Below are 41,771 nucleotides of genomic sequence, written 5' to 3'. Positions count from 1 at the left end.
GCGGGGTGGAGCAGCCCGGTAGCTCGTCAGGCTCATAACCTGAAGGCCGCAGGTTCAAATCCTGCCCCCGCAACCAAACTTCCAATCACCAACAGCACCAAGTCCATAAAGCGCAAGCATCAGAACCTGAAGCGTCAGCCGCCTTCGAGCAAAGCTCCGCCACACGCTTCACACGTCTCTTCAAAACTATAAACGCCGAAAAGCATGCCGACAAAAACCAATCTATCCCCCGCGCTGTGCCACTTTCCCCGATAGGCACGATGAGGCCGATCATGGATTCTCGGCCCGCCGCATTCGGCCGGAGAGGTGAGGGCTATTTAGCCAGCTGACCGAACAGCGGTAATGATCCATGCGCGGGAATCGAAGAGCACACCTTCGGAGGTCATATGCGCTTTCAGCAGATCATGGAGACGCTGCAGTGGCTGGTCGGCTGTCCCGTCCGTGTGCGAGAGCGCGTCCCTTACCATATACAGGTGGCTCAGCGCATCGACGGCGGAATCAACGTCAGGTCCATAGAAGACCGGTTCGTGCACATCGATGAAGTCGATCGAGGTGAAGCCGGCGGAGCTCAATAGCTTCGTGGCTATGAGGGGATCGCCGAGCGAAAACGCCTTGCCGGCCTTTTCAGAGATTGTGCTTCCTGGAGCCAGCGCCTGCCTGATGGCACCTGACCATTCGTTGCACTCCTGGCTTTGCCATACCATCCAGGCAATGCGTCCCCCCGGGCGGATTGCATGGGCGATATTGGCAAATGCAGCCGGCGGATCGGCAAAGAACATGGTGCCGAACCGGCTGATGCAGAGATCGAAGCCGGCAGCCGGAAAGTTGTGACTTTGCGCATCGCCCAACTCGAAGCGGACGTTGCGTAATCCCGCTTCAGCGCTGCGTTGGCGCGCAACCTCAAGCATCTCGGCCGAGGTATCCACGCCGACTGCGCTGCCTTCTGTTGCAATTAAGGCCGCCTCGCGGGTGGTTTGGCCGGCACCGCATCCGATATCGAGTATCCGCTCGTGCATACCGACGTTAGCGGCCGCTCGCAAATGCCGGTTATGCCGTGATAGTTCAGCGTCGTAAAAATCAGCACATTGCAGCACTGCAAGCCTCCCTCATCTCGTCTTAATCGCCATCGCGCACGGTTCACGCGAGACCTGCGAACAGCTCCCACGGATTGTTCCCACGCAATTCCGGATGGAAAACCGCTGGGCGTTTATCTGAAATTGCTCTGACGGAGTCGATACCACTTGCGGCAGTTTCCCCATAAACTGATTGCATAATGAGATCAGTTATGCAATATGAATTCTAGTTGCGTTTTGCAATCGGATGGATTTGTCATGAAAGAAACGAGATCATTTGCCGCCACCGAGACGTCATTCGAGGTCAAGGGAGCGAGACTGCAGACCCAGGCTTTCGGTGATCCCTCCAGCCCGCCCATCATATTGATCATGGGAATGATGGCTTCGATGCTCTGGTGGCCGGACAGGTTCTGCGAGGCGCTTGCCGCCCGCCAGCGCTATGTGGTCCGATACGACCAGCGCGATACCGGCCTCTCGACACACTATCCGCTGGGCAAGCCGCACTATTCGTTTAACGATCTTGCCGACGATGCCGTCGCCCTTCTCGACGGCTACGGATTGGAAACGGCACATGTGGCGGGCATGTCGATGGGCGGCGCCGTTGCCCAGGAAGTGGCATTGCGCCATTCCCGGCGTGTGCGGACGCTCACGCTGATCAGCACATCACCGCTCGGCGTCGAGGGCTTGCCTTCCTCGACAAAGACCTATCAGGAACATTCCAGGTCGGCCGAAGCAATCGACTGGTCGAATCTCGAAGCCATCGCCGATTTCCTGTGCCGCGAGACGGCTATGCTTGCCGGCACCAGGCATCCGCACGATCCCGACGCTGCAAGGGCCTTGATTGCCCGCGACATGGCGCGGGCGCCGTCGTTTGCCAGTGCTACGAACCATTTCTCGCTCGTGAGCGAGGAAAGGCCTGCGAGGCTGCAGGCCTCCGATATCAAGCTGCCGGTCCTTGCGATCCACGGCACAGCCGATCCGCTGCTTCCCATAGGGCACGGAGAGGCCTTCGCCAGGGTCGTGCGAAATGCGCGGCTGCACCGGATCGAAGGTGGAGGGCACGAAATCCACGCGCGCGACATTGACGAGATCGCGCAGGCCATCATCGATCACACAGCCTAGAGCTTTTCCGCTTTTCTTCGAATCGCGAAAAAGCTCTGTCTTATTGGTGTTGACGCATTCCGGACGGAAAACGCTACGCGCTTTTCCTGGGAATGCTGAGAGCGACCGGAAAGCCAGGCATGATCTCGCTTTCCGGTTCGTAAGAGATCAGCTTCTCGGCTTCAGGTTCTCCGCGTCATAGAGCGGCTTGTAGCCGACGCCCGCCACTTCGACGGGATAGGTCTCGCCGAAATATTCGACCTTCAGCTTGCGGCCTTCCTGGGCATAGGACCAGGGGAGGTAGGCGAGTGCGATATTCTTGCCGATGGTCGGGCCGTAGGCGATCGAAGTGGTGAAGGAGCGGCGGCCGAGCTCGTCGACGAGGGTTTCGCCGGTTTCGGGATCTAGGACCGGCAGGATGCCGACCGGGTAGCGTGCAACGCCGCTGGAGTCGATATTGTCGGTCATCACGAGCGTGCAGAGCATGGCTGGCTGATGCTCGCGGGCGCGATATTCCAGATGCTTGGCCTTGCCGCGGAAATCGGCGTCCTTGACCTTCGGGCGAGCGAGATCGGCTTCAAGCAGATTATATTCCGTCAGCAGGTCGGCATTCTGCAGGCGCAGGCTCTTTTCCATGCGGCGGCTGTTGGCATAGGTCTCGACGCCGACGGCGATCGCGCCGGTCGAGCGCAGCGCATCCCAGACCGGCAGCGCATCACCATAGGCCATATGCAGTTCCCAGCCCTGTTCGCCGACATAGGAAATGCGGAATGCCGTGACGTTCTTGCCGGCGATGCGGATCTGCTTGATCGCGGCGAAGGGGAAGTTTTCGTGGGAGAGATTTTCCGGGCTTTCGACCACCTTCTGCAGGTTGGCGCGGGCATTCGGTCCCCAGATACCGATCGTGACATAGCGTTCGGTAACGTCGGTGATGGTGACGTCGAAGCCCTTATCCTGGGCAACACGGCGCATGTAGTGGAAATCGCGCGGGCCGGCATCGGCGCCGTCGATCAGGCGGCAGCGGTCGGCCATGCGGATGACGGTGAAATCGGCCCGCACCATGCCCTTGTCGTCGAGGAAGTGCGTATAGATGCCCTTGCCGATATTGGCGTCGCCGCCGATCTTAGCCGCGCAGAGCCATTCCAGCAGCTCGACATGATCGGGGCCTTCGATATCGTACATGGCGAAATGCGAGAGGTTGATGATGCCGCAATCCTCGCTCAGCGCCAGATGCTCGGCATTGGAAACGCGCCAGAAGTGGCGGTTATCCCATTCGTTTTCGCGCACGGGGATGCGATCGCCGTATTTTTCCAGCAGATGCTCGTTCGCGGTATAGCCGTGGGCGCGCTCCCAGCCGCCAAGCTCCATGAAATAGCCGCCGAGCTCTTTTTCCCGCTCATAGAAGGGCGAGCGGCGGACATTGCGGCCGGTCGCGTAGGGTTCGCGCGGGTGGACAGCGGGATTGTAGATCTTCTGCGCAGCTTCGGTGCAGCGGCCTTCGATGAACTTCTCTTCCAGCATATGCGGGTAGAAGCGGGAGTAATCGATCCTGTTGTGATCGACCGGCGTACGGCCGTCGGTCATCCAGTCGGCAACGAGCTTGCCGAAGCCGGGGCCGTCCTTGACCCAGATGGCGACGCAATACCAGAGACCGCGAACCTTCTGACTTTCGCCGACGGAGGGACCGCCATCGGTGGTGACCTGCAGGAGGCCGTTGAACGAATGGCCTTCGTTGTAACCGAGTTCGCCGAGGATCGGCGTCAGTTCCATGGCGCGTTCGAGCGGCTCGATGATCTGCTCCATGTCGAGATCGCGCTGCGACGGCGAGAGGCGGGCCTCGTGCTTTTCGAGGAGATCGCGGGGATGGCAGAGGCGCGGGTTCTTCTCTTCGTAGTAACCCCATTCGATCTGGCCGCCTTCGGCCGTCTTCGGGTCGCCGGTGTCGCGCATATAGGCGGAATTGCCCTGATCGCGCATCAGCGGGAAGCCGATTTCCTTGCCGGTATCGGCAAACTCATTATAGGGGCCGAAGAAGGTCAGCGGATGGTCGACCGGCATGACCGGCAGGTCCTCGCCGACCATTTCGGCGATCAGGCGGCCCCAGAGGCCGGCGCAGACGATGACATATTCGGCCTCGATCGTGCCGCGATGGGTGACGACGCCGGAGATGCGGCCGTCCTTGACGATCAGCGACTGGGCCGGCGTATTGGCGAAGGACCGCAGCTTGCCGCTCTTTTCGCCCTGGTCGATCAGTTTGCCGGCAACGGTCTGCGAGCGGGGAATGACGAGACCGGCATCCGGGTCCCACATGCCGCCCTGAACCATGCTTTCCTCGATCAGCGGGAATTTCTCCTTGATCTCGGCAGGTTCGATCAGACGGGCGCGCGTGCCGAAAGCCTTGCCCGAGGTGACCTTGCGCCTGATTTCAGCCATGCGGTCGTCATCGCCGACGCGGGCGACTTCGAGGCCGCCGACGCGGGCGTAGTGGCCGAGCTTATCGTAGAAATCGATGGAGTAGAGGGTCGTCCAACAGGAGAGGAAATCGTGGCTGGTCGTGTAGCAGAAGTCGGAGGCATGGGCTGTCGAGCCGATATCCGTCGGGATGCCTGATTTGTCGATGCCGACAATATCGTCCCAGCCGCGCTCGATCAGATGGTGGGCGATCGATGCGCCGACGATACCGCCAAGCCCAATGATGACGACCTTCGCCTTTTGAGGAAATACTGCCATTGCGTGCGACCCTGATTGATATTGGAAATGGATTTTATGATGTGTGCGGCGGCGACCAGAGCCTGTCTACGACATATTGAAGATGCTTGCACGACGACCGTAAGGCCGTTTCTCATCGAGATGCTGGGCCCGATATCCGCTGATTGCACGTCGCAAAGGCGACGGCATCGCTTCGGTCCTTTATTGCGGGATCGACTGCATCATGATCTCGTGGCGCAAGATTGGGCCTTCCTGGCCGAAATAGGTGGTCAGCAGCCTGGCGAAATCATCCGACTGGTAGGTCTCGGTCAGCGTCTGATCGACGAGCAGGCGAAAGGCGGAGTCATCCTGCCGGAGGGCGATCCCATAGGGCTCGTGCGTGAAGAGGCGGTTGCCGACAGCGAGCGTGGAAGGATTATGAGCATGCGAAGCGAGGTCGAAGAGCAGGGCGCGATCGGCGAAATAGGCGTCGATCTTCCGATTTTCGAGCGCGGCTAAGCCGTCCTGATGCGTCGCGAACTCGGCGATCCGCATCTTCGGCACGTCGGAGCCCAGCGCTTCGCGCAGCGTCGCGCCCGTCGTCGTATCGGCGCGAACGCCGATCGTGCTCGTTGCGGGCGCTGGCTTGGCAGAGACCTGCGCCAGCCGCTTGCCGAGGAACAAAGCCATCAGATAGTCGGGCGAATCCTTGCGCAGCAGGGCGCTGGCGCCGGTGATGAAGATCGGCTGCGAGAAATCGACGCTTTGGCGGCGGCCGAGACTGATGGTGAGGGCGCCGCAGAGAAGGTCGATCCGGCCGCTTTTGACCGCATCGAAGCCATCGGCAAGCGTGATTTCGACATAGTCGCGCTTGAGACCGGTGACCTCGCGCCCGACGGCGTCGGCGATCTTGCCGCAGAGGTCGATGGCATATCCTGTCGGGTTGCCATCCTTCTTCTTGAAGGAGAAGGGTGCTTCATCGCTGATATAGCCGATCCGGATCGTACCTTTCTGAGCGATGAAATCCAGCGTCTGCGCGGCGGCGGCCGTATAGGCAGTTATGCCGAGGATGATGCCTGCCAGAACCAGTCGTCTCATGCAATGTGCCGGCATGATCCTGATCTCCAAAAGAAAATTGGGCAATCGCAAAGGCTTAGGCGCAGATTATGGTCTGACAGGTTTTTGTCAACGATGGATTGTCCTTGATTGTCTGCCATCGAGCAGGGGTGGCGGTCTTTCTTGTCGCGAAGATCGCTTTTCAGCAAGACAGATTGTGACGCGCAGCCCAGCTGGAGATGGCGGCTGCAATCGCTTCCGGCTGGTCTTCCGGCGCGATGTGTCTTGCCGGCCCGCAATTTTCGATCTCCAATCCGGCTATATTGTCGCGGCACCAGCCTATCATCGTTTCGCCGACCAGCAGCGTCTCCGCCGGACCATCGAAGGTCAGCAGCAGTTTTGGGATGCCTTCGCTGCGGGCAAGCCAGGCGTCATAGGCTTCGATACGCGCGACGACATCGGCCGGTTCGCCCTCGATCGGCATGGCGCGCGGCCAGGCAAGCAGCGGCCGGCGGCTTTCGCGCGTCAGGTAGGGGGCACGATAGACGGCATGATCCTCGGCGCTCAATCCGTTCAGGACCGTGGCTTTCAATGCCTGTTCGATGAAGAAATTCTCGTCCAGTACCTTCGCCTCGCCCGTGCCCGGCGAGCGCAGCAGCTCGTAGCGAGCACGTGCATTCGGCATGTCGTTCCAGGTCAAAGGCCGGATGATCGTTTCCATGAAGGCGATGCCGCGCACGCGTTCTGGATAGCGGGCGGCCCAGTCGAAGGCCAGCGCGCCGCCCCAGTCATGGCCGATCAATACGACATCATCGAGCCCGAGCCAGTCGAACCAGGCCTCAAGATAACGTGCGTGGTCGTCAAATGAATAGGCGACATCAGGTTTGCCGGACCGGCCCATGCCAATGAGATCGGGAGCCAAGCGGCGGGCGGCCACGGCAATGGCCGGGGTGATATGCCGCCATAGGTGGGATGAGGTCGGATTGCCATGCAGGAAGACGAAGGGTGTTCCGCTTCCGGCATCCTCGTAGAAAATCATCGAGTCCAGTACATCGAGCGAGGGCATGCGGGTATCCTCTCGTGAAATAAAATGGTAAGGTACCTGTCTATTTATCAGAATAGTCAGGTGCCTGTCTATATCCATGGAAGATTGTGTTCCCGCCCGTCCGTCCCTGGGCCTGCTGCTGCGGCTCGTGCATCAACATTGGACACAGGATGTCGAAGCCGCGCTGGAAGAAGCCGGTTATGGTGATATCCGGCCACCGCATGCCAATATCTTCACTTTCATGCGTCCGGAAGGAATTCAGGTGAGCGAGCTCACCCGGCTTGCCCATGTCCGCAAGCAAACAATGACGCAGGCGGTGGAGGAGCTGGAGCGCCTGGGTTATGTCGAGCGCCGGCCGGACCCCAACGATCGACGCGCAAGGCTTGTGTTTCTGACCGAGCGGGGCAAGGGCGTCAGGCCGATAGCCGCGGCAACCGGCCGCCTTGTGGATCAGCGCTGGTCCGATATTGCCGGTTCCGAGGAAATCGATGCGTTGAAGCAGGCTTTGCAGGAGGTGCTCGGCAAACTCCGGGATGGCGGGGAATCCGCAGGGCCGATGGATGAAGCGGCGACATAGGGGTTCGGGTTGATCAGTCTCAGGTATGGGAACCCCGCGCTTCGGAATGCTATCACGAAGAGTTTCGTTACCCCGTCGCGGTTTATGGCCTATTCCTCGTGCACGACCGTCAGCCGAAGGGGATGCCGATGCAGGAGAGGAACTTGATCAAGAAGACAAGGGGTGGGATACGGAAAGCGAGTCTTGCTTTCGGCTTCGGTTTTTCTGTTCTTTGTGGGACCTTAAGCCTCTCGGTGTCCTCGCCGGCAGCAGCGCAGACCATCATCGATGATTGGCAGAAGGTGAAGCCGCCGGCGCCGCCGGCGCTGAGGAGCGTTACCGTCGATCCGAACACGACGGCACTGCTGGTCCTCGATTTCAACGGCGCGCAGGACCCGACCAAGGGACCCTGCAACGTGAAGACCAAGCCTCGTTGCCTGGCGTCTGTTCCCAAGGTGAAAACTCTGCTCGATGAGGCGCGGGCCAAGGAGATGCTTGTCGTCTTTAGTTTGGCCGGTGTCGGCGAGCCGCAGGATATCGCAACGGCGCTGGCGCCTCTGGCGAGCGAGCCGATCGTAAAATCGGGGCCGGACAAATTCATCGGCACCAATCTGCGCAGCATTCTCTCAGACAAGGGCATCAAGACCATCATTGTCACGGGTACGGCCTCGGAGGGCGCCGTGCTCGATACGGCGACGGATGCGGCGCTCAACGGCATGAACATCGTGCTGCCCGTCGACGGTATGTCATCGACAGAGCTCTATGGCGAGCAATATGTGGCCTGGCACATGGTCAATGCGCCCGGCGTCTCGCAGAGAACGACGCTCACCAGCATCGACAGGATCAAATTCTGATTTGCTGCAGCCCGCCGGTCAGTCCCTCCCAAAGCACGCCATTCTCCAGAAGTGCCGTGGCCGATAATCCATCGATCAACATCTCTTGAGTTTCGGCGCTTGCCGCGCGTGACATAGTATCGCCCGCAATGACAGCTATGCGACGATCCTTTTGGAGGATGCGATTCCATGTCTTTTCGCCAGATGGTTCCCGGCCTGGCGCTGGCCCTTTCGCTGATTTCGGCAACGGCATCCGCCGCTCCGCCCGAGCAGGGTCGCAGCACGCCCGCCGGTGCGGGCGGCGTGCTCTCGCTCCTGCCGCCCGATGCGATGAGCGACCATGTGCTGAACGCGGATGGCAAGGCCATTCCCTACACGGCGACGGCTGGCACGCTCGATCTTTTCGGCCAGGATGGCCAGCGCCGCGCCGCGATCTTCTACACCGCCTATGTCGCCAAGAACCGGGATGCGAGCCGGCCCGTGACCTTCGTGTTCAATGGCGGGCCGGGCGCAGCTTCGGCCTTCCTCAACCTTGGGCTCGTCGGTCCGCGCATCGTCGTTTTCGGCGCGGACGGCCGCGACGGCGCAAATGCCAAGCTGGTCGACAATCCGCAAAGCTGGCTCGAATTTACCGATCTCGTGCTGATCGATCCGATCGGTACCGGGTGGAGCCGCGCTGCCAAGCCCGATGATCAGAATGATTTCTATAGCGTCGACAGCGATGCCGAAAGCCTCGCCAAGGCGATCGCCCTTTACGTCTCCCGTAACAGCCGGGCGGCGTCTCCGAAGTACATTCTCGGAGAAAGCTATGGCGGATTTCGTTCGGTCAAGATTGCCAACAGCCTGCGGGAGGATCAGGGCATTCTGATTTCCGGCATCGTCATGCTGTCGCCGCTGCTGGAGGGTCGGTTCGTCTTTGGGGGCGGTGAGGATGCGCTTGGCGCAACCCTGCAACTGCCGTCGCTGGCGGCGGCCGAGCTGGAGCGTCAAAACGCCTTCAGCGAGAAAGCGGTGCAGGATGCCGAGGCCTTCGCCTTCAACGAATATCTGCCAACACTTGCCAGACGGCCGCCATCCGGAGATGCCGCCCAGGCTTTCTATGGACGGGTAGCGAAGCTGACCGGCATTCCGCGGGATGTTGTCGTCAAGAACCAAGGTTTTCTGGGCGGGGTCTACCGCAAGCATTCCGATGGCGATGGCGCGGATGTGGCGAGCGCCTATGACGCCTCGTTCCTCGCGCCGGATCCCTATCCGCAGTCGGAGGCCGAGCATGGCGGCGATCCCATTCTTGATGGCTTCGTCCGCGCCTATGGCGGTGCCTTTTCAGGCTATGCCCGTGACGAGCTGGGTTTCCATACCGACATGACCTATACGCTTTTGTCTACATCCGTGAACAGAGAGTGGAAATGGGGTGGGCACAATGGCGGCTCGCGGGGAACCGCCGGTATCGGCGATGATCTCAAGGAGCTGCTGTCGCTCTCGCCATCGTTCCGCGTGATGATCGGGCAAGGCTATAGCGATCTCGTCATCCCCTTCGGCGTGAACAAATATGTGCTCGATCACATGCCATCGGCCTTTGCTGATCGCGTGGCGATGAAGCTCTATCGCGGCGGCCATATGTTCTACACACGGCCGGCGTCGCGGGAGCAGTTCACGAGCGATGCCAAGGCGTTCTATGCCGGGCAGATCCAGCCAGCGCCGGCAGCGCGATCGAACTGATGGAGCCGGCCTCGGCACAGCGCATTTCGCGCCCCCCAGCGGTGAAAGCATGAGCACTTTTCGCCATTCGAAGAAAAGCGGGAAGGCCCTAATCGTGCTGTTGCAGCTGAAAGAGATGCTTGATGCGCGAGCTTAGCGAGCTCACGTGAGCGCCATGGCCGAGCATATCGGCATTGGCGAAGAGATGCTGCTCCGCCTCCATGCGTTTTGCCAGCATGGCGCCGAGCTCTTCGGCAAGGGTCGGCCGGTCGTGCAGCAGCGGCGCCAGACATTCCTCACCAATTTCGTAGGTGACGACGAAGGTCAGGGCGCGAACCGTACCGACTTCGCCCGATCCCATCAGCAGCCCGTTTTCACCGAAATAATCCCCTGGCGCGAGCCGTGTCAGCTCAATCTGACGATGCCCTTCGCGCCGGGTGATGCTGACGACGCCCGAGCGGATGATCGTGAGCGCCCGCATGCGGGCATCCTGTTCGGCGATGACGGCATCCTTGCGGTAGGTCCGGCGCTGCATGTGCGATGCCAGATGTTCCTTTTCATCCTCGGTCAGCGAAGAGAACAGCGGGATGTTGCTGACAAGCCGCCATGGCGTTCCGGGCGCATGTTGCTTCTCGTCGGCCGCCCCAGGCTTTTGCTGCGTCGGAAGCACGACCGTGCCGGGCGGATCGGCGAATTTCAGGTTTGCCGCCTTGACGTGACGAACTAGCAGGTCATAGATCTCGTTCTTTGCGGCTTGTGTCAGCGACATATCGCGGACGCGAAAGGACAGCTGCAGTTCGATCGCCTGGCCATCGATGGAATTGATGGCGACGCTGGGTTCCGGGTTCTTCTGGATCGAATTGCAGCTGAGCAAGACATTTTGCATCACATCGGCGATGATGCGCGGGAGCGCGGTGGGTTGGATCCGTACGGTGACGCTCGCGCCATGGCTCTCGTCTGGCGCGGAAAGATTGGTCAGCCGCGTCTTGGCAAGGATGCTGTTCGGAATGACGACCAGATCGTTCGTACCGCTCAGCAATTGCGTGGCGCGCCAATTGGTTTCGACGACGCGGCCCTGGACATCATTTTCGAGGACGATCCAGTCGCCGACGGAGTAGGGGCGGCCAAGATTGAGAGCGATACCGGAGAAAACGTCGCTCAGGGTGCTCTGCAAGGCGAGACCGAGAATGATGGCGAAGACGCCCGATGTCGCGATCAAGGTACCGATCGGCACGCTGAAGACATCGCCGACGATGGAAAGAATGGCGCCGACATAGATGACGCCGACGATCAAATCCTGCAGCAGCCGGCCTTCGCGGGGCTTGCGCTCGAAAATCAGGAACAGCCGCACGCAGGCGATGAGCACCCAGGCACCATTGATCCACCAGACGATCTTGGCAAAGCCCGTGAAGGTGCGCAGCGTCACCGACTCCTGAGGCGGGCTCGGCTCATATGGGACGATGCCGTGATAGAACAAAAGTACGGTCAGGCAGACGAAGAAAGCGACCTGGCCGATCAGGCGTCCGGCCCGCTGACGACGCAGCATGACGCGGCTGACGAACGTGCCGACGACAACCAGAATGAAGAACTGAACGATTGGATCGCCAAGAAGCGCAAGGGACATGGGGACCTGGTCGTACTCGGTCTTTCGGATGGGCGCTAAATTGGCACGAAAGGGGCCACAGCGCCATATGTAGAAAAAGTATGATTAATTGACGCTGACGCCTTGATCTCGGGACATGCACCTTGATAATTAGATGACGATTATCATCTTATATCTGTCATCCCATCCTGCTATCGGCTCTCGCAGCGCACCCTCGGCGCTCCGACATCATTAAGGAATACCCATGACACAGTCTTTCGAGATTCGCGGCGATCTGTTGATCGGCTCAGATTCCACCGGCGGCAACAGAACCGTGCGTGCCATCAACCCGGCAACCGGTGCAGACCTGGAACCCGCCTTTGCGATCGCAAGCGAGAGCGATGTCGCTAAAGCCTGCGAACTGGCGGCCCAGGCGTTCGATGTCTACCGTGCTACGAGCCCCGAGCAGCGCGCGGCATTTCTCGAAAAGATTGCCGACAACATCATGGAAATCGGCGATGCGCTGATCGAGCGTGCGACGGAAGAAACCGGCCTGCCGGTGGCACGTCTGCAGGGCGAGCGCGCCCGCACCGTCGGTCAGCTGCGGCTCTTCGCGCAGGTGGTTCGCGCCGGCGAATGGCTCGATCTGCGCGTCGATCCGGCCTTGCCGGAGCGCAAGCCGCTGCCGCGGCCGGATCTGCGCCTGCGCCAGATCCCGCTCGGCCCGGTCGCCGTTTTCGGCGCCAGCAATTTCCCGCTCGCCTTCTCGGTTGCCGGCGGTGATACGGCTTCCGCCCTTGCCGCCGGTTGCCCAGTCGTCGTCAAGGGTCACCTTGCCCATCCCGGCACGGGCGAGCTTGTCGGCCGCGCCATCCGCGCCGCTGTCGCCCAATGCGGCCTGCCGGAGGGCACGTTCTCGCTGCTGACCGGCGCCAATGAAACCGGCGCAGCCCTGGTGCGCGATCCCCGCATCAAGGCCGTCGGCTTCACCGGCTCGCGCGGCGGCGGCCTGGCGCTTGGCGCCATTGCCGCGGCCCGTCCGGAGCCGATCCCGGTCTATGCCGAGATGAGCAGCGTCAATCCCGTTTTCCTGTTTCCGGCCGCGCTCGCGGCACGGGCCGAGGCGATAGGCACAGGCTTCATCGATTCCCTGACGCTCGGTGCCGGCCAGTTCTGCACCAATCCGGGTCTGCTTTTCGCCATCGAAAGCCCCGATCTCGACCGTTTCGTTCAGGCCGCCAGCGATGCCTTGACCGGCCGCGCGCCGGCGCCGATGCTGACACCAGGCATTCACGCCGCCTTCGACAAGGGCGTTGCGGCATTGGCCGACCATGAGGCAGTGAAGACCGTCGCTCACGGCGCTTCGGCCGAAGGCGTCAACCGGAGCCCTGGCATCTTCTTTGAAACCGACGTCGAGGAGTTCCTGGCGGATGAGCGTCTCGGCCATGAGGTTTTCGGCGCGGCGAGCCTTCTCGTGCGCTGCAAGGACATCGACCAGATGATTGCCGTTGCGGAAAAGCTCGAGGGCCAACTGACCGCGACGCTGCAGATCGAAGCAGATGACTATGCGACGGCCGCCAAGCTGGTGCCGGTGCTGGAACGCAAGGTTGGGCGCATTCTCGCCAATGGCTGGCCGACCGGCGTCGAAGTCTGCCACGCCATGGTGCATGGTGGGCCGTTCCCCGCAACCTCGGACAGCCGCACCACCTCGGTCGGCACGCTCGCCATCCGCCGCTTCCTACGTCCGGTTTCCTATCAGGATCTCCCTGAAGGACTGCTGCCGGCGGAATTGCGGGACGAGGGCGTCAAGACCCTGCCGCATCTGCTGGATGGCGTGCGCAAGTAACTGATCAGAGCCTCATCCGTCCTCGCCCTTTGAGGGCCCTATGGGCCGCCTCTGGGGTGAGGGCTAAACCTTTCCGCCAAACGAAGCTAAGTACGAGCCGTTTCGGGTGAGCGGCTTTTTTCCGCCCTTATCTCTTCCGAGCCTTACAAACCACAACGCAAAAATCCGCTCCGCGCTGCCGCAAAGATCCAGGGCATCGATGTCGCGGGAGCGGCGATCAGGCGTCAAATAACCGTCATCGATCTGATATAAATCCCCGTTCTTAGGGGCTCTAACAGTCTGGGCTGAAAACCGAAGCCGGAGGTGATTGATATCATGTCGACGCTCCAGCAGGTCGCCTTTCGTGCCGGCTGTTCTGTTGCGACCGCCAGCCGGGTCATGAATCGCACCGGTCCGGTCAGTGACGAGATGGTGCGTCGCGTGCGCCGGGCGGCGGCGGAGCTTGGCTATCGGGCCGGCGGGCGTACCGGCAGCGGCCGGCCAGCAATCGGCGTGCTTATTCCGAGCATCACCAATCCGGTTTTTGCGGCTTCGCTTTCCAGCATCCAGAATCGAGCCCTTCATGCCGGGCATAGCGTGCTGATCGCGCAATCGAACTACGATCCGGCGCAGGAGGTCGATGCCGTCGCCTCGCTGCTCCAGCAGCAGCCGACCGGGTTGATCCTCACACTCTGCGATCCCGAACATAGCCTTGTCCTGCCCTCTGTCCTGCCGCCCACTGTGCTGCTCGGAAACCTTCCGACCAGCCGCTTCACAGCGGCGGTTGCGACCGACAATTTCGGCGCCGGCCGGGACCTGACCGACCATCTTCTTTGCAGGGGGCACCGCCGCATCCTGTTCATCTCTGGTCACTTCTCGGCATCGGATCGGGCGAAACTGCGCTATCTCGGGTATATCAGGGCCATGGAAGCGGCGGGGCAACAGCCCCTCGAGGCGCTCGAAATTTCCTTCGTAAACAGCCTGGAACAACTCGATCTTTCGGATGCGGTTTCGCGATTTGGCCCGACGGCGATCATCGCTTCCAACGATCTTTTGGCGCTGGGCGTCATGGGCGCGCTCCGGCGTCAGGGCCTTTCGATCCCGCGCGATATTTCGGTTGCCGGCTTCGACGGAATTTCCCTTGGTTTTCTGGGTGAGGTATCTCTGACGACGGTGGAAATTCCGGACGGAACCATGGGGGCCGCTGCCGCCTCGCTGCTGCTCGATATGGCAGAGAACGCCGCGCCGCCGCGTCATCTGAGCGTAGCCTATCGGATGCGCGCGGGCGGCACGGTGCGTGATCTCACCATTCCGTCCTAATGTATCTTTGCACATGAGAACGCCGCCTCTTCGAGAGAGGCGGCGTGATAGCTCCAGTGCGGATCGGAAGATCAGCTGCGCGGCAGCAGGCCTTCGACGTCGGACGCGGCATCGTCGAGCGCTTCCTTCGGCGTGGCCGAGCCGTCAACGATGCGCGAGAGATTGTCGACGATGGTCTGCGTGACCTTGACGCCGTTGGCGCCCGGAAAGGCATACCAGGAAACCATGATCGACATCTGGCTGAGGCCGGCCTGGAACAGCGGGTTCTTCTTGTAGAAGTCGCCGAGATATTCAGCCGACTTGGCGGCAAGTTCGTTGTTCGGAACATAGCCGGTGCCGGGAACGACGACGGAGGCGCCATAGGGGCCCGCGGCGAACTTGGCGAATTTCCAGGCGGCTTCTTCCTTGACCGGATCATGCGTCAGGATGACGACGGCATTGCCGCCCGTCGGCAGGCGGCCGTTGACCGGGTCGATCAGCGGCAGCTTGGCGGTACGCAGGTCGAACTTGGTTCCGACATTCTTGATGGTGTTGACGAGCGCGCCGGTCGTCTGGAATTCGAAGCCAACCTTGCCGGCTGCGAAGGCCTGTTCGCCGGCAGCCTTGGTGAAGACCGGCATCCCGCCTTCCTTGACGAAGCGCTGGATCAGTTCGACGGCCTTCTGTCCCTCTGGACCGTTGAAGGCAACCTTCGTCTCGTCGTCGCTCAGCATCTTGCCGCCGGCGCCGAAGAGGAGAGCGGAGAACATCCAGTCGTCGCCCTGCCAGCGGAAGTCCATGCCATCGACGCCGTTGCCGAGCGCCTTGATCTTGCCGGCGAGCGCAATGACCTCATCCCAGGTCTTCGGCGGGTTATCCGGGTTGCCGCCGGCCGCCTTCACCAGGTCGGCGTTGTAGTACATGATCGGGTTGGATGTCGCGAAGGCGAGGCCGACCTGCTTGCCCTTGACCTGGGCGAGTTTCAGGATCGTGTCCGAGAAGCCCTGCTCGGCCATGTTGCCCTCTTTCTTGACGAGGGGGCCGAGGTCGACGGCGACATTACGCTCGTCGATCATGCGCAGGCGGTTGAGACCGATGAAGGTGACATCGGGCATCTCGCTGGTGCCGGCCTGACGAAGGATGGTCTGAATGCCTTCCTCGTAGGTGGCCGAAGGAGCGGCGAACTGGATTTTGATGTCGGGATTTTCTTCCATGAACTTCTTCGAGATCGTGTCCATCACGTTCTTGAAGAAGCCAGGCATGGGATAGTGAACCGTCAGGGTGGTTTCGGCATAGGCCGGGACCGTCACGACCATCGAAATGGCCGCGGCGGCGAGAATCTGGGTGATATGCTTCATCGCTCGTTCTCCGTTGTCGAACCAGTCAGCCTTTGAGACCGGTCATGGTGATGCCCTCGACGAAACGCTTCTGTGCGAGAAGGAATGCCGCGACGAGGGGAAGGGTGATGATCAGGGTTGCCGCCATGAGTGCGCCGTAGTCGTCGCCGGCTTCGGCGGCGCGGAAATACATGAGTCCCAGCGGCGGCGTGAAATATTCCTGCTTGGTGATGACGATCAGCGGCCAGTAGAGGTCGTTCCAGTGCGCGACGACCGAGAAGATCGCAAAGGCGGTGACGGCCGGCCAGGCATTCGGCACGATGACGCGGGCGACGATACCGAGTTCCGACATTCCGTCGAGACGGGCGGCATGGATCAGATCATCAGGCATGGCGCGGAAGAACTGCAGGAACATGAAGATCGCGAAGACCGAGATCGAGAAGGGCGCGACCAGAGCTGTATAGCTGTTCAGAAGTGAGAGGCTGTTGAAGCCGACATAGAGCGGCAGCGCCGTCGCATGGATCGGGACCAGCAGGCCGAGCATGACCAGCACCATCATGCTGCGCGCGGCCGGGAACTTCAGCTTCGCCATGGCATAGGCGCAGGGAATGGCGATCAGCACCTGGAAGAAGAAGATCAGGCCACAGACGAGGACGCCGTTGAAGAGCAGCGTACCCATCGAAACCTTGCTAAGCGCCTTGGCGATATTCTCGACGTAATAGAAATGCGTCGGGATCAGCTTCAGGGCCGAGGTGAAGATATCGTCCTGGGCCTTGCCGGCGGTCGAGATCATGAAGATGTAGGGCGCGAGGAAGATGATCGCGCCCAGGATCAGCAGAGAGAGGCGCAGGATGCGGCCGGGAGTGAAGCCTATCGAGGTCATGTGTAATGCACCTGCCGGTCTTGGACGCGATATTGCAGGAAGGTCAGCACCACGAGGATGGCCAGGAAGACCGTGGTCATCGCCGAGGCATAGCCGACGCGCAGATAGACGAAGCCTTCCTGGTAGATGGTGAAGAGCAGGACTTCCGAGGCATGGTTCGGGCCGCCGTCGGTCAGGGCCTTTACGGTGTCGAACACCTTCACCGCATTGATGATGCTGATAGTCGTGACGAAGAGCGTGGTTGGTCCGAGCATCGGCCAGGTGACGAGCCAGAAGCGGTCCCATGCCGATTTCGCGCCATCGGCTTCGGCAGCGGCATAAAGCTCGCGCGGGATGGCGGTGAGGCCAGCGAGAAACAGCACCATATTGAAGCCGACCGACTGCCAGACGCCGATGATCGACAGGCTGTAGAGTGCCGTTGCCGACGAGCCGAGCCAGTTCGGGCCGCGCAGGCCGATCTCGCCGAGCAGAGCGTTGATCGGGCCGATCGTCGGATGGAAGAGATATTGCCAGACAGTCGCCATCGCGACGATCAACGAGGCGACAGGCAGAAAATAGGCGGTGCGGAAGAAGCTGCGGCCGATGCCTTCGCTCTCGATCAGCAGCGCGACGCCGAGGCCGAGCAAGATCGAGACGGGGGCGACGATGGCGGTATAGGTTGCCGTGTTCCAAAGCGATTTTTGCAAGGCACGGTCACGCAGCAGATGCGCATAGTTTTCGAAGGCGACAAAGCGCAGGCTCTTGTCGCCGAGCTGGAAATCCGTGAAGCCGAGCACGACGACGGCGACGATCGGCACCAGGATGAAGAGCACGATCAGGGTGATGGCGGGCAGGGCGAAGAGCAGGGCCGTGCGGGCTTCGCTTCGCGCGCGCGCCGCAGCCGCCCGCATCGGCAGGGACGTGGCGGCAATGCTAGCCATGCGCCTTCTCCCGCGTCGCTTCGACGGTGGTCGGGCTCGCGCGCAGGCGACGGCCATCCTCGGCGAAGACCATCGCCTGTTCGGCTGCAAGCGACAGCGCAACGGGCATGCCGGCGGAAAGACCGGCAACTTCGACCGGAGCGAGCTTTACGACCATGGTCTCGCCAATGGCGTCGAGCTTGGCATAGAGGATGACTTCGGAGCCGAGGAACTCCATCCGCTCGATATGGGCGGCGAGCGCATCCTGACGGTTCTGGGTGAGGTGCACGAATTCCGGGCGAATGCCGAGCGTGACATTGTTGCCGGCGACACTGCCGTCTTCCAGGGCAAGCCGGATGCCGCCGAAGGCGACGATGCCGTTTTCGGCGAGCGCCGGCAGCAAGTTGATGCGCGGTTGGCCGACAAAGCGGGCGACTTCGACATGGGTCGGGTCGTCATAGATCGTCTGCGGCGAGGCGAGCTGCAGCAACTGCCCTCCGATCATAACCGCAACGCGATCCGCCATGGACAGCGCCTCGGCCTGATCGTGGGTGACGTAGACCGTGGGGACGCCGGCGCGGCGATGCAGATCGACGATTTCGCCGCGGGCGTGGACGCGCAGATTGGCATCGAGATTGGAAAGCGGCTCGTCCATGAGAAAGACGGCGGGACGGCGCACCATGGCGCGGGCGAGCGCCACACGCTGGCGCTGGCCGCCGGACATCTGGCCGGGCTTGCGGTCGAGCAGGTGATCGATCTTCAGGGAAACAGCCATTTCGCGGACGTCGCGGATGATGCCGGTGCGGGCCGCGCGCTGGCCGGGGATCAGTGAGCCGACGAAGGGCAGGCGCTGAACACGCGACAGGCGGCGCATGGCGAGCGGCACGGCAATGTTTTCCGAGGCCGTCAGGTGCGGATAGAGCGCATAGGACTGGAAGACCATGGCGATGTTGCGGTCCGCCGCCGCGACGCCGGAAACGTCGCTGCCGCCAAGGATGATTTCGCCGCTGTCGGCGTGATCGAGGCCGGCGAGGATGCGCAGCAGCGTACTCTTGCCGCAGCCGGAGGGGCCGACAAGCGCAATGAACTCACCGGGGTGGACATCGAGATCGACGCCTTTGAGGATGGCGTTGCCGCCGAAGGATTTGGCGATGCCGCGAAGCGAGAGCGCGCTCATTCGGCCGGCTCCTTCTTTGCCTTCGGTGCTGCCTGCGGATAGACTTCCATGACCACGTCGTCAAGGAAGTAGGCGGTCATGCCGGGCACGGCGACGAGCTCGGTCGATACGACTTCGCCAAGTTCATGGATCGCTGCGCCGATCAGGCGTTCACCCGGCATTTCACGTTCCATCTTGTCTAGGATGAAGGCGCCGGGCGGTGCCCAGACGAGGTTGGTGTCGTTGAAGCGACCTTCCCAGGTCCAGTGCAGGTGGCCGCTGCCGAAAAGGGCGACGTCGTGGGCCGCGATCAGATCGTAGAGCCTGCGGCGCTGCGCGGGGCGCACGCTCCAGTAGCCGGTATCGCCCTCATCGGGCGCATCGACGAAGAGCGGCTTATGGGCAAAGAGGGCAATGCGGCGCTCGCCACGGCTTTCGAGCTTCTCCTGCAGCCAGTCGAACTGCTTCTGCTCCTCGACATCCTCGAAGCCCATCAGTAGGCTGTTGAGGCCGATCAGGCGCCAATTGCCGATATCCTTCGCCCAATAGTCCGGGCCGACGAGGCGGCGCCAGCGGTCCAGCCGCTCGGGATTGACGGGCTGATAGGAGCCTGGCAGGTGGCCGACATCATGGTTGCCGGGCACGATCAGCATGGGCACGGAAACCTGCCGCATCAGATCCATGGAGAAAATCAGATCTTCGTCCTTGTCGGCGCCATCGACGCTCAAGTCGCCGGTATGAACGACGAGATCAGCACCGCTCGCCTCGATCCATTTCGCCAGCGGCTCCCAATTGCCGTTGAAATGCGGCTTGTTGGGGCTCAAATGCGTGTCGGTGATCTGGATGATCTTCAAGGCGCTTCTCCGCGGTCTTCAGAAAGGGTACGCCCGCCGAAGGAATGGCCTTCGAAGCCGGCGCGTCTCCGCGCTCTCTTTAGAGGGCCGCCATGTCATTTAGGTAACGGGTCTTTTCAGCCGTTTTTCAGTTTTGTCACATCACCGTCAAACGACGCTGCCGCTTGCCTCATGCCGAATGGAAGGACTGTACGCGGCGGTACCGGTGCTATAGATCGTTGTAAAAGGGATTAGACATGTCAGACGAACAGAGCCGTATCACCAAACTTGAGGAAACGGTTGCCTATCAGGCCAAGACGATTGAGGAGCTTTCCGACCAGATTGCCGAGCAATGGAAGGTGGTCGAGCAAACCAGGCAGAAGCTCGACCGGCTGACGGAGCGGTTTCTGACGCTGGAGGAGCAGTCGCTCGAAGCACCTGCCGTTACCAAGCCGCCTCACTATTGAGATCCATTCGACAGCCTCGTTCACGTTTCGGTGTTACACGCGTGCGTGTGTAACAAAAATGTCTGTCTTCCCGTATTTCCTTACGACCGGAGCATTTACAATCACGGTCGAGAGGAAATCGTCATGAAGATTCTATCGACGGACATGATCCGAATCCGTTCAGCGCGCGTTGCTCGTTTTGCCGGCATGACGGCGGCGGCGCTGTTGCTTGGCGGCGTTGTGCTGCAATTTGCCGGCCGCGCTTTCGCCGAGGATGCGCGTGTAATCCCACCGCCGAGCGTCGATGAAAAGGCTTCGTCCGCGAGTACGGAGACAGCGGTGCTTGCCGGCGGCTGCTTCTGGGGCGTGCAGGGTGTGTTCCAGCACGTCAATGGCGTCATCAGCGCCACCTCAGGTTATACGGGCGGCAGCAAGAATGCGGCCCATTATGAAATGGTAAGCACAGGCGACACCGGCCATGCCGAATCCGTGCGCATCGTCTTCGATCCCCACAAGATCAGCTATGGCCACCTGCTCCAGATCTATTTCTCGGTGGCGCATGATCCGACGGAGCTGAACTATCAGGGGCCGGATACAGGCACGCAATATCGTTCGGTCATCTTCCCAACCAGCCAGTCGCAGGCCGACATTGCCCGCGCCTATATCGAGCAGCTCAATCATGCCAAGGTCTTCGACGCGGCTGTTGTCACCAAGATCGAGCCGGCGCGGCAATTCTATGCCGCCGAGGACTATCATCAGGATTTCCTAACGACGCATCCGAACTATCCCTATATCGTCATCAACGATCTGCCGAAGATCAAGAACCTGCAGCACCTCTTTCCTGGAGATTATCGCGCCGATCCGGTTCTGGTGACGGCAAGCGCCAGCGCGAAATGATGGCCTGCCCTGACCGGCGAGCGATGTCCGCCGGTCAGGGCCGCCTTGCAAGAAATGCTCGTTACTCCCGGCTGGTCTGGTGTATTGCTGCCACACCAGATCGTCATCCAGAGTGCGTTTCGTCATGATCGTCCGCGACCGGCCGAATCTCTTCCAGCTTTTCTTCATCGTCCGCGGATCGATCATCCGGCGCATCCTGCCGCAGATCATTGCGATCTTTCTGCTATCGGCGCTGATCGTCTGGGGCCATGAGGAGAAGCCGCATCTCATCGTCTCCTTCAACGGGTCGGCTCTTTCGCTGCTCGGCATCGCCCTTTCGATCTTTCTCGGCTTCCGCAACAATGCCTGCTACGACCGCTGGTGGGAGGGCAGGCGCGATTGGGGACAGCTCGTCAATGTATCACGCAGCTTTGCCCGGCAAACGCTGGTGCTGGAGAGTGCGGGCGAGACCGGTATTGAAGCGCGCAATAACCTCCTGCGCCTGACCATGGCCTTTACACAGGCATTGGTCTGTCTTCTGCGGCCCAGCAGCGACGAGAGCAAGGTGCTGCGCCTGCTAACGCCAAGTGAGGCCGAATTCTATCATGCGGCTCGCAACAAGCCTGATCTCATTCTGCGCCTCATGTCCGCCGATCTCGCGCGAATGAAGGCATCGGGCACGATTTCGGATATCCAGTATCAGATGCTGGATATCACGATTGGCCAGATGGGAGCCGTGCAGGCCGCCTGCGAGCGGCTGCGCAACACGCCGCTGCCGTTCGGCTATACGCTGCTTCTGCATCGCACTGCCTATCTCTTCTGTTTCCTCCTGCCCTTCGGCTATGTCGATACGCTCGGCTGGGGCTCGCCCTTCGTGACTGCCCTCATCGCCTACACCTTCTTCGGCCTGGACGCGCTCGGCGACGAGCTGGAAGACCCCTTCGGCCATCGTCCCAATGCGCTCGCCATCGGCGCCCTTGCCGATACGATCGAGATCAATCTGCGCGAAGCGCTCGGTGAAACCGACCTGCCGCCCCTGCCGCAGCCCAAGGATTTCCTGCTGATGTAAAAAAATCAGCAAAAATATTCGTCGCGCGATGGAATAGAATCCGGAGTGCTTCCGTATATAGGGGTATGGAACGCAAAGGACGCACATTCGATGTTTTGGGGCAGCTCGGTTCGCTGAGACGGTACGCCCGCTCGCTCGTGCGCAATGCGGACGAGGCTGAGGATCTGGTGCATGACGCGCTGGTGAAGGCCTATGAGCGTAAGGCATCTTTCAGGCGCGACGGCAATCTGCGCACCTGGCTGCTATCAATCCTGCACAATGTGCATATCGACCGACTGCGCCAGAAGAAGTCGCTGAACCGTCGTCACGAGGAGGCCGCGGCCGATCTCGAAACGGCGCTGCCGGCATCGCAGGACCATACCGTGCGTTTGAGCCAGGTTCGCGAAGCCTTCTTCAGTCTGCCCGAGGAGCAACGCGAGGCCCTGCATCTCGTGGCGATCGAGGATCTCTCCTATCAGGAGGCGGCGTCGGCGCTTGGCATTCCCGTCGGCACTTTGATGTCCCGCATCGCCCGGGCTCGCGCGACGCTGCGTCATTTCGAGGAGGCTACCTTCAAGGTTTCGCATCTCAGGCTTATCGAGGGAGGCGGCAATGAAAATCGTTGATCCGATCATCGATACCGATCTCGACGCCTATGTCGATGGCGAGCTGACGCTTGCGCGCCGTATCGAGGTGGAATCCTATCTCTCGGAGCATCCTGAGATCGCCGCCAAAGTGATGGCTGACATGAGCATCCGCGGTGAGCTGCGCATGGCGCTGGCCGGAGAAGGCCATGTGGTCCGGGCGGAAACGCGGGAAGCCGCACGGCGGCTGGAGCGCGGGCTGGCCTATGGCCGCGTGCTCGGCTCGTTTCAGCGTGTCGCCGCCATCGCCGTGCTGGTGACCACCGGCTGGGTTGCGCATACGTCCTTCGGCGCCTTTACGGCGAGCGAGGTCAGTGCTTCCACGCGGCCGCCGGCCTTTGTCGACGATGCGGTACGCGCCTATAAAACGACCACCGTGCGCGAAGAGATCAAGCCGCAATCGAAGGCTGCAAGCTATAATCCGGAAGAAATCCGTGCTTCGACGGCAATCATATTGCCGGAGCTGCCGGGTGGCTGGCGCGTCACCGATGCGCAAATCTATCCGTCCGAATTCGGGCCGAGCGTCGAAATGATGGTCGATGCCGGCGAAGACGGGCATTTGTCACTGTTTGCCGTCCGTCCGGGCAATTTCGCCGTTCAGGATGTCAGTCACATCAAGCGTGACGATGTTCAGGCTGCCTATTGGCAGATCGGGGAAGTCGCCTATGCGCTGATCGGCAATGGCAAGGCGGGTCAGCTTGACGGCGATGCCGAAAAGCTTGCCCGCAGTCTCTACTAGTTTGGATTAAGGAGAACGACCATGAACCCGACCAATCCGCGATACGGCTACGGAGCCGCCGCCGGCTCTCAGGCGCTCTTCGACGAAGGACTGCGCCGGCACATGCTGCGCGTCTACAACTATATGGGTATCGGCCTTGTCGTGACGGGAATCGTCGCGCTGATCGTCGGCACGACGCCGGCGCTCTATGTGCCGATCTTCCAAAGCCCGCTGAAGTGGGTCGTCATGCTGGCGCCGCTTGCCTTCGTGTTCTTCTTCTCGTTCCGCATCCAGTCGATGTCGGCCGGCACGGCGCAGATGATGTTCTGGGCCTTCTGTGCGGTCATGGGCCTGTCGCTGGCCTCGGTCTTCCTGGTCTTCACCGGCACGAGCATTGCGCGCACCTTCTTCATTGCCGCGACCATGTTCGGCGCGACCAGCCTTTACGGCTATACGACGAAGCGTGATCTTTCCAACATCGGCTCGTTCCTGATGATGGGCCTGTTCGGTGTGATCATCGCCAGCATCGTCAATATTTTCCTGGGTTCGAGCGCGTTGCAGTTCGCCATCTCGGTCATTGGTATCGTCGTCTTCGTCGGACTGACCGCCTGGGATACGCAGAACATCAAGGAACAGTATGCTGAAAACTACGATCAGGAATCGCAGCAGAAGCTCGCCGTCTTCGGTGCTCTGTCGCTCTACCTGAACTTCGTCAACATCTTCCAGCTGCTGCTGAATTTCACCGGCGAGCGGGAGTAGTTTGGAATTGCCTGCTTGAGCATGGTCTGAGCTGAAGGGCACTCCACGCCTTTGGCAATCATGCTCCGGTAATGCGTCTCCCTGGGGGCTTGTTGAGACGCATGACGCGCCTGCAGTATCTGCGCCGATACTGCAGGCGCAACTTTTTTGGAGAGAGCGGCACAGCGGATGTGCAGCGATGTTCGCCGCCAGGCGGCAAAGGGGGAAGGTGCCGGAGAGCAGCACCGTCTAAAGAAAAGGCCCGATAGCGCGGATCTGCTGCCACCGGGCCTTTCATCACTGGAGATATGCCGTTTCCCGTCCGTCAGGAGACGAGCGTGGTCTTACCATTCGGCGACGCTACCGTCTTCATGACGCCAGACCGGGTTGCGCCAGCGATGGCCTTCCTTGGCGCGCTCGATGACATAGGCTTCGTCGACTTCGATGCCGAGGCCGGGGCCCTGCGGGATCGAGACGAAGCCGTCGGCATAGTGGAACACTTCCTTGTTGGAGATATAGTCGAGGATGTCGTTGCCTTTGTTGTAGTGGATGCCGAGGCTCTGTTCCTGGATGAAGGCATTGTAGCTGACGGCATCGACCTGCAGGCAGGCGGCAAGGGCGATTGGACCAAGCGGGCAATGCGGCGCCAGCGCCACGTCATAGGCTTCGGCCATGGCCGCGATCTTGCGGCATTCGGTGATGCCGCCGGCGTGGCTGAGGTCTGGCTGGAGAATATCGACATAGCCGTCCGACAGGACCGACTTAAAGTCCCAGCGCGAATAAAGGCGTTCGCCAAGCGCGATCGGCGTCGAGCAATGATTGGCGATTTCCTTCAAGGCTTCGCGGTTTTCCGACAGAACCGGTTCCTCGATGAAGAGCAGCTTGTAGGGCTCGAGCTCCTTGGCGAGCACCTTGGCCATCGGCCGGTGAACGCGGCCGTGGAAATCGACGCCGATGCCGATATATGGGCCGATCGCCTCGCGGATGGTGGCGATGGTCTCGACGGCCTTTTCCACCTTGTCATAGGTGTCGACGATCTGCATTTCCTCGCAGCCATTGAGCTTGATCGCCTTGAAGCCGCGCGCAACGACGTCCTTGGCATTGTTGGCGACATCGGAGGGGCGGTCGCCGCCGATCCAGGAATAGACCTTGATCTTGTCGCGCACCTGGCCGCCGAGCAACGAATGGATCGGTTGGCCGAGTGCCTTGCCCTTGATGTCCCAGAGCGCCTGGTCGATGCCGGCGAGCGCCGACATGTGGACTGCGCCACCGCGATAGAAGCCGGCGCGGTACATGACGGTCCAGTGATCTTCGATCAGGAAGGGATCCTTGCCGATCAGGTAGTCTTCCAGTTCGTGCACGGCCGCCTGGACGGTGAGCGCACGGCCCTCGACCACGGGCTCGCCCCAGCCGACGATGCCTTCATCGGTTTCGATCTTCAGGAACAGCCAGCGCGGGGGAACGATGTAGGTCGTCAGCTTGGTGATTTTCATGGGAATGATTCCGTTTAGCCTTGGGTTGGGTCAGCGGCGCGAGGCCGCAGATTTCGGGGTTTCGGGGTTTGCTTTCCGGCCTATGTCCAGCCGCCGTTCGACGGCGAGATCGCGGGCGGCAAGATCGAGCATGCGATGGGCGCAGGCGCGTGCGGCATCGCGGTCGCGCAAGCGCAGCGCCTCGACGAGTTCGCCGTGAACGGCGATCGCTTCGTCGCGGCTATCGGCGGCGACGTTGGAGGCGTGCAGCGCATATTTGAGGCCGGCATGCATGGCGCTGGAGAGGCGCCGAAACACCTGATTGTGGCTGGCGCCTAGCAGCAGCTTGTGAAAGGCCACGTCGGCCTCGGTAAAGCCCTCCGGGTCATCGCCGCTGTCGCGCATGCGCTCCCAGGCGTTTTCCAGGTCGGCAATTTCGCGAGCTGTCGCCCGTTCTGCTGCATATTCGGCGGCAGCGGGTTCGATGGTGCGGCGCGCTTCGAGGATGGAGCCGAGAATATCGAAATCGGTGATATAAGGGCCCATCCACTCCAGCACGTCCTGGTCGAGAATGTTCCAGTCATCCTTATCGCAGACGGTCGTGCCGATGCGCGGCTTGCCGCGCACGAGGCCCTTGGACTCCAGCACCTTGAGGGATTCGCGGATCACCGTGCGGCTGACGCCGTACATTTCGCAGAGATCGCTCTCGCGCGGCAAGGTCGAACCGGAAGGATAACGTTCGGCGCAGATATCCTCAGCGATCGCAGCCGTCACATTCTTACGCACGCGCGGGCGACGCTCAGACTTGGCTGCTGCGCCATGCTCCTGCCTATGCAGCGATTCCACGCTTTTTCCTCCGCACCATTCCGCAGCTTTCGCGGAAACCCCGCTGCGAAGGATCTGCGCGCTTTGGCGCCATCGCTCTTCGCATTGGAATGAAGATACGCCAATCATCATACATTGGCAATATTCTTGTATGATGATTTGATCCGCCGCGCACCACCCGGTTGCGACCATCCGCCACCGCCGTGCTTTCCGGAATCGGCGCCGCTACTGTTACTGCGACGTCGTCTTCGAGAGATAGAAGGATTATGGTGGCGATGCAGGCGGCCATGTCGTCTGCCGTCGATCATCACCGGGGAGGCGGTTCCGCCGCCCAAAGTTCATTCAACGACAAGGAGGACGACATGCAGATCAATCGTACAGGTTCGGCTCAGTGGTCGGGCGGTTTGAAGGACGGCAAGGGTCAGATCTCGACGCAAAGCGGCGCGCTCAATCGCTATCCTTACGGCTTTGCCAGCCGTTTCGAAGGCGTTGCCGGCACCAATCCGGAAGAGCTGATCGGCGCGGCCCATGCCGGCTGCTTCACCATGGCCCTGTCGCTGATCCTCAATGAAGCCGGTTTTACTGCCGAAAGCATGGAGACGACGGCCAAGGTGACGCTTGAAAGCGTCGAAGGCGGCTTCGCCATCACGGCAATCCATCTGACACTGACCGGCAGAGTGCCCGGCGCCGACGAGGCCACCTTCACCGAGCTTGCCAACAAGGCAAAGGCCGGCTGCCCGGTTTCCAAGGCGCTTGCTTCCGTTCCGATCACTCTGGAAGTTCACGCCGCCTAGAGCAACTCCAGGAAAGATGCGTAGCGGTTTTCCACCGTGAGTTGCGTGATAACAAAGAGACAGAGCGGTTCGGAGATTCCGTGGAAAGCTGAACCGCTCTGGGCGACCCTTCGGGCCTTCGCGTCGCGCTGGCTGACGCGGCGCGTTTCGTATATTCTGTATTCGCCGTTCCATCGATGCTTGTGGGCGCCTGATCGCCCATCAATCAGCCTTTGGCAAATGCGAACTCCGTTCCGAAGAGAGCGTTGTTGATCGTTTAACTGTTGTTTCAAGTTCTTTGCCGCATCGTCGGTTTATTCAGTAGCATCTGAAGTTGCCTGCGGTTGTGGGTGGCTTCTTGACATCGGCGCTCTGATGGATTACGAGTGACGAAAATTAAAAATCGTCACTCGTAATCCATCAGGCCTCATTCATGCTCGAGCTTCCCGATGTCAACGCCGATCCTGCCCGCCAGGAAAACATCACACGCATTCTCGATGCCGCCGAACGGCTGTTTCGCCATTATGGGTACAGCAAGACGAACGTAGCCGACATTGCCCGCGATCTCGGCATGTCGACGGCCAATATCTATCGGTTCTTCGGCTCCAAGGTGGAGATTCACCAGGCTCTTTGCGGACGCATGCTGGAGCTGAGCTATCAGACGGCCCTTGCCATCCGCAATCAGCCGATCAGTGCGACCGAGCGGCTGCGAACCTACGCGCTATCCCAGTACAAGATGATATTGGAGACCATGCTCGATGAGCAAAAGGTTCACGAGATGGTCATCGTCGCCATCGAGCGCGACTGGCATGTCATCGAAAGGCATATCGAGCGTACGCAGGCGCTGGTCGCCGAAATCATCACGGAAGGGATTGCTGCCGGCGAATTCGCCGAGCAGGACCCGCATCTTGCAGCCAAATGCTTCGCTGCGGCGACCGTCGACCTCTGTCATCCGCAGATGGTGGCGCAATGCCTCGCTAAATCCTATCAGGCGGATCCCGAAGATCTCATCGCGTTCGTCATAAGGGCTTTGAAGAAATAGCAATGCGCTCCGGGATGGCCGGCGTGTTCCCACTCTTTTGTTCGACTTTAGGAGAGCGACATGGTTTCGCTGACGACCAACACTTTACGGACCATTGCCGGCGCGGCTCTCTTTGCCGCTTTCGGGCTTGGGCTCACGGGCTGCAATGAGAAGAAGGAGGAGCCGGCGGAAGTGGTCCGGTCCGTCAAGGTCGTCGAAATCGCCCAGGCAGACACGACGCGCAAGCTCGATTATTCCGGCGCCGTTCGTGCGCGGACGGAGATGAACCTCGGCTTTCGCGTCAGCGGCAAGATCGTCGAGCGCAGGGTCGATATCGGCCAGAGGGTAAAGCCCGGCGATGTGATCGCCCGTATGGATGCCACAGACTATATTCTCGCCGTGCGCCGCTCGCAGGCTGATCTGGATGCAGCGCAGAAACAGGTGCAGACGACCGAGCTTGCCCGCACGCGCGCGCAGACGCTCTTCGACAAGAATGTCACCTCCAAGTCGCAGCTCGAGCAGGCTGAACTCTCTTATGAGCAAGCCGTTTCGACGCGTGATTCTGCAGTGTCGGCGTTGGCCGAAGCCAAGAACCAGGTCGCCTATGCCGACCTGACCTCCGACATGAACGGTATTGTGACCGCAATCAATGCCGATGTCGGCCAGGTGGTCAGTTCAGGCACGCCCGTCATCACTGTCGCAGTCGATGGCGAGAAGGAAGTGCAGGTCGCCGTCCCGGAAATGGACATCGCCCAGTTCAAGGTGGGCAAGGACGTCAAGGCGCGCTTCTGGTCCGATGCCACCCTCGTGCTGGATGGCAAGGTGCGGGAAGTGTCAGGGAGTGCCGATCAGTCGCGTACCTTCGCCGTGCGTGTGAGTGTGCCGAACGATCCGCGCGTGCTGCTCGGCATGACCGCGACGATCGAGGCGCTTGCCGACAATACCCAGCCCTATGTTTCCATTCCGCTGAGTGCTCTGGCGCAGAAGGACGGAAAGCAGATCGTCTGGCTTGTCGATCGCAGTGCCGGCACCGTGCATTCCCGCGCCATCAAGGTAGCCGATTTCGCCGATGACGGCGTAAGGGTCGCCGATGGCTTGAAGGCCGGCGATGTTGTCGTTGCCGCCGGCACGCAATTCATGACCGAGAACATGAAGGTCAAGCTTCCGGCTGCATCAGCCCAGCAGGCCTCCGCAGACATCAACGCCGCTTCGGCGGATATCGTACGCTGACCCGGATCGAGGGGACGACATCATGTCCATCAACAGCACCTCCGGCGAGAGGAAGCGTTTCAACCTGTCGCGCTGGGCGATCGCCCATCCGAGCATCGCTCGTTTTCTGTTCGGGCTCATCATCATCGCCGGCGCGCTCGGCCTGACCCATATGGGCCAGAAGGAAGATCCGGATTTCACCTTCCGCGTCATGGTGGTCCAGACCGTCTGGCCCGGCGCCTCGCTGCAGGACATGGAAGACCAGGTGGTCAACAAGATCGAGCGCAAGCTGCAGGAAACGCCGCATCTCGATTGGGTCAAATCCTATACCCGCGCCGGCTTTGCCATCACGACAATCCAGATCAAGGGCGACACCAACACCGCCGAAGTGAAGGACGCCTTCTACCAGATCCGCAAGAAGGTGGGCGATATCGGCAACGAGCTGCCGTCCGGCCTGCTCGGCCCCTATTTCAACGATGAATTCGGCGATACCTTCATCACGCTGCATTCGATCAGCGGCGACGGCTACACCTATCCGGAGCTGAAGAAATTCGCCATCCAGGCCCGCGACATGCTGCTGTCGACGCCCGGTGTCGAGAAGGCGACGATTATCGGCGACCAGGCGGAGCAGATCTATATCGACGTCTCCTCCAAGGTTCTGGCCGAGCGCAGGCTGACGCTCACCGACTTGAAGAACGCCATTATCGGCCAGAACAACGTCGATCCGGCCGGCACGGTCGATACGAGCACGCGCTCCGTGCGCATCTCGGTCGAGGGTGACGTCAACAAAATCGAGGATATCAAGAACCTGCGGCTGACCGCCGGCGGCCAGGTGACGCGCCTCGGCGATATCGCCACCGTCACCGCAGGGCTGCAGGATCCCTATACCGCCAAGTTCCTTTATAACGGCCATCCGAGCGTGCAGCTCGGTGTCGTCATGGCCAATGGTTTCAAGGTGACCGATGTCGGCAAGTCGGTGGAGGAAACCTACAAGCGCTTCGAGGCTTCCCTGCCGATCGGCGTTCAAGTTGACCAGATCTCCAACCAGCCCGATGTCGTGACCGACGCGATCAGCGAGTTCATGCATGCGCTCGGCGAAGCTCTCGTCATCGTGCTGATCGTTTCGTTCCTGTCGATCGGCTGGCGCTCCGGCCTGGTGATCGCCATCGCCATTCCGCTGGTGCTGGCCGCGACCTTCGCCATCATGTACGAGTTCGGCATCGACCTGCAGCGCATCTCGCTCGGCGCGCTCATCATCGCGCTCGGCCTGCTCGTCGACGACGCCATGATTGTCGTCGAGCTCATGGAGCGCAAGCTGGAAGAGGGGCTGGTGAAGCTCGATGCCGCCAGCTTCGCCTATTCCTCTACCGCCTTCCCGATGCTGACGGGCACGCTGATCACCACCGCCGGCTTCATCCCGGTGGGATTTGCAGCGTCGACAGCCGGCGAATATGTCCGTTCGCTCTTCTACGTCGTCGGCATTGCGCTTGTGGTCTCCTGGTTCGTGGCTGTCTATTTCACGCCATGGCTCGGCTATATGATCCTCAAGCAGCGGCATCACGCCGGCGAGCATCATGATGTGTTCGACACGCGCTTCTATCGCCGTCTGCGCTCTTCCGTCGCCTGGGCCGTGCGCCACCGCGTCATCGTTCTGCTTCTGACGCTCGCCGCCTTCGTCGGAAGCCTCTGGTCCTTCCAGTTCATTCCGCAGAACTTCTTCCCGCAGTCGTCGCGCCCGGAAATCCTCGTCGATCTCTGGCTGCCCGAAGGCACCAGCATCAAGGAAGTCGAGCGCCAAGCCCAGGCGCTGGAAGCCCGCATGGCCGACGATCCGGACAAGCGCTTCATCGCCACCTATATCGGCCAGGGCGCGCCGCGCTTCTTCCTGCCGCTCGATCAGCAGCTTACCAATCCGAACTATGCCCAGATGCTGGTCATGGCCAAGGATGAGCCGGCCCGCGAGCGGCTGATCGCCAAGATGCGCGGCATTCTGGCGGCGGATTTCCCGTCCGTCCGTGGCAAGGTCGACCGCCTGTTCCTGGGTCCTCCCACCGGCTGGCCCGTGCAGCTGCGCGTGATGGGGCCCGACCGGCAGGAGGTTCGCCGTATTGCCGACGAGGTGAAGCAGCGCTTCACCCAGAATCCGCTGCTCGGCGCGATCCATGACGACTGGCTCGAGCCCGTGCCGGCCATGAAGCTGGTGATCGACCAGGATCGCGCTCGCGCTCTCGGCGTCACCTCGCAGCGCATCCGCCAGATGCTGCAGGCCTCGATGTCCGGCGTCACGCTCGACAATTATCGCGAGGGCGAAGAAACCGTCGGGATCGTTGCCCGCGAGCCGGAGGCGAGCCGTCACCTGCTGACGTCGGTCAACTCCGTCTATATCCCCACGGACTCCGGTGGATTCGTTCCGCTGTCGCAGGTCGCCAAGATCGTGCCTGTCATGGAGCAGAGCATCGAGTGGCGCCGTGACCGCCTGCCGACGATAAGCGTGCGGGCAACCTTGCCTGACAACGTGCAGTCGAACGACGTGACCGCCAAGCTCTACAACGACATGGCCGATCTGAGGAACAGCCTGCCGGCCGGTTACAAGATCGAGATCCAGGGCGGCGCCGAGGACAGCGCCGAAAGCCAGGCCTCGATCGCGGCCAAGGCGCCGATCATGCTCGTCATCATCGTCGTGCTCCTCATGGCGCAGCTGCAGCACTTCGGCAAGGCGATGCTGGTACTCGCCACCGGCCCGCTCGGCATCATCGGTGCGGCCGGTGCCCTCCTGATCAGCGGTGCGCCCTTCGGCTTCGTCGCGATCCTCGGCGTCATCGCGCTGCTCGGCATCATCATCCGCAACTCGATCATCCTCGTCGACCAGATCGACCAGGATATCGCCGCGGGCATGGACCGGAAGGAAGCGATCATCGGTTCGGCCGTGCGTCGTTTCCGGCCTATCATGCTGACGGCGCTGACGGCCGTGCTGGCGCTGATCCCGATCTCGCGCGGCGTCTTCTGGGGGCCGCTCGCCTACGCCATGATGGGCGGCATTCTGGTCGCGACCGTGCTGACGATCTTCGTGCTGCCGGCCGGCTATGCCCTCTTCTTCGGCCGTGAGCCGAAGAACAAGTCGGCAGAACCGCCCACCAAGGATCAGGCCGACGACGACCATAACACGATCCAGCTGCCGCCGGCCGTGGCGGCGGAGTAAGACACCTGAAGGAAACGAATATCCCGGCTCCAAGCTGGGATATTCGTTTGAACCGTTCAGATCGATTGCAGGATCGTCTGTCTTCCGTCTGCGACCTTGAGGATCGTCAGGCTTCCGCCCATGGAAACGGCCGTATCGATGCCGATACGGCCCGAGCCGAAGGTGGCGTACGGATGCGGCGTGTGGCCGTGGATGACCAGCAGCGGCAGTTGCGGTCCTTCCGACAGGAAGGGTTCGCGGATCCACATTAGGTCCTCATCCGTCTGAGAGCTCAAGGGGGTGCCCGGCTTGATGCCGGCATGGACGAAGAGCGTCGAGCCGAACGTGACGGCTACGGCCAGCGAACGCAGCAGATCGACATGCGCCCGCGGCATGGCGTTCAGCGTCATGTCGCGCAGTTGCTGGATGCCATAGCCAAGGTCGAAAAGAATGTGCCTGGCATCGATGCCATAGGAGGCGAGCGTCGGCAGCGCGCCGAATTCGAGCCAGTGGCTATGGGTTTCGGGGTCGTCGAGAAAACGCAGGAAGACATCGTCGTGATTGCCGCAAAGCGCATAGCGGTCGAAGCCTTCGGGCGGCGGTGCGCTGAGATGCGCGAGCACATCGCTGGAACGCGGGCCGCGATCAACGTAGTCGCCGAGATACATCAGCAGTTTTCGGCCGGGAAGATTGCGGGCATCCGCGGTGATGCGCCTTTCGGCCTCCGCCATCTCATCATAGCAGCCATGGATGTCGCTCAGCGCATAGATCGCCGTGTAATCGCGTCCGGTGAGATCGATACGGTCTCTTCGCTGCTGCATGAAATCGGCCGCTTCCTGCCGGATCGTGCCTGAACGGCGCGGCAGTCCAATCGCTTGAATGGGGTCCAGAAACCCGCCTGGGGCGAGCCTATATGGGACGGTATTCCAAGCATCGCGTTGCTGCAAGTCTTACGGGCGCGGGCATTGGTCTGAACCGCTGAGATTGCAGAAAGATTCAGCGTCCTTTTTTGGGAGGTCGCGCTTTATGCGACCTCCCAACCTCAGGACGAAAGAGAGCGGTAAGGCCGGCAAGCTTGCGAAAATTTCCGCAAGTTCTTGCCGACTGCCGAGCAGCTAGACCAGGCGCCCGCCGCCATCGATATGCAAGACTTCTCCCGTCACGAAGCGATTCGCCATCAGGAAGAGGATCGCCTGAGCGATATCCTCCGGCCGGCCGATATTGCGGCTTGGCAGCGTCGAGGCGGTCTGTTCCAGCACCTGCCGCTTGGCCTCGCCTATCAGGCCATCGAGCAGCGGCGTATCCACCCACCCCGGCGAAACCGCATTGATGCGCGTCGGCGACAGCTCAATGGCGAGGGCGCGAACCGTGCTTTCAACGGCGGCAACGGCGGCTGCCACGACCGCACCGATCGCAGCGGGGCGGCAGGCGAATTGACCTGAGGTCATGGTAATCGAGCTTGCGCCATGCAGAAGGGGAAGAGCCGCCTTGATGGCGAGCAAGGGTCCGATCAGGCGTTCACTCACAACCTGAAAGAGATCCGCCTCCGACTGATCCTTGAGCGGCTGCAGGTGCACCGTTCCGGCCGTGATCAGCAGATGATCGATTCTGCCGATCCCCGCAAATATCGCCGGCTGCGGAGCCGCAATATCTGCGACGATCTGTGTCGCGCCGCCGATCGCTTCGGCGGCTTTCCGAAGACGTTGCGGATCGCGGGATACCAGAAAGAGATTCGCGCCGGCATTCTTGGCTTGCCTGGCGGTCGCCAGACCGATCCCCGAGGAGCCGCCGATGATGACGATGTTCTGACCCTGGAACGATTGAGGCTGTTTATTGCCCGTTTCAATGGTGCTGGTCTGCAAGACTGGTTCTCCGGTTGGATTGTTGACCGGGCCGAAGATCGTTGATCGGCACAGGCTTTGGAAGGGCGCGAATAGTGATGTCATTTATCGTAAAAGGCGATAGAGTACGGTCATGGATATGCTTTCCGCCATGCGCATCTTCACCCGTGTCGTCGAACGCGGCAGCCTTTCGGCTGCCGCGCGCGACCTCGGTCTCGGACAGCCGACCGTCAGCGAACGCATCGAGAAGCTGGAAAGGCACTTGAGCGCGCGGCTCCTATACCGGACGACCCGCTCGGTGCAGGCGACCGATGCCGGCGCGCGCTTCTACGACTATGCCAAGCGTGCCATCGAAGCCGCGGAGGAAGCGGAGGCTTCCGTCGCCTCGGCTGAGACATCGCTGACCGGAACGTTCCGGATCGCGGCGCCGCATGGGCTCGGTGAGATGACCTTGCCGAGGCTGCTCGTCGAATTCCAGAGGCTGCATCCGGCTCTGGCTTTAGATGTCACGTTGAACGATCGCTTCGTCGATCCGATGACGGAGGGCGTGGATCTCTCAATCCGCGTCGGCGAGATCGGCAGCGGCAATTTCATCGCCCGCCGGCTGGGGACGATGCGGCGGCACCTGCTGGCTGCTCCCGGCTATATCGAGCGGCAAGGGGTGCCGCGCGAACCAGCAGAGCTTGCGGCACACCCTTTCATCCGCTTCATCGGCTTCGCGGCGGATGAGCGGCTGCGTCTGATTGGTCCGGACGGCGGGACGGTGGAAGCGCCTATCCGTACCGCATGGCGCGTCAACCACTGGAGGCCGCTCATGGAGGCGGTGCTGGCGGAAAGAGGAATAGGTTCGTTGTTCGCTGCGGTCTGTCGCCGGGAAATCACCGAAGGGAGGCTCGTGCCTGTGCTGCCCTCCTATGAATTCGGGCGAGTGGACGTCCATGCCATCTATCCGCCGGGGCCGCGCCCGGCAGCCAGGACGAAGGCCTTCCTTGCGCTGCTCGCGGAGCGAATCGATCCGCTCCTCGGTGAGACACCGGCGTTCCTCTAAGGCTGCTAATAGGCAGCCGCCAGCCTCTCCGCGAATTCGATCGCCTCGATCAGGCTGCGCTCATTGGCGATGCCCTTGCCGGCGATGTCGAAAGCCGTGCCATGATCGACCGAGGTGCGCACGATCGGCAGGCCGAGGGTGATGTTGACTCCGGAAAGATCCATCCATTTGCCCGTCGCGGGATCGATCTCGAAACCGAGCAGCTTGACCGGGATATGACCCTGATCGTGATACATGGCGATGACGGCGTCATACTGGCCGGCGCGCAGCTTGACGAAGACGGTATCGCCGGGGACCGGGCCGACGATATCGAGCCCGCCGGCGGCGGCTTTGGCGATGGTCGGCGCGGAGATGTCGATATCCTCCCGGCCGAAGAGACCGCCTTCGCCGGCATGCGGATTGAGCGCCGCCACCGCGATCTTCGGGTTGGCGCTGCCGAGATTCTTGAGCGCCTTGTCGGTGAGATCGATGACGAGCCGCAGGCGCTCCGGCGTCAGACGCTTCGGCACATCCTGCAGCGCGACATGGGTGGTGACATGGCTGACGCGCATATTGCCATGGGCGAGCATCATCACGGAGCCACGCGCGCCGGTGAGCTCCGCCAGCAGTTCGGTATGGCCGGCATAATGGAAGCCGGCTTTGTTCAGCGCTTCCTTGTTGAGCGGGGCCGTGACGATGCCGCCGACCTTGCCCGACATAGCAAGCTGAACGCCCTTCTCGATGGCCCTGAAGGCCATGCGGCCGCCATCGGCGGAGAGCCGGCCGGGAAGAATCGGCTCTCCCTCGGCGTCGGCCTGAATGAAGCAGAGGTTCGGCCAATCGCTCTCCAGCCGTGTTTGCGGGATTTCCATGTCGAGGCCGAGCTGCCGTTCGGCGAGGCGCAGGGCAGGGCCGCTGCCGATGATCGTTAGCTTCAGCTTACCATCGGCAAGCCGATCCTTCAGCCGGGCTGCGGCCTTGACGATGATTTCCGGGCCGATGCCGGCGGGATCGCCCATGGTGATTGCCAGATGCCGCGTCATGGTTCTTCTCCTCCGGCAATCAGCCCGTTTTCACTCAGGAGGTCGCGCCATAGGGTAGGGCCGCCGAATGCGCCCGATTTGGAAATGACCGTCGTGCCCTCCCAAGGGCCGCCGACGATCGTCGAGCGGGGGAGGCCGGGTGCCGCTTGGCCGGTGATGCTGAGAGCTGATACTTCGAGCGCCGAACAGAGATTGCGCAGGGTCTCGCCACCGGCGACGATCAATGTGCCTGGAGCCGGCAGCGCGTTGGCCATGGTGCCGAAGCTCGCCGCGATCCGCCTTGCGGCATCATCGCGTTCAAGCCCCGCCGGCAGGTCGAGACTGACCATGGCCACGCCGCTTTGCTGGATTTGATGACGGATGGCGCCGGCATCGGCACCTTCCGCAAGTTTCAGCCAATTGGGCCCGCAGGCCTGGAGCTGCGCCAGCGTGATCGGCTGGTCCGAGCCGAACAGGCCGAGCACCGGCCTTTGCAGCCTGCGCGAGATGGGGACCGATGGCGTCGGGTGGCGTTCGTTTTTGTCCTTTATGGTGCGAGCCATAGGATGGGTCGCCAGCTCGATATTGCGCGCCAGAGCACGGGCGAGGCCGCCGGTGCCGCTCCAGAGGACGGGTCCCTCCAGCTGCGAGGACACCCATGCGATGACGGCATCCAGATCACCATCCGCATGGGCATCGAAAACATGGATGCCATCCGGAATGGGCTGGCCTTCGAGGTTATCGAGCGGCGTGTTGAAGGCCGGCAAACCTTCGGCGCGCAGGTGCGCGGCGATATCGCCGCTGATGTCGCGCCAGGCGTCCTTGCCGGCGTAAAGCACCTGCCGTCCGCCTCTTGTATGTCGCCCGTGATGAGGAAAGGCTGGCGCGAGAATGCAATGCCGCCAATGGCCGAGCCGGAAGCAGGCCGCAAGTTCCACGGCCCATGGGCCGCGAAACAGGCTATCCACCTTCTTGAAGGCGAGATCGGCGCCCTGCAGCAGCGGCGCGATGCCGGCGACGACGGCCTCCGCTTCGGCGGCCGATTTCTCTCGGGTGCCGCTGTCGACTGCGAGACAATCCGGCAGGTTTTTGGAAAGCGCGCCGCTGCGCTCCACCGCAATCGGACCGTAGACGCCGACGAATTCGACGGCGGTATCGAGCGCGCCGGTCAAATCATCGGCAATGAGGCGGAGAGTGGGCATGAACTCAACGAGCCTTGCGGGTATCGGATGTGGAAGCAACGCCTTACGGCGGCTTGAACGAAGCGCAATCTTCAGCCTTCCATGGGCCTTGTCAACGCTTGCTTTGTCACCGTTTCATTGATCGGGACGGCGACATTCGTCCTGTTCTCGCAGGCGCGTAATCGGGTGCCACCGGCGATGGCGCGCGATGCCCGCGCCTGCGAGAAAGTCAGTCTTTCCGGACGTCAGGAAAGTCGGCACTCAGCGTAACATCTTTCCAGGCATCGAAATTCGCTTTCAGCGCTTCGAGACGCCTGTAGGCGACATCAAGTGCTGTGGCGCCCAGCAGCAATCGAAGCGGCGGCTCCTTGGCTTCGACCGCCTTTATGATGGCGGCCGCTGCGCGTGAGGGATCGCCCGGCTGGTTGCCGGAGGAAGCCTTCGTGGATTGGCGACGCTTTCCGGCGGTGTCGTCATAGTCGTCGATCCGGATCGGTGACTCGACCATCGAGCGTCCGGCCCAATTGGTGCGAAATGCTCCGGGCTCGACGATCGTTACCTTCAGGCCGAGCGGTGCAACCTCGTATGACAGCGATTCCGAGATCGCTTCCACGGCAAACTTCGTTGCGTGGTAGTAGCCCGTCGCGGCGAATGCGACGAGGCCGCCCAGGGACGAGATATTGACGATATGGCCCTTTTTACGGGCACGCATACCGGGCAATACTTCCTTGGTGACATTGATGAGGCCGAAGAGATTCGTTTCGAACTGCTTGCGTACGCCCTCCTCATCGCCTTCCTCGATGGCTGCGAGATAACCATAGCCCGCATTGTTGACGAGCACGTCGATCCTGCCGAAAGCGGCAATGGAATCGGCCACTGCGGCGCGGATCGTGGAGACGTCGGTAACATCGACCGGGAGTGCCAAAGCGCGTCCTCCGTGCTCGGCGGTAAGGGCCTCCAGCTGCTCGGGGTGCCTTGCCGTGAGAACGGCTCGCCAGCCCCGCTCGAGTACGGATCTTGCAAGCTCAAATCCCAGGCCCGCGGACGATCCTGTGATAAACCATACGGGTGTGTCGCTCATGTTCTGCTCCTTCTTTTGCATGTTTTGGCAGCCTTCTGTCGAAGGATCGCCTTGAGCAAATCTAGGAGCGACTGATATCCAAGCGTTAGGGCAGAAGGACCAGACTTTCATACGATCCTTCCAATTTTGCCTGTTGGCGATATGATGGAGGGGAAACGCCGCCATCATCGAAAGCCGGATTTATGGAACCGTCGACGCAGTTGCGCGAGCTGATCAGCCGGCACGCTGCCGTTCAGAAGCAGACGACCGAGGTGCAGGGGCTGACGCTTTACAGGGTTGAGCAGCCGACGCTGCCCACGGACGCCGTCTACAGCCCGAGGATCTGCATGGTATTGCAGGGAACGAAGACGATCCGGCTGGGAGAGCGGGTTTTCAGCGTCGATTCCTCGCAATATTTCATCGCGACCGTCAATCTGCCCGTATCTGCGCGGATCGAGCAGGCCGATCCTGCCAGCCCGCATCTGGCGCTCTCCTTCGAACTGGAGAGGGAGGAGATCGCAAAGCTTCTTGCGGAAGCTCCGGCGACCCATGCGGCGGAGCCCCGCAATCATACGGGAATCGCGGTGTCGCAGCAGACGCCGGAGATCGTGAGCGCCGCATTGCGGCTCGTCTCCTGCCTGGACACGCCTGACGATATCGAGATGATGGCAAAGCTTGCCAAGCTTGAACTCTATTACCGGCTGCTGCGCGGCGAACTCGGGCCGATGCTGAGGCAGCTCGCCACGCAGGGAACCAATCTGGCGCAGATCGGCCGCGTCACCGACTGGATCAAGCGCCATTTCGCCGAGGCCATAAGCATCGGCAAACTGGCCGACATGGCGGGAATGAGCCCCACATCGCTTCATCGGCATTTCAAGGCCGTGACATTGATGACGCCATTGCAATATCGGGCGCTCATCCGGCTGCAGGAGGCGCGTCGCCGGCTGCTTCTTCACGAGGGCAGTGCGCGAGAGATCGGATTCGAGGTCGGCTATGACAGCCAGACGCAGTTCACGCGCGAATACCGCAAATTGTTCGGCCGACCACCTGCGACGGATGCGGCTTTTCTCAGCGGCGGATGAAGGCAGTTTGCCGGATATTTGTTCCGGGAGCGAACTGCAGTGGGTTTGCCGATATCTCGCCATGTTCCTGCCTTAGCGGCAGGGGCCATTCTATTTCGTCGCTTCGAGGAGGGCAGGGTGAGCTACGATTTCCATGTGGGCCAGAAGGTCGTCTGTATCGACGATACGTTCAAGCATGTCAGCATCGATCAGCTGATCCGCAAGGGGACGATCTACACCATCCGTTGGGTCGGCGAATACACGCATTATGTCGACGGCACCTTCATCGGCGTCAAGCTGGAGGAGATCCATCGCGGCAATGACGACGGCCCGGAAGGCTATGGCGCCGCCGACATGCCCTATCGCGCCAGCCGCTTCCGCCCGCTGGTGAAGGACAAGATCGCTTCGCTCAGAAAGCTTTTGGCACCGACGCCGGATGCACCGGCAGAGCCGAAGGTGAAGACCAAGAAGAAGGAAAAGGTCTGACCGGCGGGCGGCACCGAAACCTGCCGCCGCTCTTGGATTACCCCTGTCGCGCCCGCGCCAGCCCGTGCTCGATCAGCCGGCTGATAAGCTCCGGATAGGAAATGCCCGAGGCATCCATGGCCTTGGGATACATGCTGATATTGGTGAAGCCGGGCATGGTGTTGATCTCGTTGATGACGGCGCTGCCATCCGGCCGCAGAAAGAAATCGACGCGGGCCAGCCCTTCGCATCCGAGCGCGCGAAAACCATCCGCCGCCATGCGCTTCAGCACCTCCGCCGTCTGGGGCGGAATATCCGCCGGCACGGTGACGACGGCGCCGTTCTGATCGAGATATTTCGCCTCGTAGGAATAGAAGCCGTGCGTTGCCGCCGTCGCGATTTCGCCCGGCACGGAGACGAAGAGTGCGCCATCCGGCTGCTCCAGCACGGCATATTCGATCTCGCGGGCGCGCACGAATTCTTCCACCAGCACCTTGCGGTCATGCCGGAAAGCTTCGGCAAGTGCTGTCTCGAAGGCCGCGGCATCCTGCGCCTTGCTGACGCCCACCGACGAGCCCTGGCGCGTCGGCTTGACGAAGACGGGCGAGCCGAGCGTGCTCACGATCTCATCGAAATCGGGCTTGTCGCCGCGCGTCAGCGTGACGGAAAGCGCCACTGGCAAACCGGCCTCGCGCAGCAGGCGCTTTGCCATATCCTTGTCGATCGCGTTGGCCGAACCCAGAATGCCGCAGCCGACGAGAGGCAGGCCGACGATCTGGGCGAGACCCTGAATGGAGCCATCCTCGCCGTTCAGCCCATGCAGCACCGGAAAGAGCACATCAACCGCAGGCAGCTCGCGCGCACCAGTTCCTTCCAGCGCCAGCAGCCGGCCCTTGCCGCCCGGAACCAGGCAGACTTGCCGGCCCTCATAGGCAACCGGCTCCGGCAGCGCGCCGCCCTTCTCCTCCACCAGCAGCCAGCGCCCGGCGCGATCGATCAGGATCGGCACGATCTCGTATCGCCCACCATCGATCGCCTTGACGACATTGCGGGCCGACATGACGGAAACCTCATGCTCGGTGGACTGACCGCCAAATAGAACGGCGACGCGCAGTTTCGACATTGAGGCTTTTCTCCCGGGCCAGGATGGATGTGATGGGAGAAGGTTTAAACGGGGGATTGCAGCGGAATTGGGGAGGCCATCAGAGACCGGTAACGCGCGTGAGACCCGTCCCGTCAGCCATGGATAACATCAAATCGCGTCCCGAGGCCTTACGTTGATTTGCAACCTTGATTTGAATG

At 61.3% G+C, this 41,771-nt stretch carries 37 protein-coding genes; 19 read left to right on the top strand and 18 right to left on the bottom strand.

The features are described 5' to 3' along the window. Nucleotides 1-317: 317 nt before the first annotated feature. The gene (locus C7U61_RS16280; protein ID WP_106999038.1) at nucleotides 318-1,094 is read right to left on the bottom strand and encodes a class I SAM-dependent methyltransferase; all 777 of its coding nucleotides are present in this window, start codon (nucleotides 1,092-1,094) and stop codon (nucleotides 318-320) included. 237 nt (nucleotides 1,095-1,331) lie between these two features. On the opposite strand from C7U61_RS16280, the gene C7U61_RS16275 reads away from it, so the two are divergent. Then, complete coding sequence (locus C7U61_RS16275) at nucleotides 1,332-2,195, top strand: alpha/beta hydrolase (RefSeq protein WP_106999037.1); 864 nt, start codon at nucleotides 1,332-1,334, stop codon at nucleotides 2,193-2,195. Nucleotides 2,196-2,342: 147 nt separating this feature from the next. On the opposite strand, the gene C7U61_RS16270 is transcribed toward C7U61_RS16275, so the two are convergent. The 3 genes from C7U61_RS16270 to C7U61_RS16260 form a co-directional block, all read right to left on the bottom strand. Continuing rightward, on the bottom strand, nucleotides 2,343-4,904 hold the full coding sequence (locus C7U61_RS16270) for an FAD-dependent oxidoreductase (protein WP_106999036.1): 2,562 nt from the start codon (nucleotides 4,902-4,904) through the stop codon (nucleotides 2,343-2,345). A gap of 180 nt (nucleotides 4,905-5,084) precedes the next feature. Further along, nucleotides 5,085-5,975 (bottom strand): amino acid ABC transporter substrate-binding protein, encoded by an 891-nt coding sequence (locus tag C7U61_RS16265; protein ID WP_106999035.1) that lies wholly within the window; start codon nucleotides 5,973-5,975, stop codon nucleotides 5,085-5,087. Nucleotides 5,976-6,120: 145 nt separating this feature from the next. Then, nucleotides 6,121-7,062, bottom strand: coding sequence for a haloalkane dehalogenase (locus tag C7U61_RS16260; RefSeq protein WP_280952774.1), 942 nt, complete (start codon nucleotides 7,060-7,062; stop codon nucleotides 6,121-6,123). Between C7U61_RS16260 and C7U61_RS16255 the strand changes: the two genes are divergently transcribed. The 3 genes from C7U61_RS16255 to C7U61_RS16245 all read left to right on the top strand — a co-directional run bounded on the left by C7U61_RS16255 (nucleotide 7,061) and on the right by C7U61_RS16245 (nucleotide 10,071). Next, nucleotides 7,061-7,540 carry a MarR family transcriptional regulator gene (locus C7U61_RS16255; protein WP_106999033.1) on the top strand — a complete coding sequence of 160 codons (480 nt, stop codon included), beginning with the start codon at nucleotides 7,061-7,063 and terminating at the stop codon, nucleotides 7,538-7,540. The genes C7U61_RS16260 and C7U61_RS16255 overlap by 2 nt on opposite strands. Nucleotides 7,541-7,773: 233 nt before the next feature. Next, the gene (locus C7U61_RS16250; protein WP_245410809.1) at nucleotides 7,774-8,373 is read left to right on the top strand and encodes an isochorismatase family protein; all 600 of its coding nucleotides are present in this window, start codon (nucleotides 7,774-7,776) and stop codon (nucleotides 8,371-8,373) included. A 168-nt stretch (nucleotides 8,374-8,541) separates the two neighbouring features. Next, nucleotides 8,542-10,071 (top strand): carboxypeptidase, encoded by a 1,530-nt coding sequence (locus C7U61_RS16245; RefSeq protein WP_106999032.1) that lies wholly within the window; start codon nucleotides 8,542-8,544, stop codon nucleotides 10,069-10,071. A gap of 88 nt (nucleotides 10,072-10,159) precedes the next feature. On the opposite strand, the gene C7U61_RS16240 is transcribed toward C7U61_RS16245, so the two are convergent. After that, a complete protein-coding gene (locus C7U61_RS16240; RefSeq protein ID WP_106999031.1) occupies nucleotides 10,160-11,674 on the bottom strand; it encodes a mechanosensitive ion channel family protein in 1,515 nt (504 codons plus the stop codon). Nucleotides 11,675-11,897: 223 nt separating this feature from the next. Between C7U61_RS16240 and C7U61_RS16235 the strand changes: the two genes are divergently transcribed. Both C7U61_RS16235 and C7U61_RS16230 read left to right on the top strand, forming a co-directional pair. Continuing rightward, a complete protein-coding gene (locus tag C7U61_RS16235) occupies nucleotides 11,898-13,478 on the top strand; it encodes an aldehyde dehydrogenase (NADP(+)) (RefSeq protein WP_106999030.1) in 1,581 nt (526 codons plus the stop codon). A 315-nt stretch (nucleotides 13,479-13,793) separates the two neighbouring features. Beyond that, entirely contained in the window at nucleotides 13,794-14,777 is a 984-nt protein-coding gene (locus C7U61_RS16230; protein ID WP_106999029.1) for a substrate-binding domain-containing protein, read from the top strand. Nucleotides 14,778-14,848: 71 nt separating this feature from the next. Here C7U61_RS16230 and C7U61_RS16225 read toward each other — a convergent pair whose 3' ends face one another. Genes C7U61_RS16225 through C7U61_RS16205 form a run of 5 tightly spaced genes read right to left on the bottom strand, consistent with a single transcriptional unit; the run spans nucleotide 14,849 to nucleotide 19,885 of the window. Then, nucleotides 14,849-16,114 carry an ABC transporter substrate-binding protein gene (locus C7U61_RS16225; protein ID WP_106999028.1) on the bottom strand — a complete coding sequence of 422 codons (1,266 nt, stop codon included), beginning with the start codon at nucleotides 16,112-16,114 and terminating at the stop codon, nucleotides 14,849-14,851. 25 nt (nucleotides 16,115-16,139) lie between these two features. After that, nucleotides 16,140-16,976: a carbohydrate ABC transporter permease gene (locus C7U61_RS16220; protein ID WP_106999027.1), complete on the bottom strand. Its 837-nt coding sequence runs from the start codon at nucleotides 16,974-16,976 to the stop codon at nucleotides 16,140-16,142. Next, nucleotides 16,973-17,896, bottom strand: a complete 924-nt coding sequence (locus C7U61_RS16215; protein WP_106999026.1) for a sugar ABC transporter permease — start codon at nucleotides 17,894-17,896, stop codon at nucleotides 16,973-16,975. The genes C7U61_RS16220 and C7U61_RS16215 overlap by 4 nt, the downstream gene beginning before the upstream one ends. After that, complete coding sequence (locus C7U61_RS16210) at nucleotides 17,889-19,052, bottom strand: ABC transporter ATP-binding protein (protein WP_106999025.1); 1,164 nt, start codon at nucleotides 19,050-19,052, stop codon at nucleotides 17,889-17,891. Before C7U61_RS16210 ends, C7U61_RS16215 begins: the two co-directional genes overlap by 8 nt. Continuing rightward, on the bottom strand, nucleotides 19,049-19,885 hold the full coding sequence (locus C7U61_RS16205; protein WP_106999024.1) for a metallophosphoesterase: 837 nt from the start codon (nucleotides 19,883-19,885) through the stop codon (nucleotides 19,049-19,051). Before C7U61_RS16205 ends, C7U61_RS16210 begins: the two co-directional genes overlap by 4 nt. Before the next feature lie 236 nt (nucleotides 19,886-20,121). Between C7U61_RS16205 and C7U61_RS16200 the strand changes: the two genes are divergently transcribed. The 6 genes from C7U61_RS16200 (at nucleotide 20,122) to C7U61_RS16175 (ending at nucleotide 24,355) form a co-directional block, all read left to right on the top strand. After that, complete coding sequence (locus C7U61_RS16200) at nucleotides 20,122-20,331, top strand: SlyX family protein (protein ID WP_106999023.1); 210 nt, start codon at nucleotides 20,122-20,124, stop codon at nucleotides 20,329-20,331. A 123-nt stretch (nucleotides 20,332-20,454) separates the two neighbouring features. After that, on the top strand, nucleotides 20,455-21,207 hold the full coding sequence (gene msrA, locus C7U61_RS16195) for a peptide-methionine (S)-S-oxide reductase MsrA (RefSeq protein ID WP_106999022.1): 753 nt from the start codon (nucleotides 20,455-20,457) through the stop codon (nucleotides 21,205-21,207). 124 nt (nucleotides 21,208-21,331) lie between these two features. After that, nucleotides 21,332-22,255, top strand: coding sequence for a bestrophin family protein (locus C7U61_RS16190; RefSeq protein WP_106999021.1), 924 nt, complete (start codon nucleotides 21,332-21,334; stop codon nucleotides 22,253-22,255). 65 nt (nucleotides 22,256-22,320) lie between these two features. Beyond that, nucleotides 22,321-22,860 (top strand): sigma-70 family RNA polymerase sigma factor, encoded by a 540-nt coding sequence (locus tag C7U61_RS16185; RefSeq protein ID WP_106999020.1) that lies wholly within the window; start codon nucleotides 22,321-22,323, stop codon nucleotides 22,858-22,860. After that, a complete protein-coding gene (locus C7U61_RS16180; RefSeq protein ID WP_106999019.1) occupies nucleotides 22,847-23,617 on the top strand; it encodes an anti-sigma factor in 771 nt (256 codons plus the stop codon). Before C7U61_RS16185 ends, C7U61_RS16180 begins: the two co-directional genes overlap by 14 nt. A 21-nt stretch (nucleotides 23,618-23,638) precedes the next feature. Then, entirely contained in the window at nucleotides 23,639-24,355 is a 717-nt protein-coding gene (locus C7U61_RS16175) for a Bax inhibitor-1/YccA family protein (protein WP_106999018.1), read from the top strand. 323 nt (nucleotides 24,356-24,678) lie between these two features. On the opposite strand, the gene dgoD is transcribed toward C7U61_RS16175, so the two are convergent. Together dgoD and C7U61_RS16165 are read right to left on the bottom strand one after the other, a co-directional pair. Then, nucleotides 24,679-25,827, bottom strand: coding sequence for a galactonate dehydratase (dgoD, locus tag C7U61_RS16170; RefSeq protein ID WP_106999017.1), 1,149 nt, complete (start codon nucleotides 25,825-25,827; stop codon nucleotides 24,679-24,681). 30 nt (nucleotides 25,828-25,857) lie between these two features. Beyond that, nucleotides 25,858-26,652, bottom strand: coding sequence for a FadR/GntR family transcriptional regulator (locus C7U61_RS16165; RefSeq protein WP_106999016.1), 795 nt, complete (start codon nucleotides 26,650-26,652; stop codon nucleotides 25,858-25,860). Between the two features lie 341 nt (nucleotides 26,653-26,993). On the opposite strand from C7U61_RS16165, the gene C7U61_RS16160 reads away from it, so the two are divergent. The 4 genes from C7U61_RS16160 to C7U61_RS16140 all read left to right on the top strand — a co-directional run bounded on the left by C7U61_RS16160 (nucleotide 26,994) and on the right by C7U61_RS16140 (nucleotide 32,833). Further along, nucleotides 26,994-27,425, top strand: a complete 432-nt coding sequence (locus C7U61_RS16160) for an OsmC family protein (protein ID WP_106999138.1) — start codon at nucleotides 26,994-26,996, stop codon at nucleotides 27,423-27,425. Between the two features lie 412 nt (nucleotides 27,426-27,837). Then, nucleotides 27,838-28,446: a TetR family transcriptional regulator gene (locus C7U61_RS16150; RefSeq protein WP_106999014.1), complete on the top strand. Its 609-nt coding sequence runs from the start codon at nucleotides 27,838-27,840 to the stop codon at nucleotides 28,444-28,446. Between the two features lie 60 nt (nucleotides 28,447-28,506). After that, entirely contained in the window at nucleotides 28,507-29,655 is a 1,149-nt protein-coding gene (locus C7U61_RS16145; RefSeq protein ID WP_106999013.1) for an efflux RND transporter periplasmic adaptor subunit, read from the top strand. Between the two features lie 22 nt (nucleotides 29,656-29,677). Further along, nucleotides 29,678-32,833 carry an efflux RND transporter permease subunit gene (locus C7U61_RS16140; protein ID WP_162718334.1) on the top strand — a complete coding sequence of 1,052 codons (3,156 nt, stop codon included), beginning with the start codon at nucleotides 29,678-29,680 and terminating at the stop codon, nucleotides 32,831-32,833. Between the two features lie 56 nt (nucleotides 32,834-32,889). Here C7U61_RS16140 and C7U61_RS16135 read toward each other — a convergent pair whose 3' ends face one another. Both C7U61_RS16135 and C7U61_RS16130 read right to left on the bottom strand, forming a co-directional pair. Then, a complete protein-coding gene (locus C7U61_RS16135) occupies nucleotides 32,890-33,633 on the bottom strand; it encodes a metallophosphoesterase (protein WP_106999012.1) in 744 nt (247 codons plus the stop codon). Nucleotides 33,634-33,927: 294 nt separating this feature from the next. Then, a complete protein-coding gene (locus C7U61_RS16130; RefSeq protein ID WP_106999011.1) occupies nucleotides 33,928-34,674 on the bottom strand; it encodes an SDR family oxidoreductase in 747 nt (248 codons plus the stop codon). Nucleotides 34,675-34,786: 112 nt separating this feature from the next. Between C7U61_RS16130 and C7U61_RS16125 the strand changes: the two genes are divergently transcribed. Continuing rightward, nucleotides 34,787-35,701 (top strand): LysR family transcriptional regulator, encoded by a 915-nt coding sequence (locus C7U61_RS16125; RefSeq protein WP_106999010.1) that lies wholly within the window; start codon nucleotides 34,787-34,789, stop codon nucleotides 35,699-35,701. Nucleotides 35,702-35,706: 5 nt separating this feature from the next. Here the strand turns inward: C7U61_RS16125 and pdxA are convergent, their stop codons facing one another. The 3 genes from pdxA to C7U61_RS16110 all read right to left on the bottom strand — a co-directional run bounded on the left by pdxA (nucleotide 35,707) and on the right by C7U61_RS16110 (nucleotide 38,964). Further along, a complete protein-coding gene (gene pdxA, locus C7U61_RS16120; RefSeq protein ID WP_106999009.1) occupies nucleotides 35,707-36,723 on the bottom strand; it encodes a 4-hydroxythreonine-4-phosphate dehydrogenase PdxA in 1,017 nt (338 codons plus the stop codon). Next, nucleotides 36,720-37,904: a four-carbon acid sugar kinase family protein gene (locus C7U61_RS16115; RefSeq protein WP_106999008.1), complete on the bottom strand. Its 1,185-nt coding sequence runs from the start codon at nucleotides 37,902-37,904 to the stop codon at nucleotides 36,720-36,722. The genes pdxA and C7U61_RS16115 overlap by 4 nt, the downstream gene beginning before the upstream one ends. 208 nt (nucleotides 37,905-38,112) lie before the next feature. Next, nucleotides 38,113-38,964: an oxidoreductase gene (locus C7U61_RS16110; protein ID WP_106999136.1), complete on the bottom strand. Its 852-nt coding sequence runs from the start codon at nucleotides 38,962-38,964 to the stop codon at nucleotides 38,113-38,115. Nucleotides 38,965-39,146: 182 nt separating this feature from the next. On the opposite strand from C7U61_RS16110, the gene C7U61_RS16105 reads away from it, so the two are divergent. Then, nucleotides 39,147-40,025 carry an AraC family transcriptional regulator gene (locus tag C7U61_RS16105; RefSeq protein ID WP_106999007.1) on the top strand — a complete coding sequence of 293 codons (879 nt, stop codon included), beginning with the start codon at nucleotides 39,147-39,149 and terminating at the stop codon, nucleotides 40,023-40,025. Between the two features lie 117 nt (nucleotides 40,026-40,142). Next, a complete protein-coding gene (locus C7U61_RS16100) occupies nucleotides 40,143-40,490 on the top strand; it encodes a CAP-Gly domain protein (RefSeq protein WP_069615938.1) in 348 nt (115 codons plus the stop codon). A 37-nt stretch (nucleotides 40,491-40,527) separates the two neighbouring features. On the opposite strand, the gene C7U61_RS16095 is transcribed toward C7U61_RS16100, so the two are convergent. Then, a complete protein-coding gene (locus C7U61_RS16095; RefSeq protein WP_106999006.1) occupies nucleotides 40,528-41,592 on the bottom strand; it encodes a D-alanine--D-alanine ligase family protein in 1,065 nt (354 codons plus the stop codon). Between the last annotated feature and the right edge of the window lie 179 nt (nucleotides 41,593-41,771).

The organism is Rhizobium sp. JAB6 (assembly GCF_003024605.1).
GTDB lineage: Bacteria > Pseudomonadota > Alphaproteobacteria > Rhizobiales > Rhizobiaceae > Rhizobium.
This window is presented reverse-complemented; position numbering and strand designations above follow the sequence as displayed.

Coding starts and splice junctions, on each gene's coding strand:
- C7U61_RS16275 (WP_106999037.1), top strand. CDS start 1,332: ATGAAAGAAACGAGATCATTTGCCGCCACCGAGACGTCATTCGAGGTC.
- C7U61_RS16270 (WP_106999036.1), bottom strand. CDS start 4,904: ATGGCAGTATTTCCTCAAAAGGCGAAGGTCGTCATCATTGGGCTTGGC.
- C7U61_RS16265 (WP_106999035.1), bottom strand. CDS start 5,975: ATGCCGGCACATTGCATGAGACGACTGGTTCTGGCAGGCATCATCCTC.
- C7U61_RS16255 (WP_106999033.1), top strand. CDS start 7,061: ATGGAAGATTGTGTTCCCGCCCGTCCGTCCCTGGGCCTGCTGCTGCGG.
- C7U61_RS16260 (WP_280952774.1), bottom strand. CDS start 7,062: ATGGATATAGACAGGCACCTGACTATTCTGATAAATAGACAGGTACCT.
- C7U61_RS16245 (WP_106999032.1), top strand. CDS start 8,542: ATGTCTTTTCGCCAGATGGTTCCCGGCCTGGCGCTGGCCCTTTCGCTG.
- C7U61_RS16240 (WP_106999031.1), bottom strand. CDS start 11,674: ATGTCCCTTGCGCTTCTTGGCGATCCAATCGTTCAGTTCTTCATTCTG.
- C7U61_RS16235 (WP_106999030.1), top strand. CDS start 11,898: ATGACACAGTCTTTCGAGATTCGCGGCGATCTGTTGATCGGCTCAGAT.
- C7U61_RS16230 (WP_106999029.1), top strand. CDS start 13,794: ATGTCGACGCTCCAGCAGGTCGCCTTTCGTGCCGGCTGTTCTGTTGCG.
- C7U61_RS16225 (WP_106999028.1), bottom strand. CDS start 16,114: ATGAAGCATATCACCCAGATTCTCGCCGCCGCGGCCATTTCGATGGTC.
- C7U61_RS16220 (WP_106999027.1), bottom strand. CDS start 16,976: ATGACCTCGATAGGCTTCACTCCCGGCCGCATCCTGCGCCTCTCTCTG.
- C7U61_RS16215 (WP_106999026.1), bottom strand. CDS start 17,896: ATGGCTAGCATTGCCGCCACGTCCCTGCCGATGCGGGCGGCTGCGGCG.
- C7U61_RS16210 (WP_106999025.1), bottom strand. CDS start 19,052: ATGAGCGCGCTCTCGCTTCGCGGCATCGCCAAATCCTTCGGCGGCAAC.
- C7U61_RS16200 (WP_106999023.1), top strand. CDS start 20,122: ATGTCAGACGAACAGAGCCGTATCACCAAACTTGAGGAAACGGTTGCC.
- msrA (WP_106999022.1), top strand. CDS start 20,455: ATGAAGATTCTATCGACGGACATGATCCGAATCCGTTCAGCGCGCGTT.
- C7U61_RS16190 (WP_106999021.1), top strand. CDS start 21,332: ATGATCGTCCGCGACCGGCCGAATCTCTTCCAGCTTTTCTTCATCGTC.
- C7U61_RS16185 (WP_106999020.1), top strand. CDS start 22,321: ATGGAACGCAAAGGACGCACATTCGATGTTTTGGGGCAGCTCGGTTCG.
- C7U61_RS16180 (WP_106999019.1), top strand. CDS start 22,847: ATGAAAATCGTTGATCCGATCATCGATACCGATCTCGACGCCTATGTC.
- C7U61_RS16175 (WP_106999018.1), top strand. CDS start 23,639: ATGAACCCGACCAATCCGCGATACGGCTACGGAGCCGCCGCCGGCTCT.
- dgoD (WP_106999017.1), bottom strand. CDS start 25,827: ATGAAAATCACCAAGCTGACGACCTACATCGTTCCCCCGCGCTGGCTG.
- C7U61_RS16160 (WP_106999138.1), top strand. CDS start 26,994: ATGCAGATCAATCGTACAGGTTCGGCTCAGTGGTCGGGCGGTTTGAAG.
- C7U61_RS16150 (WP_106999014.1), top strand. CDS start 27,838: ATGCTCGAGCTTCCCGATGTCAACGCCGATCCTGCCCGCCAGGAAAAC.
- C7U61_RS16145 (WP_106999013.1), top strand. CDS start 28,507: ATGGTTTCGCTGACGACCAACACTTTACGGACCATTGCCGGCGCGGCT.
- C7U61_RS16140 (WP_162718334.1), top strand. CDS start 29,678: ATGTCCATCAACAGCACCTCCGGCGAGAGGAAGCGTTTCAACCTGTCG.
- C7U61_RS16135 (WP_106999012.1), bottom strand. CDS start 33,633: ATGCAGCAGCGAAGAGACCGTATCGATCTCACCGGACGCGATTACACG.
- C7U61_RS16125 (WP_106999010.1), top strand. CDS start 34,787: ATGGATATGCTTTCCGCCATGCGCATCTTCACCCGTGTCGTCGAACGC.
- pdxA (WP_106999009.1), bottom strand. CDS start 36,723: ATGACGCGGCATCTGGCAATCACCATGGGCGATCCCGCCGGCATCGGC.
- C7U61_RS16115 (WP_106999008.1), bottom strand. CDS start 37,904: ATGCCCACTCTCCGCCTCATTGCCGATGATTTGACCGGCGCGCTCGAT.
- C7U61_RS16110 (WP_106999136.1), bottom strand. CDS start 38,964: ATGAGCGACACACCCGTATGGTTTATCACAGGATCGTCCGCGGGCCTG.
- C7U61_RS16105 (WP_106999007.1), top strand. CDS start 39,147: ATGGAACCGTCGACGCAGTTGCGCGAGCTGATCAGCCGGCACGCTGCC.
- C7U61_RS16095 (WP_106999006.1), bottom strand. CDS start 41,592: ATGTCGAAACTGCGCGTCGCCGTTCTATTTGGCGGTCAGTCCACCGAG.